We start from the raw sequence: 54660 nt of genomic DNA on the forward strand, positions 1-54660 counted from the left end.
GGCGAGGGATTTCAAAGCCGTCATAATGGGATTGCTCCATCGCCGAGAAAATCTCTGCTTTTAATGAGTCTCCAATTCGTTCATCGGCATCTATAGATAAGACCCACTCATGGGTGGCTAGTGCTAAGGCTCTGTTTTTCTGCTCACCAAAACCTGGCCAGTCTGTCTCGATTAACCGGCAATTGTTTGTTGTGCGGCAGATATCTTGAGTGCCATCCTCACTACCTGAATCCACCACAATGATCTCATCTGCCCAAGCAACGGAGTCGAGGCAGCTTTGGATATTATGGGCTTCGTTTTTTGTGATAATGATTATCGAGATCATTGCGGCTATCTGCCCTGTGTAGTGCAAAGAGAAAGGTCGCTTGTTTAGAGCGACCTGTCGTTTAAGTGTTAGTTTCTAGCGTAGACGTTTCACCCTTTACTTGCCAAGGCGTGCCGATAACGAGAGCGGTTAGAATCATAAACAGGGTTCCATCGCCATGGTCCATAAATGATGAATTAAACATACACGAAATTACAAAGGTGACAAACAATGCAGTTTGGCATTGGCGCTGTAATGGTGCTAAATGCTTACGGTTTAAAAGAAGGGTTGAGAGGAAAGATATAAACAATATGAGCCCGATAATCCCTGTTTGGACTGAAATCTGTAAAAACTCATTATGTGAGTTGACGGTTTTATGCCAGAACGTCTCAATAGCGCTATGTTGAACTGCATATGCTTCAGGGAAGCTGCCTAGCCCGTGCCCTAGTAGCCAGCTATCCAAGAACGCATGTAGCGATACAATATAAAACTCGAGGCGGATATCGAGTTGTTGTAACACGGTCAGGTTCAATTCTCGCGCCCTATTTATCACGTCTAGATGATCAATGATTCTTACATGTGATAAATCTACAAAAAATATAAGCACAGTTGCGCCAATGCTGCTGACAATAAGCATTGTACCTAAACCTTTTAAGCGCCATTGTTGCCAGCAAAACAGAGCGGTGAGAGTGCTGATTAATAGGTAGCCGATACGGCCATTCTCAATAAAAAATAGATTGTGAAAGGTAATAAGGAATAAGGCGATAAACATCGCTCGGTATTTTCTGGAGATCACAGCTGCTTGTAAATTTATATAAGCAAAAATAGACATGGAAATTCCATGGAATATTCGATTTTTAATGCTATTTGGGTTATCCCAAAAGTGTATTACGTCATAATGCATAAGGTATGAAAAGAATAAAGAGAAAAGTAGTGCTGCATACAGCGCAATAAAAGCATGTTTCCTGTACTTGTCACTTGTGAAATAGATCATAAATAGAGGAATTAGAAGGAATTCGCGGTATTTTGAAAGTATTTTTATACTATAGTTGGTGTCAGCGCTAGACCATAAAATACTGATGGCGAGCCAAGCATATAGCACGGTAGAAAGCAGAGCGGTTCGGTTTTCTTTTAATAAAGAGGGGTACTGTTTAATATTTCGTGTACAGCATAAGATGATAATTGGAAGGCCTAGCAAGATGTTATGTGCTGCATTGCCCAGTAAAGGAATGCTGAATACACCCGCGATTAAAATCCATGCGCCTACATTGACGAGGAAAGGCTGAGGTAGGTTCTTCGAATGATCTGAATGAGAGAGCGACATGGGGAGCTATTTTTCCTGTTCTATTTGTAGGTATAGTTGCTGATGTTTTTCGCCTAAATGGGACCAGGTTAATCCCAATGGCTCTGCTGTAGGGGTGGCCATAAGCGTTGTTATCGTTTTGCCCCACCGCTCTTGTTGCTTGAGCGGCAGTACAGCCCCTTGTTGTTGATGAATTAATTCTGCGATACCACAGTGGTCTGATATGACAACGGGAAGTCCCGCTGCGTTAGCTTCAGCGACGACCATACCAAACGGCTCAACCCGAGCAGGGTGAATCAGTAGGTCGATTGTAGGGAAAAGATCTTCAGAGCGTTGCCAACCCATTAGTTGATAGTTTTGACTGTGCCAGTCAGTAAATAAGTGTTCTATCTCTTTTGGCTCAGGTCCCGCTACGATAAAGACAATACTAGGGTCTTTGTCGACCAGTTTCTTGACGACGGATACCGCAAAGTCTAACCCTTTACGCTGCCACTCTTTACCGATAAAGCCGATTGAGTTGCCCTGCGAACGGCGGGTTATAGTGGAAAACTGTTCAGATACCCCAGGGTACGCGGGGAAGCCAAGCTTATGTGCCGCTGTAGGGTATAGTTTTGCCAGTTGATCTGAAACGAGCAACGAGTTGGGTAGGATGGTCCGTACATTGTTGCCGAACAGTTCACGCTGTTCTAAATATTCCCACGTGGCAATACGGGGCGATAAAAAATCGAGCGCTCTCTTTTTGCGTGTCAGAATCGAGGGGCCATGGAAGGTAGTGACGTGATGTTCGGCGCAACGTTCGTGGCTGTGTATAACCCATCCATCGGTATCGGTAGCTTTAAGGTGCTTAGATACGCGCTTAGAAAATTTGATCATGGCAAGCCAACGCGGTTTTGGGTTGACCTCCCCTAGTTCGATAACGTCGATCTTGTCATCGCACGTGTCATAAGCACGTTCGCATATGATTTTGACCTTTTGCCCTTGCTTGGCGAGCGCATGGGTCAGCTCCCAAACATAGCGTTCCATACCGCCGACAGGCCCATAGCGGCGCACAATGTGAATTGAAGATGTTTGCATATTCAAGGTCTATTTATCCAAATCGGTATAGTGTTTTTTACTGATTTCAAGACCGAACATCTCTTCAATTTTTAGTTTAAGACGGACTTTTTTATCGCGTTTAGTTAAGCGGTAGTTTGGGTTGGGGGTAAACTCCCATTCCGCATCTGTTTTTAACCAGTCGCTGACAATCGCGGGGTGTGTCCCTTTAAAGGGACGAATGACGGCAGGATCTATATCACCATACCCTGGAAACGGAGTCGGTTTTTCATTCCAGTATTGCGAAACTTGGTTGATCTTTTCTTGCATTTTAGCCACGTTGCGCACGTGACCATAATGATAAATGTTACCGCCCGCATGGCGCGCTTTTGGGTAGCGGCCCCGTTTGTTTTTATCTAAAACAACAAAAAACAGTCCATCTGGCGCGTAACTGCGTATTGAGTTTCTAATAATGCGAGGGGCGCGACGGTAGCCAGATATACCGACTTGATCGGGACGTCCATAAAAATGATAGAAATCGAAGTAGAACGCTTCGGTGTCTGGATCGTCTAGGTATTTTTCCATATTGTTGCGAATCGATTCAATCTCGTTTTCGTGTAAGACTTCATCGCCTTCAATATATAGAGCCCAGTCCCCCGTGCAGTTGAAATGCGCAATCATCTTCTGCTGGCCGTAAACATAACCCCGGTCCTGCATCTTATCATTCCATGTGGTATGGATAATGCGAATTTTGGGGTCGTCAATCTGGTTGAGGAGCGCTTCTGTATCATCATCGCAGCGGCCTAATGCGATAATAAACTCATCACATAATGGCAGGGCTGAGCGGATACTCTCCACAAAAGGGTAGCCCAGCGTCGAGCCGTTTTTTAGAAAAGTAAAACCACTGACTTTCACACGCGTCTCCTGAAATTAACGTTCTTTCGTGTTGTATAGTTTTTGATCGCCGTCGGGCTGGGTTTTAAAACGTTTGTGAACCCACATATATTGGGTGGGTGCTTTTCTTACACCGGCTTCTACCGCTAAGTTCATTAAGCGCGCATCTTCAATTTCATCACCGCTTGGAAAGCCGGGTACAGATACAATCTCGAGAATATAACCGGAGTCATCGTCCTTTCTTCTTAGGTGTAACGAAAGGATGGGTGAGTTGTTAAACCTAACCATGTTGGTGGTTGCGGTGATGGTTGCGGCGGTTTGACCGAAAAATGGTACAAAGACCGAGTTTTTACGTCCCAGATCTTGATCAGGCGCGTACCAGACAATTAAATTTTGCTTTAATTTCCGGATGATCTCTCGTATCTTTTTTCGCTCTACAGGGATGCTAAAAGTGGAGCGTCCCTTGGTAATAATAGCGTCCATTACTGGGTTGTTGTGTTCGCGATATGTAGTCGCTACTGGTGTTTTATAGGCTGAGAATAGCAAGCCCCCTAGGTCAATCTGAGAATAGTGGGCGCCTAAGAGGATTACGCCGCGGCCAAGGGCTAAGGCCTCATCAAGCAATTCAAATCCCCTGTATTCGGTACGTGCTTGTAATCGTTTCTTATTTCCCCAATAAGCCCACGCGGTTTCAATGATGCCTATGCCATTGTTTTTAAATACATCTTTAACAAACTGCTCGCGTTCCTGCGGAGTGAGTTCTGGGAAGCATAGTCTGCAATTCACATCAGTCACATGGCGACGCTTAGGTAGCAGCCGGTAAAGGGTCATCCCAATAAGCCGCCCAACATGCAAACCTAAGGTAAACGGCAATAAAGCGAGTAGGCGTAATAGCAAAATGCCTAGCCATGTCAGCCAGTATTTAGGTGCATAAAATGAGGTGGGTGTCTTCACGATGTCATTATATCTCTAGAATCAGGTGGGGATTATACCTCTGTCCGCTATGCGCAGCTAGATGGAAGGTTGGGCAACTGTCACTAGCAAGGTACAATAGCGACTAATTATTTGTAATTAAGATAGATAAACATGACAGATCAGGTCCCAGTTAAGGGGGCGGGGATGAAGATATACCTTCGTCTTCTTACCTATGTACGTCCATATTGGCTGCCTTTTTCATTAGGTATTATTGGTTTTATTATTTATGCCGCCACCCAGACTGGGTTTGCTGCCTTAATGGAGTATCTGGTTGATGCGATAGGGGAGCAGAAAGAGGATGCGTATATCTATGGCCCTCTTGCGTTAATTGGTATCGCCTTTGCGCGTGGTTTAGGCACTTTTATGGGAAATTATTTCACCGCCTATGTGGCGCGTAATATTGTTCATCAATTACGGGTGGTGATGTTTGATAAGTTGTTAGTGATTCCTTTGGATTATTATCACAATAACGCCTCAGGCCATATTCTGTCTAAAATCTCATATAACGTTGAACAGGTCACCAATGCTGCGACTGAATCGTTGAAGATTAGTGTCAGGGAAGGGATGACCGTTATCGGCTTGCTGGGCTATCTGTTATATATCAATTGGCAGTTGACCTTAGTGTTTGCCGCTGTCTCCCCATTTATTGCTTTAGTGGTTGCTGTTGCCTCTAAACGTTTTCGCCGTCTGGGTCACCGTATTCAAGACTCTATGGGGGAAGTGACCCACGTTGCATCGGAGAATGTACAAGGTGTACAAGTGGTACGCGTGTTTGGTGGGGGAGACAAAGAGCGCCATCGCTTTCAAGAGGCGAGTGGCCAGAATTTACGCCAGAGTTTGAAAATGGCCACAACCGAAGCGCTGAGCACACCGATTGTGCAGCTTATTGTGTCGAGCGCGTTGGCGTTATTGATCTTTCTCGCATTACATCCTCTGATGAGCACCGGCATGAGTGCCGGGCAGTTCATTGCTTTTATCACCGCGGCGGGCTTAATTGCTAAGCCTCTTCGGTCACTGACTGAAGTGAATGGTGCGATTCAGCGGGGCATTGCGGCGGCGCAGAGTATTTTTGAGCTTATTGATGAAGAGACAGAGAAAAACAGCGGCTCGCTAATCAGTGAGAGAGGGGAGGGTCGGTTACAACTTAAAGATCTATGCTTCTCTTATCTGCCGAATAAGCCTGTGCTAACGCACCTGAATCTTGCCATCGAACCGGGGCAAACCGTTGCGTTTGTGGGTAAATCTGGCAGTGGTAAATCGACGTTAGCAAATCTACTCCCTCGATTTTATGAGCCTACCTCAGGTACGATCTTACTTGATGGTCACCCCTTAGCGGATTACGATTTAGGCTCGCTTCGCGATCAGATTGCTTTAGTCACGCAAAACGTTGTGTTATTTGATGGCACCATTAAAGAGAATATTGCCTACGGGGCGATGCAGGATGTGACTGAGGCTGAGATCATCGCAGCCGCTGAGGCGGCGCATGTGATGGAGTTTGTCTCGCGGATGAGCGATGGTTTAGACACTGAGGTGGGCGAGAAGGGAACGAAGCTGTCAGGCGGGCAGCGTCAACGTATAGCGATTGCGCGTGCCATTCTTAAAAATGCCCCAGTGTTAATTTTAGATGAAGCGACCTCAGCGCTAGATACTGAATCGGAAAGGCATATTCAGGCCGCGTTAGAAAATGTCATGCAGGGTAGAACAACGCTGGTAATTGCCCACCGTTTATCAACGATCGAATCTGCAGATCAAATTGTTGTCATGGAGCAAGGTGAGATTATTGAACAGGGCACCCATGATGAGTTACTGGCTATGAACCACACGTATGCGGGGCTGTATAAAAAGCAGTTTAGTGAAACATCTACCCCTAAACGGGTGAACCGCGAAAACACTGGAGACATTGAATGAAAATCCATATGCCTCGTTTTGATAAGGCTCAGGTGCTTGTTGTTGGTGACCTGATGCTGGATCGTTATTGGCAGGGGCCCACTTCACGCATCTCTCCTGAAGCACCGGTACCTATTGTAAAAGTTGAGCAGCATGAAGACCGACCCGGAGGGGCTGCGAACGTCGCTCTCAATGTAACCGCGCTGGGTGCGGGTGTTTCATTGGTTGGACTGGTGGGTGATGACGAAGCAGGTATCGCGCTTGAAAAACAGTTGCAGTCAGCGCGTGTTAACTGTGCCTTTTCCAAGACCGATGGCGAACCCACCATTACTAAGTTGCGGGTTATTAGCCGTCATCAGCAGCTAATACGGTTGGATTTTGAAGAACCGTTTTCGTCTGATTATGGTGAGCAGGTTGTGAATGCGACCACGCCGTTGTTAGCAAATGTGGGGGTGCTGGTACTGTCTGATTATGGCAAAGGCACCTTATCGGATTGTCAGCGACTTGTGCGTGAAGCAAAAGCGCAAAATGTCGCGGTACTGGTTGATCCTAAAGGTTGTGATTTTACCCGCTACCGAGGGGCAACGTTGTTAACGCCGAACTTATCTGAATTTGAAGCCATTGTTGGGGTGTGTAAAACAGAAGATGAGCTGGTGACACGGGGCCAAGCTTTAGTTCAAACGTTAGAACTGGATGCGTTGTTAGTGACCCGAAGTGAACAGGGTATGACCCTGATTCGCGCCAATAAAGAGGAGTTACATTTCCCAGCGCGGGCGCGTGAAGTCTTCGATGTGACAGGGGCCGGCGATACGGTTATATCCACCTTAGCGGCAGCCTTAGCAGCTGGAGAAGATCTACCTAATGCGGTTGCGTTGTCCAATATTGCGGCAAGTATTGTTGTGGGTAAGTTAGGCACGGCGGCGATTAGTGCACCAGAGCTGCGCCGTGAGGTGAGTAAGGAGCAGGGGGCTGAAAAAGGCGTTGTTACTGAGGAGCAATTATTGATTGCGCTAGCGGACGCTCGGGCAGCGGGTGAATCCATTGTCTTCACGAACGGTTGCTTTGATATTCTTCATGCGGGGCATGTAGGTTATTTGGCACAAGCGCGCGCGCAAGGTGATCGTCTTGTCTTAGCGATTAATAGCGATGAGTCGGTCAGCCGTCTTAAGGGCCCAGGCCGTCCTATTAACCCTGTTGAACGTCGCATGGCGGTATTGTCTGGCTTGGAAGCTGTTGATTGGGTGCTGTACTTTGATGAGGACACGCCGGAACGCTTGTTGGAGCAGGTTCGCCCTGATGTATTGGTCAAAGGGGGCGATTACGGTATTGACGGGGTTGTGGGCGGTGAGTTTGTCCGCAGTTATGGCGGCGAAGTTAAGGTATTGTCATTTCTTGATGACTGCTCGACCACGGCTATCGTAGAAAAAATTCAGCAAGATACAGATGGCTAGATAAGAAGAGAAAGCTATTGTTGAAGGATAGCTTTCTCTGCTGCGGCCACATTGCTGCGTAAATGCTCAGGGTTGATGGTGCCAATAATAGCCGATGTGACCCCTGGGTGAGCAAAGATATAATTAAAACTCGCTTGCACGGGATCCTCTCCCGCGTGGGTGCAAATATGCCCCGAGGCGAGGGCCTTTTTCAACAAAATGCCCTTGTTGTGTTGAGCGGCAAAATCGAGGACCGGTTCTTCGTCAGCATGGGTTAAGTTGTAAGTGACCATGGCACAATCTGATTGTTGTAGTGCCAGGAGGCCTCCTTCGATGGTTTTAGTCGACATGCCTGTTGCGCGAATCTTTCCTTGGGCTTTTAAATCGTTTAGTACCTGTAGTAGGCCGAAACGTTTAATAATCTCTACATCATTCCCATCGGAGTGAACCAGTAGCATATCGATATAATCGGTATTGAGGCGTTTTAAACTGCGTTCTACGCTGAATTGAATATGCTCAGGTGTAAATTTGTAGCTCGATTGTCCCGTTTGGTTATCAAACTCTTCACCCACTTTGGAGCAGATGACCCAGTCCTGCCGCTGTCCCGTTAGCAGTGTGCCCAAACGCGTTTCGCTATTGCCGTATGCGGGTGCAGTATCGATCAGATTAATACCCAGTTCTTTCGCTAACCCAATCAGCTGTGCCGCCTCTTTGTCGCTCGGCAATTCGAAGTGAGTTGGGTACTTGATCCCTTTGTTCCTACCCAGCTTTACGGTACCTAAGCCTAAGGGAGAGATCTCTAAGTCTGTGTTCGCTAATCGACGTTTTAACAAAAGGCTGTCTCCCAGATAGGTTTGGCGGTTTCGGGTTTTGCTAGAACGCTTAGGCACTGTAGATCGTTTGTATCGGCATGGCTGCCAGGTTGACCACATAAGGGTAAGACCTGATCGGCCAAATCAGGGGATAACGCCAGTTTTGTTGGCCAAGCCACAATGCAGTTACCCACTTTTTCCGCATAGGCGGCATCGGGTCTCACTAAAGCGGATTGTTTAGGTTCAGCACGGTTGATGTGGAACGTCGACCATTCAGCCTTAGATAGATCGATCCAAGGTAGAAGCGTCGCCAGTTCCTCTTTCGCGAAGGCGATCTGTTCCTGTTCTGAACGATCCATACCGGTTTCAGCAACGTTCCCCCCTAAATACCAGACCTGCTTGCCGTCACTGCAAGGGTGGGTTGTGATTGTAGCGACCGGTTTACTGCCTGTGCCAATACAGTGGGCATAGGTAGGTAGATCATAATGATGTTTAACCATCACCATATGTAAAGGGCGACGTTGCATTTCTGGTTGGCGGATATCTAGTTTTTTTGCCAACACGTCAAAACCTTCGCCTGAGGTGAGTACTACATTATCAGCTTCTAAACGTAACGCGTGTGTAGGGAATAGAATGGCGTTGATCGTGTTGTCATGGCTTTCAATTTGGGCGTGGGTAATGTCGGCCTGATAAATTCTATTCTCTACGTGCTTGCGTAGGTTGTTAATTACGCTTGGAACATCCAGTACTAGCTCATTGAGGCGATATAGAGAGCCTTTAAATTGTTTGTTTTGAAACACCCGTGGGCGCTCATTGGCAGAGACCTCTTCGACGCGACCTCTAAATGCTTTAGTGGCAAAGAACGTTGTCATGCGTGAGCCTAGCGAGCCTTTCGACCACATATAATGGGCTTCAGATAGGACGTTAACCTCACGTAAATTTATTTCACCTGTGCCATCTAAACAGTTACGCCAGCGCTGTGGCATCTCTTTGATTGTATTTGATGCTTGGGTTAGTACACCGCTAAGTGCGTATTTTGTGCCACCGTGAATAATGCCTTGCGAACGCACTGATTGACCGCCGCCCAAGGTGTCTTTTTCAAGCAAAATTGCATTAAAGCCTGCGCTGACCGCTCGGTTCAATGTCCAAAGGCCTGCGATGCCGCCGCCAATAATAATAAGGTCAAACTTGAGGGTGTTCATAAAAGACTTCATGGCAAAAGTTGGTAGGGGCCATTATAGGCAAGTGCAGGGGGCGCTGGCTAGGTTCATGGGAAACGAGATTTAAATGACCCTAGGCATGCCTAAAACATAGACGCGGCGTAAGCGTGATATAATAATGGTTCTTTATTTGTGGCTGAACAACTGTAATGAATCGATTGCTTTACACCCTTCTTTTTTATGTCGCGCTACCGTTTATTTTAGCGCGACTGTGGTGGCGTGGTCTGAAAGTACCCGCTTATAGAGAGCGTTGGTTAGAGCGGCTGGGTTTCTGTCAGCCTAAACAACAGTTCAACACTCAACCGCTTTGGATTCACGCTGTTTCAGTGGGTGAAACTTTAGCGATTGTACCGCTTGTTACGCTGATTCAAGCGCGTTATCCACAGGTACCGATTGTGATGACAACCATGACGCCTACCGGTGCTGAGCGGGTTAAGGCGAGTTTTGGCGATCGGGTGGTTCATTACTATTGCCCTTATGACCTGCCTTGCGCTTTAAATCGTTTTATTAAGACGCTTAATCCGAGGGGATGTGTCATTGTTGAAACGGAGCTTTGGCCTAACTTGGTGAATTGTTGTGCGCAGCGTGGTGTGCCGGTGCTGGTAGCCAATGCGCGATTATCTGAACGTTCGGCGAAGGGCTATGCACGCTTCAAAAAATTGGCGCAACCCATGTTAGAGCAGATCGATATGGTTGCGGTACAAAATGAGATTGATGGGCAGCGCTTCTTAGATTTAGGCCTGCCTTCCCGTTCGATGTCGGTGACGGGCTCCATTAAATTTGATGTGAAAGCACCCGACGGAAGTGAACGTTTAGCTTACGCGTTGCGCCAGATGTGGGGGGCATCACGTAAAGTCCTTATTGGTGTGAGTACCCATGAGGGTGAAGAGTCAGCATTGATCGCGGTTTATCAGCAATTATTACTGGATTATCCCGACCTTTTATTAGTGCTTGTACCACGCCACCCTGAACGTTTTGATCGGGTCGCGGAATTAATTAAGCAAGCGGGTTTAAAAGTAGCGCGGCGGAGTTTAGGGCAACAACCGGATAGCCGTACTCAGGTTTATTTAGGCGACACTATGGGAGAGTTGATGAAGTTGCTTGCAGCGTCTGATATCGCTTTTGTGGGGGGAAGTTTAATTGAACGTGGTGGGCACAACCCGCTAGAGCCTGCGGTATTGAAAAAGCCGGTGATAATGGGGCCCCATTACATTAACTTTCAGCTTATCTGTGAGCTGCTAGCGCAGGCGAAGGGGTTAACCGTGGTACAGGATGGCGCTGGGCTGGAGGCTGAGGTTAAACGATTATTGCTCGATTCAGATCAATTGCTCGAACAAGGGCAAGCGGGTTACGCGTTTGTGATGAAAAATCAGGGCGCATTAGAAAAGTTATACGCCCTGACCGAACGGTATTGTTTAAAAGATTAGTCGTGCTCTGATGTGCGACGATCCATCTCTTCGCATAACCAGTGACCGATAAATATGTGGGCTTCTTGAATGCGCGCGGTCTCATCGGAAGGGACGCGAATCAGGTGGTCTGCAATCTTATTTAGTTCGCCACCATGGGCACCCGTCCAAGCCCATGTTTTACAACCGATCGCTGATGCCGCTTTAATAGCATCAATAATGTTTGCGCTATTGCCTGATGTTGAGATACCGATGATTAAATCCTCGGGCTTAGCGAGGGCTTGGATTTGTCGAGTAAAGACAGAGTCGAAGCTGTAATCATTGCTATGGGCGGTGAGTATTGAGGTGTCTACCGTCAGAGCGATGGCTGATAAAGGTTTGCGTTCCGCTTTATAACGGACAACAAACTCTGCCGCTAAATGCTGGCTATCTGCCGCACTCCCACCGTTGCCCATAAAAATAAGCTTACCGCCGTTTTGCAGGCACTGATCAATCTGATTAACTAACTGCTCAGTTTCAACTTTGATGGTTTGTAGTTGATTGAACGTGTCGAAGTGGCGCTGTAAGGCATGATCAAATGACATACTTAGACACCTGTTAGATCAAAATCAAGATTTTCGCCCGCTTGCTCGGCATAAGCGCGCGTAAGGAAGGGGCTTAATGGCTCGCCATTACTGTCGAGCACCCAACAGGCATTTTTCGCATCATAGTCAAAATGATAACCGCCGCTTTTTGTTGCCAGCCACAGTTGTTTGACGGGTGCTTGGCGAGTGAAGATAAGCTGCGTTTTATTTTCGCAGATAATGGTGAGAATCCCGCCACCTTGTAGTACATCAATATCTGTTTCAGCGTCGTCTAGAATTTCTTCAATTTGTTCTAGGGTTGCGTCAACACGATCGTTAAATTCGCTCTCAGTCATTTCTCACTCCGGCTAGTTAAAGCCTGCAAACATGGTCTATGGCACAGGAGTATATCAAGCTAAAGTGAAAAGCCGAAGAATGATTCTCATTATACGTGTGGGTTTCTATCTGTAATCCGCTCAATATCTCTGTTTTTTAGCGATAAATGGGCTTTTTTTACCTAATTTCGAAAACGCTTTTATGAAAATTTCTGGTTATAGGTATAATCGATAGATTATGCCGTTTATTTGGGGATACTGCTGTGAAAGCACGGACAAAATGTATTGGGTTAGTCATGTTATTAAGCTTGCTTGTACTGGGAGGCTGCGGCCAAAAGGGCCCTTTGTATCTACCAGATGACAACGCGCAGAAAAATTCACAGCAGAAATAGAATGTTAAGAGATTTTTGATGGATACATTTGAGTATAGAAACGAACAGCTTTGCTGTGAAGAAGTGGCTTTGACGCGTATTGCTGAAGAATTTGGCACCCCAACCTACGTATACTCGCGTGATGCGCTTGAGCGTGCTTACCTTGCCTATGCTGAAGCGTTAGAAGGGCGTGATGCGTTAGTGTGTTATGCGGTAAAAGCGAACTCTAATATCGCGGTGTTGAATGTACTCGCACGTTTAGGTGCGGGCTTTGATATTGTCTCAGCGGGCGAGCTTGAACGAGTTCTGCGTGCTGGTGGTGATGCTTCCAAAGTGGTGTTTTCCGGTGTTGGTAAACAGCCTTATGAGATTATTCAGGCGCTTAATGCAGGCATTCGTTGCTTCAATATTGAATCGGAAGCGGAGCTTGATCGTGTTAATGATGTGGCTGCGTCCGAAGGTAAAGTAGCGGCTATATCGTTCCGCGTGAATCCTGATGTAGATGCGGGTACTCACCCTTATATATCCACAGGCTTAAAAGATAATAAGTTCGGCATCGATATCAATGAGGCGGTGCGTATTTATAAACGTGCGGCAGAGATGGCCCATGTTGATATTGTCGGTATGGATTGTCATATCGGTAGTCAGTTAACTGAGGTTGCGCCGTTCTTAGACGCGCTTGATCGAGTCCTTGTGCTGGTTGATAAATTGGCAAACGAAGGGATTGTGATTAAGCACTTAGATTTAGGAGGGGGCTTAGGTGTTTGTTATACCGATGAAGAGCCGCCTACACCGCAAGAGTATATTGCCGCGGTATTAGAAAAGTTAGGTGATCGTGAATTAGGCCTGATTTTTGAGCCGGGTCGTTCTATTGCCGCAAATGCCGGTGTGATGTTGACACGGGTTGAGTTTCTTAAATGCACGGATGAGAAAAATTTCGCCATTATTGATGGTGCGATGAATGACCTTATCCGCCCTGCGCTCTACAGTGCTTATCAAGAAATTGTGCCGGTTGTTTTGCGTGAAGGGGGTGAGGCTAAATCATGGGATTTAGTGGGCCCTGTTTGTGAAACGGGTGATTTTTTAGGCAAGGATCGTGAACTTAATTTAGAGCCAGGTGATCTACTTGCAGTTTGTTCTGCAGGTGCTTATGGTTTTGTGATGGCGTCTAATTATAACAGTCGCGGCCGTCCTGCTGAGGTTATGGTTGATGATAGCCAACAGTATCTTATTCGCAAGCGTGAAACTTTGACTGATCTTGTTAGAGGCGAGCAGCTTTTACCTAAAGATCGTTAGGAGCTCTACCTATGTTAGTTCGTTTCACTAAAATGCATGGATTAGGTAATGACTTTATGGTGCTGGATCTTGTGACCCAGCGCATTAAAGTGACCCCTAAACTTGTAAAAAAACTGGGTGATCGGCACTTAGGCGTTGGTTTCGATCAGCTGCTTATTGTTGAGCCTCCGACAGAGCCTGATGTGGATTTTTGTTACCGTATTTTTAACCAAGATGGTTCTGAGGTTGAAAACTGCGGTAATGGCGCACGCTGCTTTGCTAAATTTGTGCGTGATAAACGTTTAACGGGTAAAACGAACATTACCGTGCAAACGGCTAATGGTCGGGCGCAACTAAAAGTGCATCCGGATAAAAAAGTAGAAGTGGATATGGGGGCGCCAGTTCTTCGACCCGCTGACATTCCATTTGTAGCTAACCAGCAAGCGGTTACCTACGCAGTTGATCTTAATGTTAACGGTGAAACAAAGACGGTTGAGTTGAGCGCTATCTCTATGGGTAATCCCCATGGGGTGTTGCTGGTTGATGACACTGAATCGGCGCCAGTCGAAACATTGGGGCCGCTATTGGAAACTCATCCGCAGTTTCCCGCAAAAGCGAATATTGGTTTTATGCAAGTGATTAACCGTCATGAGGTTAATTTGCGTGTGTTTGAACGGGGTGTTGGTGAAACGCAGGCCTGTGGAACAGGGGCCTGTGCCGCAGTTGTCGCCGGTGCCTTGCGTGGTAAGCTGGATATGCCAGTGACTGTGCATTTACCGGGAGGTGACTTGCAGGTTGAATGGCGAGGGGAAGGGCAGCCCGTTATTATGACTGGGCCTGCTACAACGGTTTTTGAAGGACAGGTTTTTATATGAGTGATCAATTCAAACAGCTGACAGAGGCGCAGGTCGCTGAGTTTTTACAGCAGCATCCGGATTTTTTTACCCGTAATGCTAAACTGCTTGAAAAGCTACATGTTCCCCATGAAACGGGACGCGCGGTTTCTTTAGTCGAGCGTCAAACCTCCGTGCTACGTGAGAAAAACCAGAATCTGACATCACATCTTTCAGATCTTATCGACATTGCTCGCCATAATGATGTTCAGTTTGAAAAAACTAAACGGATGGTATTGGCGCTACTCGAAGCTGAGACCCTAGATGATATAGCTGTTGCTATTGATGAAAGCCTTTGTCAGGACTTTTCGAGTGATATCACATCGTTAATCCTCTTTACGCACAAGCCGTTAGATGTAAATAACTTACGCTTAATGAACCGAGAAGATGCGGATGTTATTAGTAGTCTGATGGCAACTAATCTACCAAGTTGTGGGCGTTTAAGTGAAGCTGAAAATACCTTCATTTTTGCGGATGAGGCGATCAAAGTACAATCCGCTGCCGTTGTGCCTTTGGTTCAAGGTGAAACGTTAGGTTTGTTATCGGTTGGTAGTTTTGACCCTAACTACTTTACCAGCAGCCAAGGCACGGTTTTGTTGAGCTATGTCGGTGAAGTATTAAGCCGTGTTGCTTACCGGGTTATGCGCCAACAGGAACATTAAACGTTTAAATAAGTGGAATGGAGATGATAGTTTGAAGGAAGCTCAGCTTGAGCAGTTTTTGCACTATCTCTCTACTGAAAAGCAACTGTCTCATCACACGTTGGATAACTATGCGCGCGATCTTGCAAAGTTTAGTGACGTTATTGATGAACAGGGTCTCTCTCAGTGGGCTGATGTAGAAGCCAAACACGTTCGCCAATTTGTGGCTAAAATTCATCGACAGGGGCTATCCGGTGTCAGTATTCAGCGGGCGCTGTCTGCTGTGCGTAGCTTCTATCGTTTTCTGGCCCGAGAACGCCTTGTTGAACAAAATCCCGCGCTTGCCGTTCAGGCACCTAAGTCCTCCCGTAAACTGCCGAGTACGCTTGATGCGGATCAAATGGTCCAGTTATTAGATATTCCTATTATTGATGCAGTGTCTGCTAGGGATGCGGCAATTATGGAGCTGATCTACTCGTCAGGCTTACGTATCTCAGAATTAGTCAGCTTGGATATGCATAGCATCGACTTAGCTGATCACAGTTTAAGAGTGACGGGTAAAGGCAGTAAAATGCGTATGTTGCCCATTGGCGGTAAAGCGATCACGGCGATTGATCGCTGGCTGGATTATCGACATGAGCTGGCCGATTATAGCGAGAGTGCGCTCTTTGTTAGCAAGCGGGGTAGCCGTATCTCGGTTAGGGCGGTGCAGCAGCGTATGGATTACTGGGGTAAACGACTAGGGGTGCAGGGTAAAGTTCATCCTCATCGCTTGAGACATAGTTTTGCGAGCCACATGTTGGAATCAAGTGGGGATCTGCGTGCGGTGCAAGAGCTACTAGGGCATGAAGATATCTCGACGACCCAGATCTATACCCATTTAGATTTTCAGCATTTAATGCAGGTTTATGAGGGTGCGCACCCTCGGGCGCATAAAAAGGCAAAGAAATGATTAGATGTATCACCTTTGATTTAGATGACACCTTGTGGGCTGTTGACCCAGTTATCCGTCAAGCCAACCAAACGATGTTTGACTGGCTCGCTCAACATGCACCTGCGTTTACCCGCTGTTATCAGCTTAAAGATTTAGCTGCATTAAGAAGTGCTGCCCTGTTAAGAGAACCCGAGATTGAGCACAGTGTGACAAAGATCCGAATTGCTCAACTTCGGCTAGGTTTAGAGAAAGCAGGTTATTCGAAAGACGATGTCAAAGTATTAACGGAACAAGCTTTTGATGTTTTTTTACATGCTCGTCAGCAAGTCAGCTTTTTTGAACACGCACGTGAGATGTTGCTGACGTTAAAGCAGCAAGGTTACATGCTAGGCGCGTTAAGTAATGGTAACGCGGATATTCACAAGGTTGGTTTATCAGATGTGATGGACTTTCAATTTAAAGCTGATGATGTGGGTGCGATGAAGCCTCATCCGCTTATGTTTAAGCAGATGTTAGTCCATACACGCCTGCGCCCTGAGCAGGTGATACATATCGGTGATAACCCTCAGCATGATGTTGAAGGGGCCGCCGCCGCAGGCTTATGGACTATCTGGGTTAATCTAAAAGGGGGGACTGGTAATCCTCGTGCTAGCAAAGAAGTAAATTGCTTGAGTGAGATCGTAGAAAAAGTGGCGGAGATTAAAGCGTCGGCCGTGACTCAGGTCGTTTTGTAAGTCCCCATTCTAAATGAATGTAAACGTGCCTCCCGCCACTGCTAACTTATTTTTATGTCAGTTTGTTTACTTTTCGGTGAACAGTTCATTAATTTTTTTGTCTTAATAGCGGCATTTCTATAAGATATGCCCCGCTTTAGTGCGTCAGCGCGTTGCTAAGCTCATACCTGCAATAGGGCGGCGCTTTTAACTCTTTGAATAAAATGGATTATTATAATGCAGTCATTTGCAATGCTGATGGTGCGCTCTCTACTTTATTTGTTGTTTATTGTGGGTGTGACACATATTTTTGCCATGGAAGGTTACTCTCAGCTGACGAACAGTGATTACGGTGAGCATTCGGCCACGGAGCAAATGCACAACGTTTTTGCGTTTATAAGCTGTGTGGTGTTCTTTATTACAGCAAAATTAAGCCAGTCGCTTAGACCCGCAGTTGTTATCGTGGGGACATTGGTTGGCTTGATGCTGATCCGAGAATTCGATGCGTTTTTGGATGATAACTTTTTTGATGGTGCTTGGCAGGTGTTGGTTTATAGCGCTATAGCGGTGTCGACCTTGTACTTGTTTAAACAACCCTATCCGGTCAAAGCTTCTCTGGTTGAGTATTCCCGTTCATCTAGTGCCGGTATTTTCCTGAGTGGTATTTTGGTTGTTTTGGTCTTCTCCCGGTTGTTTGGTAGAGGCTCCTTTTGGGAGGCGGTTATGGGTGATGGCTATGTGCGAGTGGTAAAGAATATAGCGGAAGAGGGAACTGAGTTAATTGGTTATGCTTTATTGGTTATCGCCGCTGTTGAATTCTTATGGCAAGTGGTTAGCAAAAAAAGAGCGGATAAGGTTTAACAAAGACTAAATAAATGGATATAAAAAAGCGTGGTATGCCACGCTTTTTTATGCAATGTGACTATTTATACAACGCGTAAATCTAACGTGTCTAATCTATTTCTCTATCGTGGTTTACGTCTTTCAATATTATCTAGACGCTGGATGTTTGTATCAGACCAGAGGGTACTGCTAGTTAAGGTTATGGGGCTTAAAGAAATATCTCTAACAGGTTGTTTAAGAACAAACGACCTTGTTGTGTGGGTACTAAACGGTCACTTGACGCGCTCAGCAGCCCTTTCTTTATCGCGCTGTCGAGCAGTGGTGAGAGTGTGGTCAGTGGGATGCCTGTACGTTCAGAAAATAACTGTTTAGGTACCCCTTTATGTAGGCGCAACGCGTTCAGCATAAACTCAAATGCGAGCGCCTCTTGTGCAATGCGCTCATGCCCCATGAGTCGACTGCTGTGCTGCATATAGGCTTTTGGCTGTTTTTGTTTCCAACGCCGAATAATCTGCTGTTCGTTTAATAAAGTAACTTTGCCATGTGCGCCTGCCCCGATGCCAATGTAATCACCGAAGGTCCAGTAATTTAGGTTATGTTGGGATGGGGTGTTTCCTTTAGTGTAAGCGGATATCTCATACTGTTCGAACCCTGCATGCTGGATTTTCTGGAGCCCTTTCTCTTGAATCGACCATAAGGTTTCGTCGACCGGAAGTTGAGGCGGTTTGGCATAGAATTCGGTGTTGGGTTCAATGGTCAGTTGGTACCAGGAGAGGTGGTCGGGCTGAAGATCAATGGCTTGCTGGAGGTCAGCTAAGGCGTCCTCTTCCGTTTGGTTAGGTAGGCCGTGCATGAGGTCTAAATTAAGCTTAGGAAAGTGTTCGCGGGCTAATGAGGCTGCGTTGATCGCTTCGTCAGCACAATGGATGCGTCCTAGGGCTTTTAGCTGTAGATCATTAAAACTTTGAATGCCGATGGAGAGGCGATTGATGCCCGCTTCACGGTAGCCAATGAACTTGTTTTTCTCAAAGGTACCCGGATTGGCCTCTAGGGTGATTTCGGCGGTTGCATGAATGGGAATGATTGTGTGGATTTCTTGTAGTAGGTGTTTGTAGCTGTCGGCACTAAATAAACTAGGCGTTCCCCCCCCGATAAAAATACTTTGTATCTCACGCCCTTGAGCAAAATGGCGCTCCTCACTTAGATCCTCTAGTAGGGTTTTAATATAATCCGCTTCCGGTAGCGGTGCTCGCTGGGCATGCGAATTAAAATCACAATAGGGACACTTCTGCACACACCAAGGCACGTGTATATAAAGTGAGAGTGGCGGCAGTTGTAGGCTCATGAGGGGTGGGGCGCTCAGTTAAATAGGTTATTTAATAGCGATTAAATAGGGTGCTATAGATTGCTTGAGTAGCGCTACCGCTTGTCCGCGATGACTCACTTTGTTTTTCTCTGTAGGACTAAGTTGGGCGGCTGCGCTATTTAATTCAGGCAGCCAAAACAGAGGGTCATACCCAAAACCTTGTTCGCCGCATGCTTCTTCGAGAATGATACCGTCCCATGTTCCTTGGCAAATCAGTGGGGTCGGGTCGTTTGCATGGCGCATAAAGGCTAATACACAGCGGAAACGTGCAGTACGTTGCTCTGCCGCTAGACCATTTAGCTTTTCTAATAACAGCGCATTGTTTTTTGCATCACTGGCATTCGCCCCGGAAAAACGTGCGGAATAGATGCCTGGTGCACCGTCGAGGGCATCAACTTCAAGGCCTGAATCATCTGCAAGAGCGGGCAAGCCTGTTATCTGTGCAGCATGGCGTGCTTTTAAAATTGCGTTTTCAACAAAGCTAAGGCCGGTTTCGTCCGCATCGGGCACATTAAACTGGGATTGAGGAATAATCTCAACATTAAGTTCGCTTAGGGCGCGGTTAAACTCGTTTAGTTTGCCTTTATTGCCACTGGCTAAAACAATTTTTTTGACCATGTTGTTGCCTTTTTCTTATCTAGCGCTGTCAATGATTAGGGGCTTATACAAAAAGGTGCGCATGATATGCGCACCTTGTATTCATGTTGATAGGGTTAGTCTTCGTAAAAGCGTTGTTCAAACTCAACCTTGAAGGCCGGTTGGTTTGGGTCGGGTTGTACATCTAAGGCTAAACGAAAGACTTGGCTGTTGGTAAAGCCAAAATGGGCTAAATAATAGATCGCGCTACCTTCATCTATTTTTTTAAAGGCCAGTGTCTGCTGCTGTTCTGCAAGGTTCGCTGCGGTGCCTGAGACGATTGCTGGAACAGCGACTTTTTTATCACCTTCGACTTTAAGGACTGAAACGTTGATCAGTGCTCTACGTTTACTTCGTGAGATCCCAATGTTTTTAGCGACATCAGGCTGTATAAAGGTGCTGTTAAATGCGTTGTAATGTATCTCATAATTGCCATGGGATACGTATTGGTCTGCAAGTAGCGGCGGGCTGATTAAAGCGATCAGAGGCAATAGTGTTGCCATCGCCCATTTAGCGAGTTGATTCATAATTTTCCTCACTTATTTTGTGATTCTATAAATAGCAATTTCACCCAACATATTGGGCCATAAATGGATCCACCAGCGATGTTGGTGTTCGTTATCTACAACCGTTCTATCCATAATATATATGTTACGTTCCACACAAAGGCGCTCAAAATCCTTAAAGGTACAGAAGTGAGTATTGGGTGTGTTATACCAAGTATAGGGTAGGAACTTAGAGACGGGCATCTGACCGCGGAAGGCAAGGTAGCCCCGTGCCCGCCAATGGCCAAAGTTTGGAAATGTAACAATGCACTCTTTGCCTATACGCAGCATCTCATCAATAATTTCGTCGGGCCGCATCATGATCTGGATCGCTTGTGTCATGATGACGGTGTCAAAGGTGTTATCTTTGATTGAGGCGAGACCTTCCTCAATATCTTTTTCAATAACGTTGACGCCCTTAGCGATACATTCAGTGATGTTTTCTGGGCCAATCTCTAAGCCGTAACCGGATGCTTGTTTCTCTTTATGTAGGTAGTGGAGAAGTTCGCCATCGCCGCAGCATAAGTCGAGTACACGCTTGCCGGGTTCAACCCACTCTTTAATTAAGTCTAAATCAGCGCGCATTAGAAAGCCCCTTTGCTGGTCATACTGTCTGTGTCAGCTTCGATCCGTTGCATATAAGCATTGAACACATCGAGATAGCGAGGAATAGGGATGAGGAACGCATCATGGCCTTGGGCAGCCTCGATCTCTGCATAACTAACCTGTTTATCCGCATCGACTAACGCATCGACAATCTCGCGTGAGCGTTCCGGAGAGAAACGCCAGTCCGTGGTAAAGGAAATTACCATGAACTTAGCTTTTGCTTTTGCGAGCACCTCTGATAGGGGTTTCCCCTCGAGGGCGGTTGGATCAAAGTAATCCAACGCTTTGGTCATCAGCAGATAGGTGTTGGCGTCAAACTCAGTGGAGAAACGCTCCCCTTGGTAACGTAAGTAGGATTCTACTTCAAACTGCGGGGTGAAATCGTAGCTGATCTGGCCTGATCTGAGTTCGCGGCCAAATTTACTGCGCATGCCATCATCGGAAAGGTACGTGATATGTCCCAACATACGGGCAAGCATCAAGCCGACTTTAGGCACTTCGTTTTGTGCATAGTAATGGCCGTCATGAAACTGAGGGTCTTTACTGATCGCTTGGCGCGCGACTTCGTTAAACGCAATGTTTTGCGCCGATAGTTTTGGTGCGGCGGCAATGACCATGCAATGACGAAGACGGTCTGGGTAATTGATAGACCATTGCAGGGCCTGCATACCGCCTAAGCTACCGCCGATCACCGCAGCAAACTGCTCTATGCCAAAATGATCCGCAAGACGCGCTTGGCTCTCTACCCAGTCATCGACTGTAATAATAGGAAAGTCAGGGCCGTAAGGTTTACCCGTTTCAGGGTTGAGCTGATTAGGGCCGCTAGAACCGTGACAGCCGCCGAGGTTATTTAACCCTATAACGAAAAACTTAGTGGTATCGATTGCTTTCCCGGGGCCGATTGCGGAGTCCCACCAGCCGGGCTTTTTATCATCAAGGCTGTGATACCCCGCCACATGATGGTTTCCTGACAGGGCATGACAGATCAAAATAGCGTTAGACGCGTCGGCGTTTAGCTCCCCATAGGTCTCGACCATTAAGTGGTAGCTTTCAAGTACGCGCCCGCAACTTAGTTGAAGGGGTTTATTGAATTCAATTTTTTGTGGTTGGACGATTCCAACAGAATCTTCTGGAATAACAGCTGGCATTTCTCAATTCGACTCTTTAAATACTATCTAAAAACAAGGTGAAATAGCGATGCGCTTGAGCTCATCTGTTTGTTCAAGTCGAGCGTCACATCTCATAAAAGATGAGCAGGTGATTGAGAGGAATATAGGATAGTGCAGCCACGTTATTGGATCTCAATATTCAGTTGTTCAGGAATTTTCTTTGGTTGAACTATTTTAACGCGTTTTTGGCGCGCAAGCTCACCTTTGATGACGCTTACTGCATTCTTAGCCACCCCAAACTGTTTGGCAAGAAATTTAATTAGGTGAGCGTTGGCTTTTCCGTCGACCGGCGGCGCGGTAATACGGATTTTTAGACTCTCACCATACAGGTCGCAAAACTCATCTTTGCTGGCTTTAGGTTGTAAGTGGCAGTTGAGTAGTAGATCCCCCGACTGCCATTGATACCAATGCGTATTAATAGAGCAATCTACCCAGTTGTGATTGTAACAGTTGGATGATGATAAAAATCAAAATCGGCGACAGATCTAAACCTCCAATAGGCGGAATGACTCTGCGGGCCAAGGCGAATACAGGCTCAGTTAACTGTTGAATGAGCTGAGGCCCAGGGTGATAGCTACCCGGTGCCACCCAGCTGATGACTACAGAGGCTAAAACGGCCCAAAAATAGATATTGAGGATGGCATCAAGCACCCCAACTAAGGCGAAAACCGATAATTGGAGGATGTTAGGCATAGAAATGCCTGAGACCAGTACAAGTAACACAACGACCGCCATCTTGACGGCCACAGCATAGAGTAGGGCTGATGGATCGATTTTGCCTATACGTGGAACAATGCGACCCATGGCGACAATAGGCACATTGGTTAACTTGGCGATCGCCTGTGAAATCGGATTGTAGTAGTCAGCATGGGATACCTGTAACAGAAAGCGAAGTACAACGATAAATGCGTACATTTCGCCTAGTGTTCGGATAATCAAAATGATTGGATCCTGTGCCATAATAATTCCTGTATGACTAAATTGGGTTAAAGAGAGCAGTATCTTGCTACTCTCTAGAGTATAGAAGCTTGTCTCATTGAGTTGAACTTTATATTACATTTCGTTTTTTAATCTTTGCCTAGCTCATCAGCGAGCTCAACGGAGCGATCGTTACAGGCTTGCATCGCTGTATCAAACAGGTCAGGTAATCCGCCCTCAATAAAACGCAAAATTGCTTGCTCGGTTGTGCCTTTGGGTGAGGTGACTCGGCGCCGAAGCTCTGCTGGGTCTACATCGCTACTTGCGGCCATTTTTGCCGCGCCTAAGGCGGTTTGTAATGTCAGTTGTGTCGCGGTGTCTTCGGACAGGCCTAATTTCTTGCCGGCCTCAATCATCGACTCCATGACAAGGAAGTAATAGGCAGGGCCTGAGCCAGAAACGGCAGTGACGGCATCCAGTTGTGATTCCTGTTCAACCCAAATGGCGATCCCTGTGGCTTGCATCACCGTTTCGGCTTGTAGACGCTGCTCCGCTGACACTTGAGGGTTAGCATAGAGACCGCTGGCACCGGTTTGAACAAGGGCTGGCGTATTTGGCATGCACCGAACAATTGCGATATTGCCTCCCAGCCATTGGTCAATGCTGGAACTCATGATGCCGGCAGCGATCGAAACAATGAGTGGTTTATGGGTTTGGGTGCTTTCCGCGATACCTTGCGCAACGGACTTTAGGACTTGGGGTTTAACGGCGAGTACAACAAGGTCGGCCGATGCCACTGCCAGATTGTTATCTGATGTGGTGTGTAGTCCTTGCGCAGCCAAATCGGCCAAGCGTGACAGGTCGGGTTCACTGGCCCAAATGTGATCTGCAGGATAGCCGTTGCTGATTAATCCACCAATAATAGCGCGGGCCATATTGCCTGCACCGATAAATGCGAGAACGGGGTGTGAAGTCACAGTTGATTCCTTACTCATATGTTTTAGGGGCCATTTACTGTTTCGGTTGTGTGGGCCGCTGGCCAAAAATAGCAGTGCCTATTCTAACGATGGTAGCGCCTTCTGCAATGGCTGCATCCATATCACCTGACATCCCCATTGATAATGTATCAAGTTGAGGGTAAGTCGCCTGCAATTCAAGCTGTAAGGCTTTCATCTTAGCAAAAGCGACGTGTTGTTCGTGTGCATCATGGGTTGCTTTAGGTATAGCCATTAAACCTCGCAGACAGAGGTTGGGTAATTGATTGATCTCAGCGGCTAGTGAGGCTAACGCATCGGGTAAACAGCCTGACTTACTCTCTTCTTCGCTAATATTGACCTGTATACAGACATTAAGCGGAGGGAGCGAGTCGGGACGTTGGTTAGATAAACGTTGTGCGACTTTAAAGCGGTCGACGGTATGGACCCAAGTAAAGTGTTCGGCGATGGGTTTTGTTTTATTGGATTGAATTGGGCCGATAAAATGCCAGCAGATGTCGAGATCGTTTAAATCTGCTATTTTGTCGAGGCCCTCTTGTAGGTAATTTTCGCCAAAGTCTCGTTGCCCGCAGAGATAGGCGTCCCTAAGGTCTTTTGATGGACGGGTTTTACTCACAGCAAGCAGAGTGATTTCACTGGCTGCTCGTTGGGCACTTTGAGCGTTAAGAGCGAGTTTTTGGCGAACCTGGATTAGATTCTCTGCTATTCTTGACATATATTTGTGACCTAAGCGATTGGATTGCACGTGGCTTTCTGCTAGAACTAACATAAATAAAAGCAGCACCGGTTTACAGGAACGTTATGGATATTACCGAACTTTTATCATTTACCGTACAACAAGGCGCGTCCGATCTACATATTTCTGCTGGAATGCCTCCCATTATTCGTGTTGACGGCGAGGTTCGCCGCATTAAGCTTCCCTCGTTAGATCATAAACAGGTACATACCCTGATTTATGACATTATGAACGACAAGCAGCGTAAAGAGTATGAGGATACGCTCGAAACCGATTTCTCGTTTGAAGTGCCCGGTCTAGCTCGTTTTCGTGTGAACGCGTTTAACCATAATCGTGGTGCCGGCGCTGTTTTCCGTACGATCCCTAGCAAAGTACTTACCTTAGACGATTTAGATATGGGGAAAGTGTTCAGGGACCTATCTGACCTGCCACGAGGACTTGTATTGGTAACGGGGCCTACAGGGTCAGGTAAAAGTACAACCCTTGCGGCGATGATTGATTATGTCAATGATACCCGCGCTGATCATATTCTTACGATTGAAGATCCAATCGAGTTTGTACACGAAAGTAAGAAATGTCTGGTGAATCAGCGAGAAGTGCATCGAGATACGCATAGCTTCTCTAATGCATTACGCTCAGCGTTACGTGAAGACCCTGATATTATTTTGGTTGGTGAGATGCGTGACTTGGAAACTATTCGTCTTGCATTAACTGCGGCGGAAACCGGGCATCTGGTGTTTGGAACCTTGCATACCACGTCTGCGGCTAAAACCATCGACCGTGTCATTGATGTTTTTCCTGCGGCGGAGAAAGATATGGTGCGTTCTATGTTATCGGAGTCGCTCATGGGCGTTATATCTCAAACCCTATTGAAAAAACCGAAAGGTGGCCGTGTTGCGGCACATGAGATCATGATTGGTACCCCAGCCATTCGTAACTTAATTCGTGAAGCTAAAGTGGCGCAGATGTATTCAGCGATACAAACGGGTGCCTCTTTCGGTATGAAGACGTTGGATCAATCTCTGCAAGAATTGGTTCAAAAAGGTATGATATCCCGAGAAACGGCCCGAGAACGTGCAGCAAATCCGCAGCAGTTTTAAGTACGTGGCTTAGCTGGAGTTTAGGAGAAGAGCGTGGATTTTACGCAATTACTGAAAGTAATGGTAGAAAGGGATGCTTCGGATCTCTTCGTGACGGCGGGCGCACGTCCAACGATTAAAGTCGATGGTACGTTAAAGCCGTTAACTAAAGATACGCTAAAGCCGTCTCAGGCGCGGGCGTTAGTCTATAGTACGATGAACGACAAACAGCTGGCTGAGTTTGAAGGGTCGCATGAGTGTAATTTTGCGATCAGTGCTCCGGGTTTAGGTCGTTTTCGTGTATCAGCGTTTTTTCAACGCAACTCTGCCGGTATGGTGCTCAGGAAGATCAATAATCATATCCCTAGCTTAGAAGAGTTAAATCTACCGCCAATCTTGCGTGATTTAGCGATGACTAAGCGCGGTTTGATTCTGTTTGTGGGTGGGACATCGACAGGTAAATCCACCTCATTGGCTTCGATGATTGACTACCGTAATACCAACCACCGTGGACATATCATTACTATTGAAGACCCGATCGAATATATCCATGAACATAAGCAAAGTATTATTACGCAACGTGAAGTGGGTATAGATACGGAGTCTTTTGATACCGCGTTAAAAAACACGTTACGTCAGGCACCCGATGTTATTTTGATGGGTGAGATTCGTACCCGTGAAACGATGCAGCACGGTATTGTGTTTGCGGAAACTGGCCATTTAACCTTAGCCACCTTGCACGCAAACAATGCTAACCAAGCATTGGATCGTGTGATTAGTTTTTTCCCCGCCGAACACCATGATCAGTTGTGGATGGACCTTTCGCTTAACCTTAAAGCGATTATTGCGCAGCAACTACTGCCAACTAAAGATGGTAAAGGGCGTCGTGCTGCCATTGAAGTGCTGATTAATACCCCTTTAATTCAAGATCTGATCCGTAAAGGTGAGGTGCATGAGATTAAAGAGATAGTGAAAAAATCTACCAATTTGGGAATGCAGACGTTTGATCAGGCGCTCTTCGCGCTCTACAAAGATGGTGAGATTACTTATGACGTGGCTTTGGCCCATGCTGACTCGCCTAATGATCTTCGCTTGATGATTAAACTTAATGCGGATACCAACCCAGGTTTAACGGCAGATGATTCTCAGGCTTTCCATCTTCAGGAAGAGGAGGATTATCTCCATAATGAGGGTGAAGCGAATGTGCGTGGGATGTAATCTTTGATTACTGCTTTAACGTAAAAAGCCGGAGTTTTACTCCGGCTTTTTTACGGGGCATTTAACGCGTTAGGTTGCTGAATAAACAATGTGGCCTTGATGTAAGGTGTTGGTTACTCGCCCCTTAAGTGGGTGCCCCATAAACGGCGTATTTTTGCCTCGGGAGTGGCTGCTCTCAGGCGTCAGTGTCCATTCCTCTTCTGGATCAAAAATACAGATATCGGCTGTACGCCCTACGGCTAAATTACCTTCGTCCAAACCTAAAATAGTGGCGGGTGCTAAGGTGAGTTTCTCAATGAGCTGGGGTAGATCCAGCATCTCTTGATCAACCAGCCATAAGGATAAAGATAGGAGCGTTTCAAGCCCGATCATGCCGGGTTCTGTATCTGCAAAAGGCGCTTCTTTCGCCGCGCTTTCATGGGGCTGGTGGTCGGAACAGATCGCTTGAATGGTTCCGCCTAATAATCCCTGAATTAGGCCCGCTCTGTCGAGCTGGCTACGCAGTGGGGGGATGAGGTGGAAGTTGTTATTGAAGCCATTAACGTTTTCATCGGTGAGCAATAAGTTCTGGATCGATACATCGGCTGTAACCGGTAGGCCCCGCTCTTGGGCTTCTGTAATCATGCGTACCGAACGCTCACAGGAGAGCTGACCAAAGTGTGCCCTTACGCCGGTCTGTTCTGTCAGGAGCAGACCGCGTGCGACTTCGACGGTTTCTGCGGACTCTGGAATGCCATTAAGGCCTAAACGTGTGCAGGTGCTGTCATCATGCATGCAGCCCCCTTGTGCTAATGAGGCGTCTTGGGCTTGAAATATCACCAGTAGATCATGCGTCGCAGCATACTCTAAGCAGCGTGTCAGTACTAAGGAGTTGGCCACTGCTTGGCGGCTATTGGTGAACGCGATACAGCCTGATGATGCGAGTGCATGCATCGGTGCTAGTTGCTCGCCTTCCAGTGCCTTTGTTAACGCGCCCATGGGGTGAATGGTTATCTTCCCCGCTTCTATGCAGCGATCTTTGATGAGCTTGGCTACTGCTGGGCTATCGACAATCGGGCTCGTGGTTGGGGGCGTCACCATCGTGGTGATACCACCTGCAACGGCGGCCATCGATTCTGTTCGGATTGACCCTTTTTGAGCAGGCCCTGGTTCGCGTGCGTGGGCGCACATATCGATAAGACCTGGGCACACGATTTTGTTGCTGGCATCAATGACTTGGTCGACGATAAAATTATCAGGAGCGCTGCCGACACTGGCGATACGGCCATTAGATATAAAGAGGTCCGTGAGACTGTCGATCTGGTTGGCTGGATCGATAAGTCGTCCGCCTTTAATGTGAATATTCATAAACCTTACACCTCCGTCCCATTAAGATCAGAACGGCTTTTTGTTTGTCCGCTCATGGCCATCGACATCACCGCCATTCTCACTGCAATACCATTGGTGACTTGATCGAGTATTAACGAACGATCACAGTCCGCGACGGATGAGGCGATTTCTACGCCCCTATTGATGGGGCCTGGGTGCATAACAACCGCATCCGGTTTAGCTAGGGCAAGCTTGTCCATGGTGAGGCCGTAGAGTTTGTAAAATTCACTTTCGCTTGGTAACAGTGCGCTATTCATGCGCTCTTTTTGCAGGCGTAACATCATCACAACATCGACATCTTTGATCCCTTGCTGCATGTCGGTGTAGACTTTGACGCCCAGACTCTCGATATGGCGGGGTAATAAGGTGTTGGGGGCGATCACGCGGATATCCTCAACGCCTAATGTGCGCAATGCATGGATCTGTGAACGAGCGACGCGGGAATGTAGAATGTCACCGACAATCGCCACGGATAAGGGAGCAAAAGCCCCTTTGGCTTGGCGAATGGTCAGCATATCGAGCATCGCTTGTGTAGGGTGTGCGTGACGACCATCCCCCGCGTTAATCACGGCTACGTCAGGTGTCACATGCTCGGCGATAAAGTGTGCGGCACCACTACTGGAGTGGCGAACAACAAACATATCTGAATGCATCGCATGTAGGGTCATTAACGTATCTTTTAATGTTTCCCCTTTGGAGGTGGATGACGTGCTGATATTTAGGTTCAGCACATCCGCCGATAGGCGTTTAGCCGCGAGTTCAAAGGTCGAGAGTGTGCGTGTACTCGCTTCAAAGAATAGGTTTACGACGGTTTTACCGCGCAAAAGAGGGACTTTTTTGACCTGTTTTGCGCCGAGATCTACAAAAGAGTCGGCGGTATCTAGTATCTCCGTTAACATCTCACGAGAGAGGTGTTCTGTGGTGATAAAGTGTTTTAACTCGCCATCTTTAGTGAGTTGAACCTGACTAGGATCCGTGTGTTCAAGCATGATGTTCACTCAGTCTTTTGATCTGTTGCGGATCTCCAGAGCAAGAGGCTCTGGACCGGTAAGTTTTACTATTTGATCTGGATTAATCACTAAATTTCCACCGATGATATCGGCTTGTATCGGAAGTTCGCGTTGTTGCAGGTCAAGTAAGGTAATAAGGGTTACGGATGCGGGGCGTCCGTAATCGAAGAGCTCATTAAGTGCCGCCCTAATGGTTCTACCACTCATAATGACATCATCCACTAATAGAATGTGCCGTCCCTCTGTCGTGCAGGGTAAGTTGGAAGGTTGAACTTTAGGGTTTAAACCCGCCTGGTCAAAATCATCCCGATGAAATGAGATATCTAAGGTGCCTAGAGGGCTCTGAATGTTTAAATCGGTATGCAGTTTTTCGGCTAACCATGCGCCCCCTGTATGTATGCCGATCATTAGGGGATCGGGCCGATTACCTTGTGCGAGCAGGCTGCTAAGGTCCTGCTTCATTTTGTCCAGTAATGCCAAGGCATTAAGCGTGTTTGAGATCATATACATCTTCCAAACGAGTATGGCTGGGGATGCGGATATCGCAATTGAACCAGCTTTCGAGAATAAGTTGAGCAGCGATGCCATCGACCGATTCTTTTTTAAAATTGTCGCTACCGCCGGCGGCAAAATGTATCGCTTTCGCCTCAGCTGTTGAAAGTCGCTCATCCATTAGAAAACAGGGGACTTTGTACCGTTCATGTAAGCGGTTAGCAAATTTCCTAGCGCGGTAAGCCATATCGCTGATTGTCCCGTCATAATTCAGAGGGATGCCTATTATAAGGGCATCGGGGGTCCATTCAGAAATTATTTTTGCTAATTGATCCCAGTTGGGAATGCCGTCTCGCGCCGCAATAGGTTCGAGAGGTGTCGCTGTGCCTGTAATCGATTGGCCCGCTGCGATGCCTATGCGTAAAGTGCCAAAGTCAAAGGCCAATGCCTGTTTAACGGTATTGCTCATTTAGGGTTTAAACCTTAAAACGGGTGGCGAAAAATAGCGCGTTTGATCGGGGCCTTGTTTACGCATGCCCAGAGTGGGCTGATAGCAGACCAAGATCTACACCCAAAACGGATGCTGCTGCCTGCAATCGCTCTTCTGCAGGCGTGCCAAGAGTATATCTGAATTTGCTGGACAGCTTAACCATACATTATCAATCATCTCCTCTTCTAGTTGGTTCGGCCCCCAGCTCGCGCACCCAAGGGCCACTAAGTAATCATGAGAGAAATGACCTTCCGCGGCTGCTTCTATGGCATCAATGGAGGTGCTGAGGTAGATGTCGTCAGCAATAAGGTGGCTTGATGTCCAAGCTAAAGGGTTATCGGATTGGTGTAAGACATAACCCCGGTCGCTATGAAGGGGGCCTCCGCTGTAGACCGCTTTTTGTTGGTTGTCGGGGGAGGTGCAGGGTAGGTTTAGGTGATCACATAGCTCAATAAGCGTTAAGCCTACGGGGCGGTTAACGACGAGCCCCATTGCGCCATATTCACTATGGTCGCAAATATAGGTAACAGTTTGGGTAAAATTTAGATCATCTAAGTGGGGCATTGAAATTAAAAAATGATTGCGTAAACAGTAGCATGAAGAGGTCATAAAAGGATGCTCATATTGAATGCACTGTATTAAGGCTTAGTATACGTAGGCTTTTTTCTCAAATTTCCAGGTGCGAATTATCTCAAGAAGATCGGTGTTTTTTCGCATCTCTACCGGAAAGGGTTGGAAAGGCGCCGCTAAACGTACAATACGGATCGCCGCATCATCTAAAATGGGTTGGCCGGAGGATTCAAGGACTTCAATGCTTTTGACTGCACCGTCAGGCTTGATCGCGACTAATAAGCGCAAGCTACCATACATTTTGTTACGCCTGGCCTCTTCGGGGTAGTGTAGATTACCAATGTTCTCTATTTTCTTACGCCAGTTTTCTAAATAGAGGGCATCTTCTCTTTTCTTGGTCGAGGCTGAGGTTAAGCGTCTCACCTTTGGCTGTTTTGCCATCAGCTTACGATGGTTGTCGATCTCCGCTTGCAGACTTGCTATCTCTAAGCTTCGAGCGAGCAGGGAGGTTGAGCCTGTTGGGGTGGCGGGGGCCGGTTGCTGCGCTTTGGGTTTTTGTGCTTTTTTTGCAATTTTTTGTGGCTTTGGCTGAGTCGTAGTGACCACTTTTTGCTTCACTTTACTGCTATGTAACGGCTCAATTTGCTCTTTTGGGGCGGTTACTTTTTCGTTGGGTACGGCAGGGGTGTCGGTATTTGTTTTTGATAGTGCCGCCTGTTGAGCGGCCTGCGGTTTAGCTTCAGTGGCTTGGAAATCCGCTTTTTGGTTAATGGTTGGCAGCTGTTTTTCAGGCTGTTGCCCACTGCCGGTCTGATTGGCTTGGGCGATGAAATCTACGTCTTTTGGTGCTTCTTTCTGTTGATATTGAGCTAACGTGATCTCGATGGTTTTTTGTGGTGGTGTGTGTTTTTCTGCGCTAAAGCTGATGCCGATGATGGCAACGGCATGGATCGCGGTGGCAAAGAAAAGAGTGAAACCAAAACGTTCAATAACGGAAGCGGTTTGTGTCGCAGTGGTATTCACTCTCTAAGTAGCCCTATCTTTGATTAAAAATTATTGTAACTTGCTCTCAATGGCATCCATTAATTGCATTCCAATATCGAGGCCGTATTGGTTATCGATCTCTCGAATACAGGTTGGGCTGGTGACATTTATCTCTGTTAAATAATCACCAATTACATCTAACCCTACAAATAATAATCCCTTTTCCTTCAAAGTTGGAGCTATTTGCTTACAGATCCAGTATTCCCGCTCGGTCAGCTCCCTACCTTCGCCACGGCCGCCAGCGGCTAAATTACCGCGCGTTTCGCCGTTGGTTGGAATACGTGCGAGGCCATAAGGAACCGGCTCGCCATCGATCATGAGGATGCGTTTATCTCCGGCTACAATCTCAGGGATATATTTCTGTGCCATGATAGTCTGTTTGCCGTGATCTGTAAGTGTTTCGATGATCACCCCTAAGTTAAGTCCGTCTTCTTTGATGCGATAGATTTGAGATCCACCCATACCATCAAGGGGTTTGAATATGACATCGCCGTGTGTTTTATGGAAAGCGCGTAAGAGCTCATCGTGTTTGCTGACTAAAACAGGTGGGCAGCATTCTGGGAAGTGGGTGGCAAACAGTTTCTCATTATAGTCGCGCAGGCTCTGCGGTTTATTAACAATTAGGGTGCCTTCCTTCTCTGCCTGTTCAAGTAGGTATGTGGTGTAGATGAACTCGTTATCAAACGGGGGGTCTTTGCGCATTAAAATAACATCTAGATCCGACAGATCTCGCGTTTGATAATCGTCACGTGTAAACCAGTCGTTTTCATCCATGGCGACAGAGAGAGGGGCCATTTTAGCTTGGGCTTTACCATTCATGGAAAACAGGTGGTGCTGCTCCATGTACCATAGTTCCCAGCCTTTCTGCTGTGCAGCCCAAAGCATTGCTAATGAGCTGTCTTTTTTGAAAGTGATGTGGTCAATAGGATCCATCACTATACCAAGCTTAATTGCCATTTTTATCAATCCTATTCAATTACCTGTTTGCAGGTAAGGCTAAGGGGGCTGTTAACTTACATCGCCCCAAAGGTAATTTAAAAGTGTGAGCGCGGCGATAGGTGCCGTTTCTGTACGCATGACTCTAGGGCCTAACGTTAGGGGTTTGAACCCATAACTTACCGCGAGTTCAACTTCATCTTCAGTTAGCCCTCCTTCAGGACCAATCAGTAGTGCCACAGAGTGAGGAGGGTTCATCTCTTGCAGAGGTTGCTCGCTGTGGTGATGTAGCACGAGTTTAAGGCCTGCGTCTTGTTGCGCTAGCCATTGCTCTAGCTGACTCGGCATGTCTATCTCGGGAGGTATTGCACGTCCTGATTGTTCACAGGCGCTGACAGCAATTTGATGCCAGTGGCTTATGCGTTTGGCTTGCCGTTCCTTGGGAAGTTTGACTTCGCAGCGCTCGGAAAAAAGAGGTGAGATCTTTTTTACGCCCATCTCGGTGCTTTTTTGAACGGCATAATCCATGCGCTCACCGCGTGAGATGCATTGCCCGATGTTTACCGTTAAAGGGCTTTCTGTGCGCACCGTTAATAAGGTTTCTATACGGGCGCTCACCGTACGTTTTTCAACCTGTGTGAGTAGCGTTTTGTATTCAAATCCATCGCCGTTAAATAGAGTGATGTAGTCGCCGGGCTTCATGCGTAGGGCTCTGGAGACGTGTTGTACGACATCATCGCTGAGCTGAATGTCGTTACCCTCGGTCAGTGTTTGAGGGTCGTAAAATCTAGGTATTCTCATAGCGGTGTATTATCCGGCCGTTCTTTTAGTTCAGTCGCCTTCAATAATAAGGTCTTCATCGATCAGGGCTTCAAAGTCAGCGACGGAAAGCGGGCGGCTGAGTAAGTAGCCTTGAACTATATCGCATTTTGCCTCACGTAAAATAGAGAGTTGTAACTCTGTTTCTACCCCTTCAGCAACAACTTTGAGTTGTAGTCCTTGTGCCATAAGTATGATGGCTTGAACAATTTTCAAATCTTGGGTGTTGGCGTCCAAATCATCAATAAACGATTTATCTATTTTAATATGATCAATCGGTAAGTTCTTGATCCTGCTCAAGGATGAGTAGCCGGTACCAAAGTCATCAATGGATATACTCGCCCCGGTCTCTCTAACGCGCTGTAATTTGTCTTGGATGCGGGCGAGATCTTCGATTAACACGCCTTCGGTCAATTCTAGTTCTATATGTTCCAGAGAAACGTCGTATTGATCGAAGATGGTGTGCAGCTTGTTTTCAAAATTACTGCGTAAAAAACTGATGCCTGATAAGTTGATGGCAATTTTAGGGAAGGGGAGCTCGGCATCTAACCATGCCCTACACTGTTTTGCGACAGCGTTTAGAACCCAGTGGTCCAACCGTGAGATGAGCCCACTCTGTTCGGCAAGGGGCACAAACACGGCGGGTGATATAGGGCCTAATTCTGGGTGATTCCAGCGTAGCAGGGTTTCTGCTGAGAGGGCGGCATTGTTACTTAGGTCAAACAACGGCTGGAAGACTAAGTACAGCTGATTTTCATCAATCGCTGTTGATAGGTCTTGCCATAGTTCCATTTTTGACTCGACCTGTTGCTCTTTTATCTGGCTAAAGTAGAGCCAACTTTGCTCTTGCTTGCGGGCTGTTTTTGCTGCGATTTCAGATCGGCCGATGAGCTCAAACTGTTGGTCACCATCTTCAGGGTAAGAGGTGACGCCAATCCGCGCGACGATCTGAATATGTAAGTTTTGCAGTTTAATCGGGCGTTCGATCGTCTGTAGTATGGTGTTTATTAGTTCTTCTAGTTTGGTGTCTTTAGGTTTGTTGACCAACATTAACCCAAAGCTACCTTCGGATAATTTAGCGAGTCGGTGGTTGATCGACAGTATCCCTTTGAGGCGGTTAGCGGTTTCGATTAGAATCTGATCGCGCTGTTCATCCCCTAGTTCTATGGTTAAGTTTCTAAGCAGGTCGAGACGAATAAATAGGAAATGGACTTTACCTTGGGTTTCGAAGTTGCGAATGATCTCACGTTCTAAGGATTCACCCATGGCGCGGCGGTTATAGAGCCGGGTGACGGGGTCAAAGTTTTCTAAAAATTGAACATGCTCATGGGCATAACGTAGGCGTTTGTTCTCAATGAGGTATTCTCTGAAGCGTTCTAATGCACGCGCCATCTGGCCGATCTCGTCGCCGTGATGGGTGAATTTTACGGTTTGGTCGGTATCGCCCTCTGACAGCTTCTCCATTTGCGCTGACAGGTTGATGATGGGGCTAACAATATTTCTTGAGATAATAATCGCCGTCGCAATGGCGGTGAGTAACACAATCAGTGTGACGACAAAGTAGCTTAGAGCTCGTTTGATATAGCGTGGTATCAGGTCGTCTATGTAGACACCGGTCCCTAAGATGAAATCTGTATCGGGTATAAGTTGTGCGTATGTGAGCTTGGCAACCGATGCGCCGCCATCAGGTTTTGGCCATGATACGGTCCAGCATAGGGATTTGTCGGGTTCTTTGCTGATCTGTTTCAGTCCGTTGATCATTAGCTGGTTATCGGCGGGCTCCGTGACCTCCTCTAAATAAAGCCCTTCTAAATCACTACGCTTTGGATGTAGGTGAATCTGGGTTTCATTTTTAAGGAGATAAAGGTATCCATGGGCGCCATAAGCGGTACTGTAAATGAGATCATGTAAGCGCTGATCAAATTCTTGCTCTGTTATTTCCTGTGCATTTTTGCGTTGATTGAGCAGTATTATTTGGCTAGCGGCTGATTGAACAACGCTGCGAATCTGTTCTTTTTTTCCAGACAGCGTGTCTTGATAGGAAAAATAAAAAGCTAAGCACGAGGTCGTGACGATTCCTAGGGCAAGGATCAGTACAAGGCCTATAAGTTTTTGTCTTATTGTAAAGTTACTTAGCGTCATTATTTATAGTAAGTTGTCTAATAGGCCCTCATTATTGACATATAAAAATGTGTAGGCAATAAAAAAGCACCTGAAAGGTGCTTTTAATTAATTAATCGCTGTTTTTAACCGATGCTTTTATAGGCCTGCGGCCTGACGAAGTGCATCGGCTTTATCGGTGCGTTCCCATGTGAAAGCGGTAAAGGTTTCACCTTTATAGTCCATTTCAAACGGGTTGCGACCGAAGTGTCCATAGGCTGCTGTCGCCTGATACATCGGGTGTAAGAGGTCCAGCATCGTTGTTATTGCGTAAGGGCGTAGGTCAAAGTATTCGTTGATAAGCTGAATGATCTTATCGTCGGCAATTTTGCCTGTGCCAAAGGTGTTGATCGCAACGGAGGTCGGCTTAGCCACACCAATCGCATAAGAGATCTGGATTTCACAACGATCGGCTAAACCGGCAGCGACGATGTTTTTCGCAACGTATCGACCTGCGTATGCTGCTGAACGGTCAACTTTTGATGGATCTTTGCCTGAGAATGCACCGCCACCATGACGCGCCATACCGCCATACGTATCAACAATAATCTTACGGCCCGTTAAGCCGCAATCGCCAACGGGGCCGCCAATAACAAAGTTGCCTGTTGGGTTGATATGGAATTGAGTGTCTTTAGTAATCCACTCTGCAGGGATCACATGTTTAACAATCAGCTCCATTACGGCTTCACGTAAATCCGATTGTGAAACATCAGGGTTATGTTGTGTGGAAAGGACCAGCGCATCGACAGTAACAGGTTTGCCGTTTTCATAACGGAACGTTAGCTGTGATTTTGCATCTGGGCGTAACCAAGGTAATAGGCCTGATTTACGTGCTTCAGCTTGGCGTTCGACCAAACGGTGGGCGTAAGTAATCGGCGCAGGCATTAGAACGTCGGTTTCGTTTGATGCATAACCAAACATTAGGCCTTGGTCACCAGCACCTTGGTCTTCGGGCTTAGAGCGGTCAACGCCTTGTGCGATATCAATCGACTGCTTGCCGATGATGTTAATGACACCACATGTGTCGCCGTCATAGCCGACTTCTGATGAGGTGTAACCTATATCGCAAATCACTTTGCGAACGAGGTCTTCAAGATCAACCCATGCGGAGGTGCTTATTTCGCCAGAAACAACAGCGACACCCGTTTTTACCATAGTTTCACAGGCGACACGGGCATACTTATCTTCGGCAATAATTGCGTCAAGTACGGCATCAGAAATCTGGTCAGCAATTTTATCGGGGTGACCTTCGGAAACGGATTCTGAAGTAAATAAGCTGTATTCGCTCATCGTTAAAATACCTTTGTGAACGGGTGGTCAAGGAGGCTCAGTGTGGTACTTAAATAACAAGTACAGACAACAAAATCAGTTTAGTCGTGTGAGCCGCCGAAAAATTAAGGACGTATTCTACTCGTGAGATTAGCCAAATGCATATTATAAAGACGCTCTTATGATGAGAATTTTAACTTTTTACATGAAAAACACTCATTTTTATCAATAAATGCGAAATCTTATTTGATGCGAGTCGCTATCTGCGAGAAAATTGCGCGCAAATTATCCTGAATCTTCAAATTGGGCTATCTGCCCAGGAGCTTAGTTAATGTCTTCTCGTAGAGAACTTGCCAACGCGATCCGCGCGCTGAGCATGGATGCCGTACAGAAAGCAAAATCTGGTCACCCGGGTGCCCCTATGGGTATGGCGGATATCGCCGAAGTGTTATGGAACGATTTCATGACGCATAACCCAACTAACCCACAATGGTTTGATCGTGACCGTTTTATCTTGTCTAACGGACATGGCTCTATGCTGATCTACAGCCTGTTACATTTAACTGGCTATGATGTATCCATTGAAGATCTGAAAAATTTCCGCCAGTTGCATGCTAAAACCGCAGGACATCCTGAATATGGTTACTGCCCTGGTGTTGAAACAACAACGGGTCCTTTAGGTCAGGGCGTGACTAATGCTGTTGGTTTCGCCATTGCTGAAAAAACGTTAGCGGCTCAGTTTAACCGTGAAGGTCATCAGATCGTTGATCATAATACTTATGTATTTATGGGCGATGGCTGCATGATGGAAGGGATCTCTCACGAAGCCTGCTCTTTAGCTGGGACTTTAGGTCTTGGTAAGTTGATCGCGTTCTGGGATGACAATGGCATCTCCATCGACGGTGAAGTTGAAGGTTGGTACACCGACGACAATGTTAAGCGATTTGAAGCGTATGGTTGGCAGGTGATTCCGGCGGTGGATGGTCACGATGCTGATCAGATTCGTGCTGCGATTACCCAAGCTCAGGAAAATACGGAACAACCGACGTTGATTTGCTGTAAAACAGTGATCGGCTTTGGTTCACCTAATAAAGAAGGTAAAGAAGATTGTCACGGCGCACCTTTAGGTGATGATGAGATCGCGTTGACCCGTGAACGTTTAGGCTGGACACATCCTGCCTTTGAGATCCCTGAAGATATTGCGGCCGATTGGGACGCGAAAGAAGCAGGGGTTCACGCAGAAAATGAATGGAACGCTCGCTTTGCTGCTTACCGTGCAGAATACCCTGAAGAGGCTGCTGAACTTCTACGCCGTATTTCAGGCGATCTTCCAGCCGATTTTTCTGATAAAGCGGATGCTTGGATCAACGAGATCAACGAGAAAGGCGAAACGATCGCTTCTCGTAAAGCGTCTCAGAACGCACTGAATGCTTATGGCCCGTTACTGCCTGAACTTTTAGGTGGCTCTGCTGACCTTGCCGGTTCTAACTTGACGCTGTGGTCGGGTTGTAAAGGTGTGACTAAGAATGATGCGAATGGTAACTACCTGTTTTACGGTGTTCGTGAATTTGGTATGTCGGCAATCATGAATGGTATCGCCCTTCATGGTGGCTTCATTCCTTATGGCGCAACCTTCTTAGTCTTTATGGAGTATGCGCGTAACGCCTTACGTATGGCTGCATTGATGAAGCTACGTGCGATTCATGTGTATACCCATGATTCTATAGGTTTGGGTGAAGATGGCCCGACCCATCAGCCGATTGAGCAGATCTCGAACCTTCGCCATACACCTAATATGAGCTGCTGGCGTCCATGTGATGCCGTAGAATCTGCGGTGGCATGGAAGGCTGCATTAGAGCGTGTTGATGGTCCGACAGCGATGGTGTTCTCGCGTCAGAATTTACCCCATCAGCAGCGTTCGGCTGAACAGATAGCCAATATTGCGAAGGGGGGGTATATCCTTCGTGATACGGATGGACAGCCTGATGCTATCCTTATCGCAACAGGTTCAGAAATTGGTTTGGCAATGGATGCCGCCTCTGCATTGGCCGCTGAAGGTACGCAGGTACGAGTTGTATCTATGCCTGAAACAGGTTTATTTGATAAACAGTCTGCGGAATATCGTGAATCCGTTCTGCCGTCATCTGTTACAGCACGTGTTGCGGTTGAAGCAGCACAGGCGGATTTCTGGTACAAATATGTTGGCTTGGATGGCGCGATTGTTGGTATGCGTACATTTGGTGAGTCGGCACCCGCGGGTGATCTATTTAAGTACTTCGGCTTCACAACAGAAAATGTTGTAGAGACGGTTAAATCGGTACTCTAATCACCTATTGAAAAGTAAGGCCCAGTGACGACTGGGCCTTTTCTGTTCTATTTTTAATCCATGATATAGGTAAATAGATTGAATTATCGCGTTGCAATAAATGGCTATGGTCGGATCGGCCAATGTGTGCTGCGTGCAATCTATGAGAATGGATTACAGAATTTTTTTCAGGTCGTTGCTATCAACGAGCTGTCTGATATTGAAACGGTGACCTATCTCACCCGTTACGATACTACTCACGGTCGCTTCCCGGTTCCGGTTTCCCATGATGGCGAAACTTTGTTGATTAATGGCGATAAAATTCGTGTGATTAATGAGTCTGAGGTTACCGATCTGCCTTGGGCTGAGTTGGGAATCGATCTGATCTTTGAATGCTCGGGATCGTTTAAGTCCAGAGACGCTGCAGATAGGCACCTGAAACAGGGCGCGAAAAGGTTACTTTTCTCGCAGCCAGCGACAACCGATGTTGATGCAACGATTGTCTATGGCTTGAATGAGCAGTTGTTGCAGGCGGAGCACCAGATCGTTTCAGCCGCCTCTTGTACCACCAATTGTATTATTCCTGTACTTGATCTTCTGGATAGAGAGCTGGGCATTAAAAATGGTGTGACCACTACGATTCATTCAGCGATGAATGACCAGCCTGTGATCGATAGTTACCATCAAACGGATCTACGGTTAACCCGTAGCGCGATGCATTCGATTGTCCCAGTGGATACCGGCTTAGATAAAGGCATTGATCGTTTGTTGCCGCATCTAGAGGGTAAGTTTCAGTGTCTTCATATTCGAGTGCCAACAATTAATGTATCGATGATGGATATGTCGATTAATGTTGATAAGGCGACCTCGGTTGATGCGGTTAATCAAATATTACGCCGCGCGTCAGAGCAAGGGGCTTTAAAGGGGTTGTTGGGGTATACCGAAGAACCTCATGCCTCGGTGGATTTTAATCGTGATTCGCGGTCCGCTGTTGTTGATGGTACGCAAACCAAAGTATCGGAAGGGCATCTCGTTAAAGTGGTGTGCTGGTTTGATAATGAATGGGGGTTTGCAAATCGAATGCTTGATGTTGCTAGGCATTGGTTGCAGTTAGGTTAAGTGTATAAAACAGAATTTACATTGGCTGTAAGGCATAAACGCTACACAGTTAATGAGCGATGATTTCAATTTTAATTTTTAAACATAAGTAGGGCACGTCATGAGCGTACTGAAAATGAGTGAACTGGATCTAAGCGGAAAGCGCGTTTTGATCCGTGAAGACCTAAATGTTCCAGTAAAAAATGGAGAAGTTACCTCGGATGCGCGTATTCGTGCAGCACTTCCGACCATTGAGCTGGCGTTAAATGCAGGTGCTAAGGTGATGATCATGTCTCACCTAGGTCGACCAACGGAAGGTGAGTATAACGAAGCGTTCTCTCTGCAACCGGTTGCAAATCATCTGGCAAAATTGCTGGGGCGTGATGTTCCTCTAATTAAAGATTGGTTGGAAGGTGCTTTCGATGTTGCTGAAGGCGGCGTCGTGCTACTTGAAAACGTACGCTTTAATGTGGGTGAGAAGAAAGATAACGAAGAGCTATCTAGAAAGATGGCTGCGTTGTGCGACGTTTATGTGATGGATGCCTTTGGTACCGCACATCGCGCCCAAGCATCTACCCATGGTGTTGCTCACTTTGCGCGGGTTGCTTGTGCGGGCCCTCTGCTCGCGGGTGAGCTTGATGCATTAGGCAAAGCATTGGATAAACCAGCGCGCCCTCTTGCTGCCATTGTGGGTGGCTCAAAAGTATCGACTAAACTCGAAGTGTTAACCGCACTTTCTGATAATGTTGATCAGCTGATTGTTGGTGGCGGTATTGCGAATACATTTCTTGCTGCGGCAGGTAAGCCTGTGGGTAAGTCGCTGTGTGAGCATGATTTAATTCCCGTAGCGCAAGCATTAATGGCAAAAGCTGAAATACCGCTGCCCATTGACGTTGTTGTGGCAAAAGATTTTTCTGAAAGTGCTGAAGCAACGATTAAGTTGGTTGATGATGTGGCTGAAGACGACATGATCTTGGATATAGGTCCTCAATCTGCGAAACAGTTGGCTGATTTATTGCGTTCCTCCGGTACAATTATTTGGAATGGCCCTGTGGGTGTTTTCGAATTTGATCAGTTTGGTGAAGGTACAAAAGCGTTATCTTTAGCTATTGCCGAAAACCAAGGCTTCTCTATTGCGGGTGGTGGAGACACGCTTGCGGCGGTTGATAAGTACAATATCGCTGATAAAGTGTCTTATATCTCTACGGGCGGTGGTGCTTTCCTTGAGTTTGTCGAAGGTAAGGTTCTACCTGCTGTTGCGGCATTAGAAGCGAAGAATTCATAATTTTAATAAGTGATGGGTGCTACACTGCGCCCATCTTATTGCCTTTAGGCAACGTTAACGAACATAAAAGGGTGGCAAAATGGCTTTAATCTCCATGCGTCAGCTGCTGGATCATGCTGCTGAGTACAACTACGGCATTCCAGCATTTAACGTGAACAACCTGGAACAGATGCGCGCTATTATGGAAGCCGCAAATAAAACCAACTCTCCAGTGATTGTTCAAGCATCAGCCGGTGCGCGTAAATATGCAGGGTCCAACTTCTTGCGTCATATGATCGAAGCAGCGATTGCTGAGTTTCCTCATATCCCTGTTTGCATGCATCAAGATCACGGTACTTCACCTGCTATCTGCCAGCGCTCAATTGCGATGGGCTTTTCATCGGTGATGATGGATGGGTCGTTGATGTCTGATGGTAAGACACCATCAAGCTATGAGTATAATGTTGATGTGACACGTCGTACCGTTGAGATGGCGCATGCGTGCGGTGTTTCAGTTGAAGGTGAGCTGGGTTGTTTAGGTTCGCTTGAAACGGGGCAGGCTGGTGAAGAAGATGGTGTCGGTGCGGAAGGTACGCTTTCACAAGAGCAGATGCTGACCGATCCTGATGAAGCCGCTGATTTCGTTAAGAAAACAGGCGTTGATGCATTAGCTATCGCATGTGGTACCTCCCACGGGGCATACAAGTTTACGCGTCCCCCTACGGACGATATTCTTGCGATTGACCGAATTAAAGCGATTCATGACCGTATCCCTGGTACTCACCTTGTTATGCACGGCTCCTCTTCTGTTCCTCAGGAATGGTTAGCGGTGATTAATGAGTTTGGTGGCGATATGCCTGAAACGTACGGTGTACCCGTTGAGCAGATCGTTGAAGGTATTAAATACGGTGTGCGTAAAGTCAATATTGATACGGATTTACGTTTGGCGTCGACGGGTGCTATCCGTAAATTTATGGCTGAAAACCCATCTGAATTTGATCCGCGTAAATACTTGAAGAAGACAATGGATGCGATGACCGATATCTGTATAGCGCGTTATGAAGCGTTTGGCTCTGCAGGTAACGCCTCTAAGATGACAGCGATCTCTTTAGAAGATATGGCTGGGCAGTATGAGACGGGCGCGCTGGATCCAAAAATCGTTTAAACGTCCTCTGGCTAGATCAAAAAAAACCGCTAATCTTAGCGGTTTTTTTGTTTGTGTATATATATGTAGCTGGGGGGCTAGTCTAACCAGTCTCTTGCTGAGGTGGTGATCTTCTCGACGGCGGTATGGGATATTTTTCGTTCGATCGAGATGGCATAAAAGTGATTCACAACCTCATCGGTCTCTCCCAAGCACACTAGACCTAATTGCGCGATCACCTCATCCTTGATAGGTGTAGGTACTACCATAATTCCCTTGCCTGCGTTCGCGAATGCTTTTATAAGTGCGCTATCGTCAAACTCGCCAATCACCCGTGGGTGAATTCGGTTTTTGCTAAACCATTGTAAAAGCTGGCTACGGACAATTGTTGTTTCACCGGGTAACAGCATTGGGCTGCCATTGAGGTTGTTTGGGAAATCATCGGTTAATTGTGAAGCCACATCTGGGTGGGCCATAAAGCTGCTGCCACAATGGCCTAAGCTATGGCTAAAGCCGTTAATGCTAACATCGGTTGGAATAGGGGACTCAGAGATAACAAGGTCCAACCGGTGGAGTGCTAGCTCAGCCAGTAGTCCATTCGCGTCGCCTTCGTGGCAGATCATTCGTATATTTTTTATGTCATCGATTGCTGGGGATAAAAGGTGGTATGCAATGGATTTGGGTACAACATCAACGACCCCAACTTTAAAAACCAGTGGGCGGTTCTTGTCTAAATTACGGACACGTTCTTCTAGTTCGCCACCTAGTGAAAATATGTCGGTTGCATAGCTAAGCACCATATGTCCCGTTTCTGTCAGCTCCAACTGGCGGCCAACTTTAGTGAATAGGGAGCAGCCTAAATAGTCATCGAGTAAACTGAGTTGCGCGCTAATCGTATGGGGCGTAACGTTTAAGCGCTCTGCCGCTGCGACAATACTTCCCTCTTTGGCGACCATCCAGAAATAATGTAGATGCTTGTAATTAATCATAAGTGCTCGTAAAAAACGATTATTTATTTAAGAATAATCGACTTTAGTTAATTTTGGAAGGCGTTTAGTTTGTAAAGGTTGGTGCCGGAAAGCTTTTATAAGCTTTTGGTTTGTTTTTTATTTTAGGAGGGGTGTTATGAAAACATCTATGAGTTCTTCCGCTACTTATTCACAATCCTCTGCGATTGAGACGAATAAGGTTCTGCGCAATACATATGCATTGTTGTCCCTTACACTGCTATTTAGTGCGATTGTTGCGGGTGGTTCTTTATTGCTGCAGCTGCCCCACCCCGGCATCATCATCTCTTTAGTTGGCTTTTTAGGGTTGTTCTTCCTGACTGCGAAATTAAGTAACAGTATCTGGGGGCTTCCCTCAGTTTTCGCGCTGACAGGATTTATGGGATATACCTTAGGGCCTATTGTTGGACACTACTTATCAATGCCTGGTGGTGGCGCTATCGTAATGAATGCGATGGGAATGACCGGCATTATCTTTTTAGCGTTGTCCGCCTATGTATTAACCACCAAGAAAAACTTCAGTTTTATGGGGGGCTTTTTAATGGTGGGCATGATTTTAGGTATTGTTGCGGGTTTAGCGGCGTTCTTTTTTCAAATACCTGCTTTGTCTTTGGCCGTGTCGGCCATGTTCGTGTTGCTGATGTCCGGTTTTATTCTTTATGAAACCAGTAATATTCTTCATGGTGGTGAAACCAATTACATCATGGCGACTGTTTCCCTATACCTTTCCATATACAACCTGTTTACGAGCTTACTGCACTTGCTTGGTTTTTTAGGTAGTGATGAGTAATTAGCTATGTGATAGCCCTGTTCAGGGATTTATGGGCGGCACCTCTGCGAGGGAGCCGTCTTTTTTTATTAAGTCTCTTTTAGCCAATCGGCTGCAAGTTGAATGGGTGTTTGGTTTTTATCGGATACCCATATAGCAAGGGCGTAACGTTGACCTGTAGCGCGTTCAGGTAAAGCAAAGTGCCACTCACATGTATCTTGTTTCTTTTCCTGTTTATGCAATACGACAAAGGCGTGATTGAGCGTTTTACCTTTATTTTCCCCCGCGGGTATTTGACTGCTCAGGTCAAAGCCTAACACGGCTATATGGGCCGTTAATGACAGATTTTCACCTGTTCCCTGATAGCGTACGTTGAGTTGGTTTCCCTGAAGTTGTGCGTATAGAGCGCCATGTTTCGATGTGGCGTTGGCTGGTAAGTCTTGCCTACTGAAAAAGCCTCTCCACTCTTTGCCGTTGATAATCCAGCCGGGTGTGTAGACTGAGCTGATATGATTATGGCGTCGGTAATTATACTGGCGCTCTTTAAATTGCTGTTGTGCAAATGGGTCCGCCCAGCCTAAATAATCCCAATAATCGACATGAAACGCTAAAGGCACAACCGCTTTCCACAATTGGGGGTGTTTTAGAAAAGTTGCTAGGTATTTATCGGCAGGGGGGCAGCTGGAGCAGCCTTCAGATGTGTAAAGCTCAATTAATTGCGGCGGTTGCCCTTGGTGCTGAAAGATTTGCTCTGCCATCGCTAGATGGGAGCAGCTGATAGCACCGAGTAGGGTCATTACTTTAAGGTTAGTTGTTTTGATTTTCATTGCAGGCCTCTATATAAGGGTGAGACCTGTGAATGCGCTTAGAGTTCATTTTAACGCGTGGGCTTAGAGTCGAGTAAGCAGCAGGCTTCGCTTTTATTGGGCAGGGTCGGGAACGCATTAAGTTGATGTGGCAGTGTGTACCACGGGGCGCGGCTTTGCCAAAAGATATTGCGCTCAGGGTGTGCGCCTGGCGCTTGATCTAGTGTTCCGGCGGGTACGACAACGGCGCCTCCGGTTTTGGCAAGCCAAGGCAGGGTGGAACCGCAGCGTTTGCAAAAGTTGTTAGCAAAGTGCTTGCTCTCTTTGGGTTCATATCGTCCCACGAGAGCTTCGCCGCTGATCCATGCAAACTGTGTAGGAGGAATAATGATATTGCTAGCATGGGCGCTACCGGTTGCTTTGCGGCAACGTGAGCAGTGGCAATATTGGAAGGTTGTATAAGGTGGTGTTATCTCGTAGTGAACACTGCCGCAAAGGCAGCTTCCTTGATAATGTTCTGTCTGTGCTGGCATGACTGTCTCCTTCTCCGTTATCGGTCAAATGCGGTGACCATTGAATCTAATTGTCGGACAAGATCGCGTAGTGCTTTACTGGCTGAAGCGGTTTCATCTGAGGCGTGGCTATTACTTCTTGCGAGATCTCTAATCGATACGATATTTTGTTGGACATCTTCAACGACAGAGGATTGTTCGGTGGAGCTGCTGGCAATGTGTGAGCAGTGGTCCGAGATATCAGTCATCGATAATCGCACCTTTTGGAAGGCTTCGTCTGCTTGGTTTGCGATGTCCACGCCTTGTTGTGCATGCTCCCGACTTAACGCCATCATATTGACGGTTTTTGCTACGGCAGCTTGAACCCGCTCAATTGACGATTCTATCTCTTGGATAGCGTTTTGCGTACGGGTCGCTAAGGTGCGAACTTCATCTGCTACAACGGCAAACCCACGGCCAGATTCGCCGGCTCTTGCGGCTTCTATGGCTGCATTAAGCGCTAATAGATTGGTTTGTTCTGCAATGCCGTTAATGATTGAAATGACATCTCCAATACTATCGGTGTGTTGCTGTAATGCTTGCGTTGTTTGGCTGGCTTCGGCGACTTCATCAGACAGGTCTTTTATATGGTTTACCGTATTGAAGATAGCACCTCTTCCCTCGTCTGTTATATGTAGGGCCTCTTGTGCTGCACTAGACATGTTATGGGTGTTGGTAACCACGGTTTGTGCAACGTTTGCCATTTCGTGAACGGCGGTGGCCACCATGTCGCTCTCTTTATCTTGTTGATTGATTCCTTCGTTGGTTCGTTGAATCGCGCTATCGGTGATGTTTATAGCGTTGTCTATGGTGTGACTGACATCATTTAGACGGGTGAGTACCGTTGTGTTACGTGCTTCGTTCATTTGTAAGGCGAGCTCTATTTCGCCAAACTCATCCTGTCGGGAGCAATACATGAGTTGAATAAGTGGGTTGCTAACGCGGGATCGTGTAAGGGTCGAAAGTGCTGCTAAGGGCGATATTAGATGATATAGGGCTCCCGCTAGGAAGAGTTCACTGATGGCAATGATACCCATTACAGTGAGTGATGCCCCCGTAGACCAAGCACCTAAGAGTGTGAGCAACGACACAGTTGCAAACAAGAGGGCTGCTCGTTGTGTGCGTGAGTGTAGTTTAAGTGCTTTTGATGCTTTTCCCGCATTGGCAGTGGTGTAAATACTTTGTGCTTTTTGTATGTGAGCAGCGGTTGGTTTAAAACGTACGGACTGGTAACCTACTTTTTGGCCTTTTTCGTACAGCGGGGTGACGTATGCATCGACCCAATAATGGTCACCGTTTTTGCAGCGATTTTTAACAATGCCGCGCCATGCTTGGTCGTTTTTAAGAGAATCCCATAAGTTGCTAAAGGCTATAACGGGGACGTCGGGGTGGCGCACGATGTTATGTGCTTTTCCAATCAGCTCACTTTCGGTGAACCCAGAAATATCGCAAAAGGTTTGGTTGACATAAGTAATGCGGCCTTTGAGGTCCGTCGTCGATATAATACGTTGACCTTGCGGTAGTTCAATTTCACGACCGGTGACAGGCATTATTTTCATAGGGTGTCCTTTTGGCTAATTCGCTTAGCAGTTGAGCATCGACGGTTATACGTTTTGTAGTATTGGGAACTATTTAGTAGGTTGTTGCATCTATACTGCTTAAATATAGCGGGTAACGCTATTGTTTTACCCTAATTCACCGTGTCTAACACTCCATAGTTAGTCTGGGTATAGTGATGTTTCTGGCGCTATACTGCGTCCGTGTGTTGAGTCGTACAGTTATTTTTTTCTAAGTGTTTTTGTAAAGGGGTATGTTATGTCATTTAGTTTGGCATTTAAGGTGCGAGATTATGAATGTGATCTGCAAGGTATTGTGAATAACGGTGTTTATTTTAATTACTTAGAACACGCTCGGCATGAGTATTTGCTTGCTAAAGGTATCGACTTTGCTGCACTCACCGCACAAAAAATACATTTAGTTGTTGTGCGGTCTGAGATGGATTACAAACGGTCGCTCACCAGTGGTGATCATTTTGATGTCACGGTGAGTGTGGAACGTATTAGTAAAGTTAAGTTTGGGTTTCGCCAGCAAGTTATTAATGCCGAGGGGCAGGTTGCGCTTGATGCGTTAGTAACTGGTGTTGCCTTGAATCAACGCGGTAGACCGTGCGTTTTACCGGAGCTTGAGGCGCTAATAGGCGCAACAATTAATGATTAGTTGGGATAGTTGGTTGTTAGCTAATGAGCTATCAATTCGTTTAGGTTTTTTCTTCGGTGTCTTTTTGCTGATGGGCGCATGGGAGACGGTTAAGCCTTGTCGTCCTTTACGTTTTCCTCGCTGGTATCGGTGGTGTAACAATATAGGGTTGGTGTTTTTAAATAGTGTAATGCTGCGGCTTTTATTTCCTATCGCTGCGGTTGGTGTTGCGCTTACGATGGAGCAGGAAGGTTATGGTTTGCTCAATCAAATTGAGTTACCACTGCTTTTGAACACGGTTATCACTATCGTTGTTCTCGATATGTTGATCTATTGGCAGCATGTGCTATTTCACCAAATTCCGTTGTTGTGGGCATTACATAAAGTACACCATGCTGACCCCGATTATGATGTGACGACAGGGGCGCGTTTCCACCCGATTGAAATCGTGTCATCTATGTTGATCAAAATGGTTGCGATTGTCTTGTTGGGGCCATCAGCTGTTGGGGTGCTTATTTTTGAGGTGATGTTGAATGCGTCTGCGATGTTTAATCATAGCAATATTCAGCTGCCTAAAGCTGTGGATAAGATTGTACGCGTATTCTTCGTGACGCCGGATATGCATCGAGTACATCACTCACAGATTCGACAAGAAACGGACAGTAACTATGGCTTTGCGCTTTCTTGTTGGGATCGTCTTTTCTCGACCTATCAGGCACAGCCAGTAAAAGGCCATTTAGGTATGGATATTGGGCTGAGCGAGTTGAGTGATCCGAAACTGATATGTACAGTTAAAGGGATGATAACCCTGCCATTTCGTCGCTGATGAAAAGTGGCTTATAAGCTAGGCTTGAGCTGTGCCCAAAAGGCATTTACTAAAGGGTTTTTTAGTTTTTTCTCTAATGTGATGATCCCAACTTCATAAGCTTTGAGTGTAGGGTGTATGTCTAAAATATCGACTGTATTAGCGAGTGGGCTATTTTCAAGTACGATTTTAGGGACGACGCCTATGCCAAAGCCGAGGCTTACCATGCTCACAATCGCCTCATTACCTGCCACTTGGGCATAAATTAGCGGCTTGATTGCTTGTTCTTTGAACCAGCGATCTATGCGTTTTCTCGCCACGCCCCCCTCTGACAGTATCATTGGTGTCGTTTCATTAAGCCTGCTGATAGGGGTTGCCTTACCGTTGATGCCCTGTTTGGGGGCGATAAATAGCAAAGGTGAAAGGGCTATAGGTTTAAACGCTAAGCCTGTAGGTAAAGTGTCAGGTTTTGCTGTGATGGCAAAATCTTCATCGTTTGATAAAACTTGGCTGATTGCATGTTCAGGGTCGCCTGTATGCAACTTGATCTCGATCTTCGGGTAATTACTTCTAAACTCGCTGAGAATCTCAAAGAGAAAGCTATAGCTGGCCGTTACTGAGCAGTACATACTTATTTGGCCCTGTAACTCGCCGGTTCGCTCCATTAATTGTGTGCGGAGTGTATTCCATTGCGCTAATGACTCGCGGGCATAAGTTAAAAAAATAGTCCCTTCAGCGGTTAATGCTACGCTTCGGTTATCGCGCTCAAATAAGCAAACCCCCACTTCATCCTCAAGCTGCTTTATGCTGCGGCTTAGTGCGGATGGGCTGATATGGGATGCTTCGCTGGCGCGACCAAAATGTAAGCTGTCAGCTAAGTGAATAAACTGTCGTAACTGTTTTATGTCCATAGGTACTATTGTTGCAAATATTGAAATACTTGCCAGTAGTTTATGCTATTTATCGGGATTTTAAACTAGCGATGGCTGCCTTTTTAACGTATTGCGCCCTGATGTGTTTGTTCGGTATGCTATTATTGTGCAGTGCACAATAATAGCGGGAGGCTTATCATGACTAAGACATTGAACTTGGCCTTGCAGGGTGGTGGGGCGCATGGAGCTTTTGCTTGGGGCGTACTTGATCGGTTGCTAGAGGAGGATTTCAAACCGAGGGCATTAACAGGTACCAGCGCTGGTGCAATGAATGCAATATTGCTTGCGCATGGATGGCAGCAGGGGAAAGCGGAGGGTGCAAAAGCGCTGCTAGAAACGTTTTGGACACAGGTTTCGCTGAACTCACCAGGAGAGCTTTTAGGGTCTCAGTTTCATGATACTCAGATTACATCGATGACGGGCTGGATGATGGATCTGTTACGTTATATATCCCCCTATGATTTAAACCCGTTAGATATTAATCCGCTTCGCTATCTATTGGAGGAGTTGGTCGACTTTGAGCAGCTAAAAGACGCATCTCCGATGAAGTTGTTTATCGCAGCAACGGATGTGAGTAGTGGAAAAATTAAATTATTCCGAGAAAATGAACTAACGATTGAGCATGCGTTAGCGTCGGCTTGTTTGCCTACACTGCATAAAGCGATAGAGATTGATGGGAGTTATTATTGGGACGGCGGCTTTTCGGGTAATCCTGCGGTATATCCACTTATCTTTGATTGTAAGGAAGACGATATTATGTTGGTTTTGCTGCAACCCTTGCAAGGGTATGAGTTACCGACAACGTCCCAAGCTATTAATCAACGTGTGACTGAATTAGGTTTTCAGAGTACTTTCTTGCGCGAGATGAGAGCCATTAGTTACACCATTCAGCAGGCAAAAGGGTGTTATTTTAGTACGAATGGTTTAGAGCGGCGTTTTAGGAGCTTACGTTTTCATCTTATTGAATCCGGTGAGGTCTTTTCTTCTTTAGAACAGGCGAGTAAGTATGACACCCGTCAGATTTTTCTGCAGGAGCTAAAAGAGAAAGGGCGTCTTACAGCGGATCAGTGGATAAAGGAAAATTGGCAAAAAATTGGTAATAAGCCCAGTTGTGACTTAGAACCTTTGTTTCTATAGTGATATAGGCAAGGCTGGGGGTGAGCAGATAGGCTGCCGTAAGCAGGCGTTTAGCAAGGGGTGTGTGTGGTGAGCTCTTATTGATCAAGAACATCTAAAAAATTGATTTTTTTGATAAAATGGCTTCCTAGCGCCGTGCGCAGTAGAATGTACTTTTCATGCTTATTGGGTGATTTAAAGAGCAATGACAGAACTTCAGAATAAAGATAAACCAGAACCTGTAAAACCACGTAGTCGCGGTATTTACTTACTACCCAACCTTTTCACAACAGGGGCGTTATTTTCTGGTTTTTATGCAGTAGTTGCGAGCATGAATGGCCATTTTGAAAATGCGGCCATTGCCATCTTTGTTGCGATGGTACTCGACGGTTTGGATGGGCGTGTTGCGCGTATGACAAATACATCCAGTGCGTTTGGCGCTGAATATGATTCCTTAGCTGACATGGTGTCGTTTGGTGTTGCGCCTTCGCTCGTTGTGTTTAATTGGGTGCTCGATGATATTGGCAAACTTGGTTGGTTTGCAGCGTTTGTTTACGTTGCGGGTGCGGCATTGCGATTAGCCCGGTTTAACACCCAGATAGGATCGACAGATAAACGCTATTTTATTGGTTTGCCGAGCCCTGCTGCTGCGGCTGCGGTTGCGGGTTTAGTGTGGGCGGCGACTGAGTACGATATTGATGGCGCTCCTTATGTTTATTTTATAGCGGCCTACGTGGCTATCGTCGGTGTGTTGATGGTGAGTAACGTTCTCTACTATAGCTTTAAAGATGTAAGCCTTAAGGAAAAGGTGCCTTTTCTTATTTTGGCGGGAATTGTGTTGGCGGTAGGGATTATATCCATTAGCCCAGCGACGTTTTTATGGATACTATTTTTGGCGTATGCCGTGTCAGGGCCGCTGCTTTGGGCGTGGCGAAAGAGTAAACATAAACCGAGCACATAACCTATAGCGGCCTTTATCATAAAGGCCGTTTTTGTATCTGTTAGACGTACGTCGGTCGTTTGGTCTATACCTATAGATAGATCAGGAAAGGAGTAGCCCTATGAAATGGCCGATTAAGTTTAAAGAGATTGTCTATGTGATGTTCTCCCTATGTCTGTTCCTATTATTAGTTATGTTTATGATGGGGACTGTCTTTGTATTAGTCGGTGACTAGTTATCGACGAGCATCAGCCTAGCGCTTAGAGCGTCCTAGCAGGGAAAATGGTGTGCTTAGGGCGTACAGTGGGTCTTGGTAAGTTTTGGTTTGATCGTTAAATGATCAATTTCGTCCTAATACTCGCCTAATCTCACTTTTTTCCCTTTATTTTGCAGTTTTTTAGTTCTGGCTGTTGACGTTGTTTAGGAAGTGTCTATAATTCGCCGTCCTTGCTTAGGGAGGCCCGCAAAGCGGCGCTGAATGACCTAAGGTGAGGTTGGATTAACTCCTTGAAAAACCTTGGTTTTATAGGATTTAGTTTGAAAGCTTCAAAGGCTGTAGCTGTGTTGGAATTGATTGAAAATTAATTCAGAAAAACACAAAATAACGGTTGACTTTGAAGCGGCGCAAAGTAGAATATGCGCCTCGCTTGAGACGAAAGAGATTGACTCTCAACGCAACGCTCTTTAACAATTTGATCAGATAATTCGTGTGGGCGCTTGTTGAGGTGAAGCAAATAGCTTTATTTCTAGACAAGCAACCAAGTGAATTCATTTAAAACGATTTACAATAGGTTTTGCATTTTCAAATGCAATCCGGTTGTTTAGTACTAGAGCAGTCACCATATTCCTGGTGACAACATATGATTTAAACTGAAGAGTTTGATCATGGCTCAGATTGAACGCTGGCGGCAGGCCTAACACATGCAAGTCGAGCGGTAACAGATCTAGCTTGCTAGATGCTGACGAGCGGCGGACGGGTGAGTAACGCGTAGGAATCTACCCAGTAGCGGGGGATAAGCCAGAGAAATTTGGTCTAATACCGCATACGCCCTTCGGGGGAAAGCAGGGGCTCTTCGGACCTTGCACTATTGGATGAGCCTGCGTGAGATTAGCTAGTTGGTGAGGTAATGGCTCACCAAGGCGACGATCTCTAGCTGGTCTGAGAGGATGATCAGCCACACTGGGACTGAGACACGGCCCAGACTCCTACGGGAGGCAGCAGTGGGGAATATTGCACAATGGGCGCAAGCCTGATGCAGCCATGCCGCGTGTGTGAAGAAGGCCCTAGGGTTGTAAAGCACTTTCAGTCGTGAGGAAAGGTATGTGCTTAATACGTACATACTGTGACGTTAGCGACAGAAGAAGGACCGGCTAACTCCGTGCCAGCAGCCGCGGTAATACGGAGGGTCCGAGCGTTAATCGGAATTACTGGGCGTAAAGCGCGCGTAGGTGGATTGGTCAGTCAGATGTGAAAGCCCAGGGCTCAACCTTGGAACTGCATCTGATACTGCTAGTCTAGAATACAGTAGAGGGTAGTGGAATTTCCTGTGTAGCGGTGAAATGCGTAGATATAGGAAGGAACACCAGTGGCGAAGGCGACTACCTGGACTGATATTGACACTGAGGTGCGAAAGCGTGGGGAGCAAACAGGATTAGATACCCTGGTAGTCCACGCCGTAAACGATGTCTACTAGCCGTTGGAAGACTTGATCTTTTAGTGGCGAAGCTAACGCGATAAGTAGACCGCCTGGGGAGTACGGCCGCAAGGTTAAAACTCAAATGAATTGACGGGGGCCCGCACAAGCGGTGGAGCATGTGGTTTAATTCGACGCAACGCGAAGAACCTTACCAACTCTTGACATCCAGAGAAGAGGCTAGAGATAGCTTTGTGCCTTCGGGAGCTCTGAGACAGGTGCTGCATGGCTGTCGTCAGCTCGTGTTGTGAAATGTTGGGTTAAGTCCCGTAACGAGCGCAACCCTTGTCCTTATTTGCCAGCACGTAATGGTGGGAACTCTAAGGAGACTGCCGGTGACAAACCGGAGGAAGGTGGGGACGACGTCAAGTCATCATGGCCCTTACGAGTTGGGCTACACACGTGCTACAATGGCCGGTACAGAGGGCTGCAAACCTGCGAAGGTAAGCTAATCTCACAAAACCGGTCGTAGTCCGGATTGGAGTCTGCAACTCGACTCCATGAAGTCGGAATCGCTAGTAATCGTGGATCAGAATGCCACGGTGAATACGTTCCCGGGCCTTGTACACACCGCCCGTCACACCATGGGAGTGGATTGCACCAGAAGTAGCTAGCTTAACCTTCGGGAGGGCGGTTACCACGGTGTGGTTCATGACTGGGGTGAAGTCGTAACAAGGTAGCCCTAGGGGAACCTGGGGCTGGATCACCTCCTTAAACGAAAGCCGAATCTTGGCAAGCGTCCACACGAATTATCTGATCAGAAAGTGAAGAGAGCG

54 protein-coding genes and 1 rRNA gene (1 of these 55 only partly in view) are annotated in these 54660 nt (G+C 46.7%); 22 read left to right on the forward strand and 33 right to left on the reverse strand.

The window, feature by feature from the left end; all coding sequences use genetic code 11:
• From A3773_RS08865 to A3773_RS08885, 5 genes are all read right to left on the reverse strand, one after another.
• On the reverse strand, window positions 1–325 hold the 5' end (the start) of the coding sequence (locus A3773_RS08865) for a glycosyltransferase family 2 protein (protein WP_067985136.1). The gene continues 422 nt to the left of window position 1, outside the view; only the first 325 of its 747 coding nucleotides appear in the window; its start codon is at window positions 323–325; the stop codon falls past the left edge of the window.
• A gap of 61 nt (window positions 326–386) precedes the next feature.
• Window positions 387–1628, reverse strand: coding sequence for an O-antigen ligase family protein (locus A3773_RS08870; protein WP_067985138.1), 1242 nt, complete (start codon window positions 1626–1628; stop codon window positions 387–389).
• Window positions 1629–1634: 6 nt separating this feature from the next.
• The gene (locus tag A3773_RS08875; protein WP_067985140.1) at window positions 1635–2681 is read right to left on the reverse strand and encodes a glycosyltransferase family 4 protein; all 1047 of its coding nucleotides are present in this window, start codon (window positions 2679–2681) and stop codon (window positions 1635–1637) included.
• 9 nt (window positions 2682–2690) lie between these two features.
• Window positions 2691–3554 carry a glycosyltransferase family protein gene (locus tag A3773_RS08880; protein WP_067985145.1) on the reverse strand — a complete coding sequence of 288 codons (864 nt, stop codon included), beginning with the start codon at window positions 3552–3554 and terminating at the stop codon, window positions 2691–2693.
• A 15-nt stretch (window positions 3555–3569) separates the two neighbouring features.
• Entirely contained in the window at window positions 3570–4487 is a 918-nt protein-coding gene (locus A3773_RS08885; protein ID WP_067985146.1) for a lysophospholipid acyltransferase family protein, read from the reverse strand.
• A gap of 132 nt (window positions 4488–4619) precedes the next feature.
• Here A3773_RS08885 and msbA point away from each other — a divergent pair, with 132 nt between their 5' ends.
• Window positions 4620–6416 (forward strand): lipid A export permease/ATP-binding protein MsbA, encoded by a 1797-nt coding sequence (gene msbA / locus A3773_RS08890; protein WP_231902174.1) that lies wholly within the window; start codon window positions 4620–4622, stop codon window positions 6414–6416.
• On the forward strand, window positions 6413–7846 hold the full coding sequence (hldE, locus tag A3773_RS08895) for a bifunctional D-glycero-beta-D-manno-heptose-7-phosphate kinase/D-glycero-beta-D-manno-heptose 1-phosphate adenylyltransferase HldE (protein ID WP_067985150.1): 1434 nt from the start codon (window positions 6413–6415) through the stop codon (window positions 7844–7846). The genes msbA and hldE overlap by 4 nt, the downstream gene beginning before the upstream one ends.
• Window positions 7847–7860: 14 nt before the next feature.
• On the opposite strand, the gene A3773_RS08900 is transcribed toward hldE, so the two are convergent.
• Together A3773_RS08900 and A3773_RS08905 are read right to left on the reverse strand one after the other, a co-directional pair.
• Entirely contained in the window at window positions 7861–8658 is a 798-nt protein-coding gene (locus A3773_RS08900; RefSeq protein WP_231902175.1) for an aldo/keto reductase, read from the reverse strand.
• Complete coding sequence (locus A3773_RS08905; RefSeq protein ID WP_067985152.1) at window positions 8652–9839, reverse strand: FAD-dependent oxidoreductase; 1188 nt, start codon at window positions 9837–9839, stop codon at window positions 8652–8654. Before A3773_RS08905 ends, A3773_RS08900 begins: the two co-directional genes overlap by 7 nt.
• Window positions 9840–10006: 167 nt before the next feature.
• Between A3773_RS08905 and waaA the strand changes: the two genes are divergently transcribed.
• Window positions 10007–11284: a lipid IV(A) 3-deoxy-D-manno-octulosonic acid transferase gene (gene waaA / locus A3773_RS08910; protein WP_067985153.1), complete on the forward strand. Its 1278-nt coding sequence runs from the start codon at window positions 10007–10009 to the stop codon at window positions 11282–11284.
• Here waaA and A3773_RS08915 read toward each other — a convergent pair.
• Both A3773_RS08915 and cyaY read right to left on the reverse strand, forming a co-directional pair.
• On the reverse strand, window positions 11281–11847 hold the full coding sequence (locus A3773_RS08915; protein ID WP_067985155.1) for a D-sedoheptulose-7-phosphate isomerase: 567 nt from the start codon (window positions 11845–11847) through the stop codon (window positions 11281–11283). The two genes, waaA and A3773_RS08915, sit on opposite strands and share 4 nt — an antisense overlap.
• 2 nt (window positions 11848–11849) lie before the next feature.
• A complete protein-coding gene (gene cyaY, locus A3773_RS08920) occupies window positions 11850–12182 on the reverse strand; it encodes an iron donor protein CyaY (RefSeq protein WP_067985157.1) in 333 nt (110 codons plus the stop codon).
• A 242-nt stretch (window positions 12183–12424) separates the two neighbouring features.
• On the opposite strand from cyaY, the gene lptM reads away from it, so the two are divergent.
• The 7 genes from lptM to A3773_RS08950 all read left to right on the forward strand — a co-directional run bounded on the left by lptM (window position 12425) and on the right by A3773_RS08950 (window position 17849).
• Complete coding sequence (lptM, locus tag A3773_RS17565; RefSeq protein ID WP_075109518.1) at window positions 12425–12553, forward strand: LPS translocon maturation chaperone LptM; 129 nt, start codon at window positions 12425–12427, stop codon at window positions 12551–12553.
• Between the two features lie 18 nt (window positions 12554–12571).
• Complete coding sequence (gene lysA / locus A3773_RS08925; RefSeq protein WP_067985159.1) at window positions 12572–13828, forward strand: diaminopimelate decarboxylase; 1257 nt, start codon at window positions 12572–12574, stop codon at window positions 13826–13828.
• Window positions 13829–13839: 11 nt separating this feature from the next.
• Complete coding sequence (gene dapF, locus A3773_RS08930) at window positions 13840–14682, forward strand: diaminopimelate epimerase (RefSeq protein ID WP_067985161.1); 843 nt, start codon at window positions 13840–13842, stop codon at window positions 14680–14682.
• Entirely contained in the window at window positions 14679–15362 is a 684-nt protein-coding gene (locus A3773_RS08935) for a DUF484 family protein (protein ID WP_067985163.1), read from the forward strand. The genes dapF and A3773_RS08935 overlap by 4 nt, the downstream gene beginning before the upstream one ends.
• Window positions 15363–15393: 31 nt before the next feature.
• Complete coding sequence (gene xerC / locus A3773_RS08940; protein ID WP_067985165.1) at window positions 15394–16293, forward strand: tyrosine recombinase XerC; 900 nt, start codon at window positions 15394–15396, stop codon at window positions 16291–16293.
• On the forward strand, window positions 16290–17009 hold the full coding sequence (locus A3773_RS08945; protein ID WP_067985167.1) for an HAD family hydrolase: 720 nt from the start codon (window positions 16290–16292) through the stop codon (window positions 17007–17009). Before xerC ends, A3773_RS08945 begins: the two co-directional genes overlap by 4 nt.
• A 216-nt stretch (window positions 17010–17225) precedes the next feature.
• Window positions 17226–17849: a hypothetical protein gene (locus tag A3773_RS08950; RefSeq protein WP_082800586.1), complete on the forward strand. Its 624-nt coding sequence runs from the start codon at window positions 17226–17228 to the stop codon at window positions 17847–17849.
• Window positions 17850–18039: 190 nt separating this feature from the next.
• Here A3773_RS08950 and hemW read toward each other — a convergent pair whose 3' ends face one another.
• The 9 genes from hemW to A3773_RS08990 all read right to left on the reverse strand — a co-directional run bounded on the left by hemW (window position 18040) and on the right by A3773_RS08990 (window position 24781).
• Window positions 18040–19176: a radical SAM family heme chaperone HemW gene (gene hemW, locus A3773_RS08955; RefSeq protein WP_067985170.1), complete on the reverse strand. Its 1137-nt coding sequence runs from the start codon at window positions 19174–19176 to the stop codon at window positions 18040–18042.
• A gap of 27 nt (window positions 19177–19203) precedes the next feature.
• Window positions 19204–19815: an XTP/dITP diphosphatase gene (locus tag A3773_RS08960; RefSeq protein WP_067985171.1), complete on the reverse strand. Its 612-nt coding sequence runs from the start codon at window positions 19813–19815 to the stop codon at window positions 19204–19206.
• A 95-nt stretch (window positions 19816–19910) separates the two neighbouring features.
• Window positions 19911–20360, reverse strand: coding sequence for a DUF4426 domain-containing protein (locus tag A3773_RS08965; RefSeq protein ID WP_067985173.1), 450 nt, complete (start codon window positions 20358–20360; stop codon window positions 19911–19913).
• Window positions 20361–20372: 12 nt separating this feature from the next.
• Window positions 20373–20963, reverse strand: a complete 591-nt coding sequence (metW, locus tag A3773_RS08970; RefSeq protein ID WP_067985175.1) for a methionine biosynthesis protein MetW — start codon at window positions 20961–20963, stop codon at window positions 20373–20375.
• Window positions 20963–22132 (reverse strand): homoserine O-succinyltransferase MetX, encoded by a 1170-nt coding sequence (gene metX / locus A3773_RS08975; protein ID WP_067985177.1) that lies wholly within the window; start codon window positions 22130–22132, stop codon window positions 20963–20965. The genes metW and metX overlap by 1 nt, the downstream gene beginning before the upstream one ends.
• A 143-nt stretch (window positions 22133–22275) precedes the next feature.
• On the reverse strand, window positions 22276–22572 hold the full coding sequence (locus A3773_RS17570) for a DUF167 family protein (RefSeq protein ID WP_075109519.1): 297 nt from the start codon (window positions 22570–22572) through the stop codon (window positions 22276–22278).
• Window positions 22568–23113 carry a YggT family protein gene (locus tag A3773_RS08980; protein WP_067985179.1) on the reverse strand — a complete coding sequence of 182 codons (546 nt, stop codon included), beginning with the start codon at window positions 23111–23113 and terminating at the stop codon, window positions 22568–22570. Before A3773_RS08980 ends, A3773_RS17570 begins: the two co-directional genes overlap by 5 nt.
• A 107-nt stretch (window positions 23114–23220) precedes the next feature.
• Window positions 23221–24048, reverse strand: a complete 828-nt coding sequence (gene proC / locus A3773_RS08985; protein WP_156473481.1) for a pyrroline-5-carboxylate reductase — start codon at window positions 24046–24048, stop codon at window positions 23221–23223.
• A gap of 34 nt (window positions 24049–24082) precedes the next feature.
• Window positions 24083–24781: a YggS family pyridoxal phosphate-dependent enzyme gene (locus A3773_RS08990; RefSeq protein ID WP_067985182.1), complete on the reverse strand. Its 699-nt coding sequence runs from the start codon at window positions 24779–24781 to the stop codon at window positions 24083–24085.
• Between the two features lie 86 nt (window positions 24782–24867).
• Here A3773_RS08990 and A3773_RS08995 point away from each other — a divergent pair, with 86 nt between their 5' ends.
• Window positions 24868–25902, forward strand: coding sequence for a type IV pilus twitching motility protein PilT (locus A3773_RS08995; RefSeq protein ID WP_067985184.1), 1035 nt, complete (start codon window positions 24868–24870; stop codon window positions 25900–25902).
• Window positions 25903–25935: 33 nt separating this feature from the next.
• Window positions 25936–27099: a PilT/PilU family type 4a pilus ATPase gene (locus tag A3773_RS09000; RefSeq protein WP_067985186.1), complete on the forward strand. Its 1164-nt coding sequence runs from the start codon at window positions 25936–25938 to the stop codon at window positions 27097–27099.
• Between the two features lie 69 nt (window positions 27100–27168).
• Here the strand turns inward: A3773_RS09000 and A3773_RS09005 are convergent, their stop codons facing one another.
• The 10 genes from A3773_RS09005 to metK all read right to left on the reverse strand — a co-directional run bounded on the left by A3773_RS09005 (window position 27169) and on the right by metK (window position 37278).
• Entirely contained in the window at window positions 27169–28446 is a 1278-nt protein-coding gene (locus A3773_RS09005; protein WP_067985188.1) for a dihydroorotase, read from the reverse strand.
• 5 nt (window positions 28447–28451) lie between these two features.
• Window positions 28452–29456 carry an aspartate carbamoyltransferase catalytic subunit gene (locus A3773_RS09010; protein WP_067985260.1) on the reverse strand — a complete coding sequence of 335 codons (1005 nt, stop codon included), beginning with the start codon at window positions 29454–29456 and terminating at the stop codon, window positions 28452–28454.
• A gap of 9 nt (window positions 29457–29465) precedes the next feature.
• Window positions 29466–29981, reverse strand: a complete 516-nt coding sequence (gene pyrR, locus A3773_RS09015; RefSeq protein ID WP_067985190.1) for a bifunctional pyr operon transcriptional regulator/uracil phosphoribosyltransferase PyrR — start codon at window positions 29979–29981, stop codon at window positions 29466–29468.
• On the reverse strand, window positions 29962–30438 hold the full coding sequence (ruvX, locus tag A3773_RS09020; RefSeq protein WP_067985192.1) for a Holliday junction resolvase RuvX: 477 nt from the start codon (window positions 30436–30438) through the stop codon (window positions 29962–29964). The genes pyrR and ruvX overlap by 20 nt, the downstream gene beginning before the upstream one ends.
• 96 nt (window positions 30439–30534) lie before the next feature.
• Window positions 30535–31068: a YqgE/AlgH family protein gene (locus tag A3773_RS09025; protein WP_231902176.1), complete on the reverse strand. Its 534-nt coding sequence runs from the start codon at window positions 31066–31068 to the stop codon at window positions 30535–30537.
• A 36-nt stretch (window positions 31069–31104) separates the two neighbouring features.
• Window positions 31105–32052: an energy transducer TonB gene (locus A3773_RS09030; protein ID WP_067985194.1), complete on the reverse strand. Its 948-nt coding sequence runs from the start codon at window positions 32050–32052 to the stop codon at window positions 31105–31107.
• A 30-nt stretch (window positions 32053–32082) separates the two neighbouring features.
• A complete protein-coding gene (gshB, locus tag A3773_RS09035; protein ID WP_067985195.1) occupies window positions 32083–33030 on the reverse strand; it encodes a glutathione synthase in 948 nt (315 codons plus the stop codon).
• A gap of 51 nt (window positions 33031–33081) precedes the next feature.
• Window positions 33082–33810, reverse strand: coding sequence for a 16S rRNA (uracil(1498)-N(3))-methyltransferase (locus A3773_RS09040; protein ID WP_067985198.1), 729 nt, complete (start codon window positions 33808–33810; stop codon window positions 33082–33084).
• A 30-nt stretch (window positions 33811–33840) separates the two neighbouring features.
• The gene (locus tag A3773_RS09045; protein ID WP_067985200.1) at window positions 33841–35970 is read right to left on the reverse strand and encodes an EAL domain-containing protein; all 2130 of its coding nucleotides are present in this window, start codon (window positions 35968–35970) and stop codon (window positions 33841–33843) included.
• Between the two features lie 117 nt (window positions 35971–36087).
• Window positions 36088–37278 carry a methionine adenosyltransferase gene (metK, locus tag A3773_RS09050; protein WP_067985202.1) on the reverse strand — a complete coding sequence of 397 codons (1191 nt, stop codon included), beginning with the start codon at window positions 37276–37278 and terminating at the stop codon, window positions 36088–36090.
• Between the two features lie 310 nt (window positions 37279–37588).
• Here metK and tkt point away from each other — a divergent pair, with 310 nt between their 5' ends.
• The 4 genes from tkt to fba all read left to right on the forward strand — a co-directional run bounded on the left by tkt (window position 37589) and on the right by fba (window position 43089).
• Window positions 37589–39583 carry a transketolase gene (gene tkt / locus A3773_RS09055; RefSeq protein WP_067985204.1) on the forward strand — a complete coding sequence of 665 codons (1995 nt, stop codon included), beginning with the start codon at window positions 37589–37591 and terminating at the stop codon, window positions 39581–39583.
• A gap of 78 nt (window positions 39584–39661) precedes the next feature.
• Complete coding sequence (locus A3773_RS09060; protein WP_067985207.1) at window positions 39662–40681, forward strand: type I glyceraldehyde-3-phosphate dehydrogenase; 1020 nt, start codon at window positions 39662–39664, stop codon at window positions 40679–40681.
• A 100-nt stretch (window positions 40682–40781) separates the two neighbouring features.
• Window positions 40782–41945, forward strand: a complete 1164-nt coding sequence (locus tag A3773_RS09065) for a phosphoglycerate kinase (protein ID WP_067985209.1) — start codon at window positions 40782–40784, stop codon at window positions 41943–41945.
• 79 nt (window positions 41946–42024) lie between these two features.
• Complete coding sequence (gene fba, locus A3773_RS09070; RefSeq protein ID WP_067985211.1) at window positions 42025–43089, forward strand: class II fructose-bisphosphate aldolase; 1065 nt, start codon at window positions 42025–42027, stop codon at window positions 43087–43089.
• A 77-nt stretch (window positions 43090–43166) separates the two neighbouring features.
• Here fba and nhaR read toward each other — a convergent pair whose 3' ends face one another.
• Window positions 43167–44057, reverse strand: coding sequence for a transcriptional activator NhaR (gene nhaR / locus A3773_RS09075; protein WP_067985213.1), 891 nt, complete (start codon window positions 44055–44057; stop codon window positions 43167–43169).
• Between the two features lie 136 nt (window positions 44058–44193).
• On the opposite strand from nhaR, the gene A3773_RS09080 reads away from it, so the two are divergent.
• Complete coding sequence (locus tag A3773_RS09080) at window positions 44194–44865, forward strand: Bax inhibitor-1/YccA family protein (RefSeq protein ID WP_067985215.1); 672 nt, start codon at window positions 44194–44196, stop codon at window positions 44863–44865.
• Between the two features lie 68 nt (window positions 44866–44933).
• On the opposite strand, the gene A3773_RS09085 is transcribed toward A3773_RS09080, so the two are convergent.
• From A3773_RS09085 to A3773_RS09095, 3 genes are read right to left on the reverse strand one after another with little or no spacing between them, the layout of a single operon-like run.
• Window positions 44934–45671, reverse strand: a complete 738-nt coding sequence (locus A3773_RS09085; protein WP_067985216.1) for a DUF1223 domain-containing protein — start codon at window positions 45669–45671, stop codon at window positions 44934–44936.
• Between the two features lie 50 nt (window positions 45672–45721).
• Window positions 45722–46183, reverse strand: a complete 462-nt coding sequence (locus A3773_RS09090; RefSeq protein WP_067985219.1) for a GFA family protein — start codon at window positions 46181–46183, stop codon at window positions 45722–45724.
• A gap of 17 nt (window positions 46184–46200) precedes the next feature.
• Window positions 46201–47760 (reverse strand): methyl-accepting chemotaxis protein, encoded by a 1560-nt coding sequence (locus tag A3773_RS09095; RefSeq protein ID WP_067985221.1) that lies wholly within the window; start codon window positions 47758–47760, stop codon window positions 46201–46203.
• A gap of 256 nt (window positions 47761–48016) precedes the next feature.
• Here A3773_RS09095 and A3773_RS09100 point away from each other — a divergent pair, with 256 nt between their 5' ends.
• Both A3773_RS09100 and A3773_RS09105 read left to right on the forward strand, forming a co-directional pair.
• Window positions 48017–48418 carry an acyl-CoA thioesterase gene (locus tag A3773_RS09100; protein ID WP_067985223.1) on the forward strand — a complete coding sequence of 134 codons (402 nt, stop codon included), beginning with the start codon at window positions 48017–48019 and terminating at the stop codon, window positions 48416–48418.
• Window positions 48411–49223, forward strand: a complete 813-nt coding sequence (locus tag A3773_RS09105; protein WP_067985226.1) for a sterol desaturase family protein — start codon at window positions 48411–48413, stop codon at window positions 49221–49223. Before A3773_RS09100 ends, A3773_RS09105 begins: the two co-directional genes overlap by 8 nt.
• 11 nt (window positions 49224–49234) lie before the next feature.
• Here A3773_RS09105 and ilvY read toward each other — a convergent pair whose 3' ends face one another.
• Window positions 49235–50113: an HTH-type transcriptional activator IlvY gene (gene ilvY / locus A3773_RS09110; RefSeq protein ID WP_067985227.1), complete on the reverse strand. Its 879-nt coding sequence runs from the start codon at window positions 50111–50113 to the stop codon at window positions 49235–49237.
• 159 nt (window positions 50114–50272) lie between these two features.
• Here ilvY and A3773_RS09115 point away from each other — a divergent pair, with 159 nt between their 5' ends.
• The 3 genes from A3773_RS09115 to A3773_RS09125 all read left to right on the forward strand — a co-directional run bounded on the left by A3773_RS09115 (window position 50273) and on the right by A3773_RS09125 (window position 54598).
• Window positions 50273–51271 (forward strand): patatin-like phospholipase family protein, encoded by a 999-nt coding sequence (locus tag A3773_RS09115; protein ID WP_067985229.1) that lies wholly within the window; start codon window positions 50273–50275, stop codon window positions 51269–51271.
• A 184-nt stretch (window positions 51272–51455) separates the two neighbouring features.
• Entirely contained in the window at window positions 51456–52211 is a 756-nt protein-coding gene (pssA, locus tag A3773_RS09120; protein ID WP_067985231.1) for a CDP-diacylglycerol--serine O-phosphatidyltransferase, read from the forward strand.
• Window positions 52212–53057: 846 nt separating this feature from the next.
• Window positions 53058–54598 (forward strand): 16S ribosomal RNA (locus A3773_RS09125).
• Window positions 54599–54660 lie beyond the last annotated feature (62 nt).

It is taken from the genome of Neptuniibacter pectenicola (genome assembly GCF_001597735.1).
GTDB classification, from domain to species: Bacteria; Pseudomonadota; Gammaproteobacteria; order Pseudomonadales; family Balneatricaceae; genus Neptuniibacter; species Neptuniibacter pectenicola.

Coding starts and splice junctions, on each gene's coding strand:
- pssA (WP_067985231.1), top strand. CDS start 51,456: ATGACAGAACTTCAGAATAAAGATAAACCAGAACCTGTAAAACCACGT.
- A3773_RS09105 (WP_067985226.1), top strand. CDS start 48,411: ATGATTAGTTGGGATAGTTGGTTGTTAGCTAATGAGCTATCAATTCGT.
- metX (WP_067985177.1), bottom strand. CDS start 22,132: ATGCCAGCTGTTATTCCAGAAGATTCTGTTGGAATCGTCCAACCACAA.
- pyrR (WP_067985190.1), bottom strand. CDS start 29,981: ATGATCTCAAACACGCTTAATGCCTTGGCATTACTGGACAAAATGAAG.
- A3773_RS08980 (WP_067985179.1), bottom strand. CDS start 23,113: ATGGCACAGGATCCAATCATTTTGATTATCCGAACACTAGGCGAAATG.
- A3773_RS09025 (WP_231902176.1), bottom strand. CDS start 31,068: ATGACCTCTTCATGCTACTGTTTACGCAATCATTTTTTAATTTCAATG.
- A3773_RS08960 (WP_067985171.1), bottom strand. CDS start 19,815: ATGGTCAAAAAAATTGTTTTAGCCAGTGGCAATAAAGGCAAACTAAAC.
- ruvX (WP_067985192.1), bottom strand. CDS start 30,438: ATGAGCAATACCGTTAAACAGGCATTGGCCTTTGACTTTGGCACTTTA.
- A3773_RS09115 (WP_067985229.1), top strand. CDS start 50,273: ATGACTAAGACATTGAACTTGGCCTTGCAGGGTGGTGGGGCGCATGGA.
- A3773_RS08965 (WP_067985173.1), bottom strand. CDS start 20,360: ATGAATCAACTCGCTAAATGGGCGATGGCAACACTATTGCCTCTGATC.
- A3773_RS09040 (WP_067985198.1), bottom strand. CDS start 33,810: ATGAGAATACCTAGATTTTACGACCCTCAAACACTGACCGAGGGTAAC.
- A3773_RS08995 (WP_067985184.1), top strand. CDS start 24,868: ATGGATATTACCGAACTTTTATCATTTACCGTACAACAAGGCGCGTCC.
- A3773_RS09095 (WP_067985221.1), bottom strand. CDS start 47,760: ATGAAAATAATGCCTGTCACCGGTCGTGAAATTGAACTACCGCAAGGT.
- dapF (WP_067985161.1), top strand. CDS start 13,840: ATGTTAGTTCGTTTCACTAAAATGCATGGATTAGGTAATGACTTTATG.
- msbA (WP_231902174.1), top strand. CDS start 4,620: ATGACAGATCAGGTCCCAGTTAAGGGGGCGGGGATGAAGATATACCTT.
- waaA (WP_067985153.1), top strand. CDS start 10,007: ATGAATCGATTGCTTTACACCCTTCTTTTTTATGTCGCGCTACCGTTT.
- metK (WP_067985202.1), bottom strand. CDS start 37,278: ATGAGCGAATACAGCTTATTTACTTCAGAATCCGTTTCCGAAGGTCAC.
- cyaY (WP_067985157.1), bottom strand. CDS start 12,182: ATGACTGAGAGCGAATTTAACGATCGTGTTGACGCAACCCTAGAACAA.
- A3773_RS08935 (WP_067985163.1), top strand. CDS start 14,679: ATGAGTGATCAATTCAAACAGCTGACAGAGGCGCAGGTCGCTGAGTTT.
- A3773_RS08915 (WP_067985155.1), bottom strand. CDS start 11,847: ATGTCATTTGATCATGCCTTACAGCGCCACTTCGACACGTTCAATCAA.
- hldE (WP_067985150.1), top strand. CDS start 6,413: ATGAAAATCCATATGCCTCGTTTTGATAAGGCTCAGGTGCTTGTTGTT.
- A3773_RS09090 (WP_067985219.1), bottom strand. CDS start 46,183: ATGCCAGCACAGACAGAACATTATCAAGGAAGCTGCCTTTGCGGCAGT.
- nhaR (WP_067985213.1), bottom strand. CDS start 44,057: ATGATTAATTACAAGCATCTACATTATTTCTGGATGGTCGCCAAAGAG.
- A3773_RS09010 (WP_067985260.1), bottom strand. CDS start 29,456: ATGCTTGAACACACGGATCCTAGTCAGGTTCAACTCACTAAAGATGGC.
- A3773_RS09045 (WP_067985200.1), bottom strand. CDS start 35,970: ATGACGCTAAGTAACTTTACAATAAGACAAAAACTTATAGGCCTTGTA.
- A3773_RS08945 (WP_067985167.1), top strand. CDS start 16,290: ATGATTAGATGTATCACCTTTGATTTAGATGACACCTTGTGGGCTGTT.
- lysA (WP_067985159.1), top strand. CDS start 12,572: ATGGATACATTTGAGTATAGAAACGAACAGCTTTGCTGTGAAGAAGTG.
- ilvY (WP_067985227.1), bottom strand. CDS start 50,113: ATGGACATAAAACAGTTACGACAGTTTATTCACTTAGCTGACAGCTTA.
- A3773_RS08950 (WP_082800586.1), top strand. CDS start 17,226: ATGCAGTCATTTGCAATGCTGATGGTGCGCTCTCTACTTTATTTGTTG.
- A3773_RS09005 (WP_067985188.1), bottom strand. CDS start 28,446: ATGAATATTCACATTAAAGGCGGACGACTTATCGATCCAGCCAACCAG.
- gshB (WP_067985195.1), bottom strand. CDS start 33,030: ATGGCAATTAAGCTTGGTATAGTGATGGATCCTATTGACCACATCACT.
- A3773_RS08870 (WP_067985138.1), bottom strand. CDS start 1,628: ATGTCGCTCTCTCATTCAGATCATTCGAAGAACCTACCTCAGCCTTTC.
- fba (WP_067985211.1), top strand. CDS start 42,025: ATGGCTTTAATCTCCATGCGTCAGCTGCTGGATCATGCTGCTGAGTAC.
- hemW (WP_067985170.1), bottom strand. CDS start 19,176: ATGAGCCTACAACTGCCGCCACTCTCACTTTATATACACGTGCCTTGG.
- tkt (WP_067985204.1), top strand. CDS start 37,589: ATGTCTTCTCGTAGAGAACTTGCCAACGCGATCCGCGCGCTGAGCATG.
- A3773_RS09085 (WP_067985216.1), bottom strand. CDS start 45,671: ATGAAAATCAAAACAACTAACCTTAAAGTAATGACCCTACTCGGTGCT.
- A3773_RS08905 (WP_067985152.1), bottom strand. CDS start 9,839: ATGAACACCCTCAAGTTTGACCTTATTATTATTGGCGGCGGCATCGCA.
- A3773_RS09080 (WP_067985215.1), top strand. CDS start 44,194: ATGAAAACATCTATGAGTTCTTCCGCTACTTATTCACAATCCTCTGCG.
- A3773_RS09100 (WP_067985223.1), top strand. CDS start 48,017: ATGTCATTTAGTTTGGCATTTAAGGTGCGAGATTATGAATGTGATCTG.
- A3773_RS08875 (WP_067985140.1), bottom strand. CDS start 2,681: ATGCAAACATCTTCAATTCACATTGTGCGCCGCTATGGGCCTGTCGGC.
- A3773_RS08990 (WP_067985182.1), bottom strand. CDS start 24,781: ATGTCAAGAATAGCAGAGAATCTAATCCAGGTTCGCCAAAAACTCGCT.
- metW (WP_067985175.1), bottom strand. CDS start 20,963: ATGCGCGCTGATTTAGACTTAATTAAAGAGTGGGTTGAACCCGGCAAG.
- A3773_RS09065 (WP_067985209.1), top strand. CDS start 40,782: ATGAGCGTACTGAAAATGAGTGAACTGGATCTAAGCGGAAAGCGCGTT.